Origin of the sequence: Streptomyces sp. NPDC005492, from assembly GCF_040605995.1 — a bacterium.
In the GTDB taxonomy this organism is placed as follows: domain Bacteria; phylum Actinomycetota; class Actinomycetes; order Streptomycetales; family Streptomycetaceae; genus Streptomyces.
Genome location: NZ_JBEXDX010000042.1, coordinates 1 through 57671 on the forward strand (window position 1 = coordinate 1; position 57671 = coordinate 57671).

Annotated in this window: 47 protein-coding genes and 2 pseudogenes (1 of these 49 running past the window's edge); 27 read left to right on the forward strand and 22 right to left on the reverse strand. The window is 68.5% G+C overall.

Annotated features, from left to right (window positions below):
* A partial coding sequence (locus ABZT04_RS36460) for a substrate-binding domain-containing protein (RefSeq protein ID WP_356062229.1) occupies positions 1-744 on the forward strand: 744 nt, incomplete at its 5' end.
* Positions 745-1112: 368 nt separating this feature from the next.
* Here ABZT04_RS36460 and araD read toward each other — a convergent pair.
* From araD to araB, 3 genes are read right to left on the reverse strand one after another with little or no spacing between them, the layout of a single operon-like run.
* Positions 1113-1838: an L-ribulose-5-phosphate 4-epimerase AraD gene (gene araD, locus ABZT04_RS36465; RefSeq protein ID WP_356062232.1), complete on the reverse strand. Its 726-nt coding sequence runs from the start codon at positions 1836-1838 to the stop codon at positions 1113-1115.
* A 31-nt stretch (positions 1839-1869) separates the two neighbouring features.
* Positions 1870-3387 (reverse strand): L-arabinose isomerase, encoded by a 1518-nt coding sequence (gene araA, locus ABZT04_RS36470; RefSeq protein WP_356062235.1) that lies wholly within the window; start codon positions 3385-3387, stop codon positions 1870-1872.
* A 53-nt stretch (positions 3388-3440) separates the two neighbouring features.
* Positions 3441-5120 (reverse strand): ribulokinase, encoded by a 1680-nt coding sequence (gene araB / locus ABZT04_RS36475; RefSeq protein ID WP_356062238.1) that lies wholly within the window; start codon positions 5118-5120, stop codon positions 3441-3443.
* A 451-nt stretch (positions 5121-5571) separates the two neighbouring features.
* On the opposite strand from araB, the gene ABZT04_RS36480 reads away from it, so the two are divergent.
* Together ABZT04_RS36480 and ABZT04_RS36485 are read left to right on the forward strand one after the other, a co-directional pair.
* Complete coding sequence (locus tag ABZT04_RS36480; protein WP_356062241.1) at positions 5572-5847, forward strand: hypothetical protein; 276 nt, start codon at positions 5572-5574, stop codon at positions 5845-5847.
* Between the two features lie 368 nt (positions 5848-6215).
* Complete coding sequence (locus ABZT04_RS36485; RefSeq protein ID WP_356062244.1) at positions 6216-7919, forward strand: hypothetical protein; 1704 nt, start codon at positions 6216-6218, stop codon at positions 7917-7919.
* A 141-nt stretch (positions 7920-8060) separates the two neighbouring features.
* Here the strand turns inward: ABZT04_RS36485 and ABZT04_RS36490 are convergent, their stop codons facing one another.
* A complete protein-coding gene (locus ABZT04_RS36490) occupies positions 8061-9524 on the reverse strand; it encodes a DUF6351 family protein (protein WP_356062247.1) in 1464 nt (487 codons plus the stop codon).
* Positions 9525-9747: 223 nt separating this feature from the next.
* Between ABZT04_RS36490 and ABZT04_RS36495 the strand changes: the two genes are divergently transcribed.
* Both ABZT04_RS36495 and ABZT04_RS36500 read left to right on the forward strand, forming a co-directional pair.
* A complete protein-coding gene (locus ABZT04_RS36495; RefSeq protein WP_356062249.1) occupies positions 9748-10677 on the forward strand; it encodes a hypothetical protein in 930 nt (309 codons plus the stop codon).
* A gap of 142 nt (positions 10678-10819) precedes the next feature.
* On the forward strand, positions 10820-11491 hold the full coding sequence (locus ABZT04_RS36500) for a GntR family transcriptional regulator (RefSeq protein WP_356062252.1): 672 nt from the start codon (positions 10820-10822) through the stop codon (positions 11489-11491).
* 29 nt (positions 11492-11520) lie between these two features.
* Here the strand turns inward: ABZT04_RS36500 and ABZT04_RS36505 are convergent, their stop codons facing one another.
* Positions 11521-13239, reverse strand: a complete 1719-nt coding sequence (locus ABZT04_RS36505) for a carboxylesterase family protein (RefSeq protein ID WP_356062255.1) — start codon at positions 13237-13239, stop codon at positions 11521-11523.
* Between the two features lie 412 nt (positions 13240-13651).
* Between ABZT04_RS36505 and ABZT04_RS36510 the strand changes: the two genes are divergently transcribed.
* The 4 genes from ABZT04_RS36510 (at position 13652) to ABZT04_RS36525 (ending at position 17992) form a co-directional block, all read left to right on the forward strand.
* Entirely contained in the window at positions 13652-14518 is an 867-nt protein-coding gene (locus tag ABZT04_RS36510; RefSeq protein WP_356062258.1) for an amidohydrolase family protein, read from the forward strand.
* Positions 14511-15407: a hypothetical protein gene (locus ABZT04_RS36515; RefSeq protein WP_356062261.1), complete on the forward strand. Its 897-nt coding sequence runs from the start codon at positions 14511-14513 to the stop codon at positions 15405-15407. The genes ABZT04_RS36510 and ABZT04_RS36515 overlap by 8 nt, the downstream gene beginning before the upstream one ends.
* Positions 15408-15495: 88 nt before the next feature.
* Positions 15496-16800, forward strand: a complete 1305-nt coding sequence (gene dctA / locus ABZT04_RS36520; protein ID WP_356062264.1) for a C4-dicarboxylate transporter DctA — start codon at positions 15496-15498, stop codon at positions 16798-16800.
* Positions 16801-16966: 166 nt separating this feature from the next.
* Positions 16967-17992 carry an amidohydrolase family protein gene (locus tag ABZT04_RS36525; RefSeq protein ID WP_356062267.1) on the forward strand — a complete coding sequence of 342 codons (1026 nt, stop codon included), beginning with the start codon at positions 16967-16969 and terminating at the stop codon, positions 17990-17992.
* A 103-nt stretch (positions 17993-18095) separates the two neighbouring features.
* On the opposite strand, the gene ABZT04_RS36530 is transcribed toward ABZT04_RS36525, so the two are convergent.
* Complete coding sequence (locus ABZT04_RS36530; protein WP_356062270.1) at positions 18096-18782, reverse strand: GntR family transcriptional regulator; 687 nt, start codon at positions 18780-18782, stop codon at positions 18096-18098.
* A gap of 484 nt (positions 18783-19266) precedes the next feature.
* Here ABZT04_RS36530 and ABZT04_RS36535 point away from each other — a divergent pair, with 484 nt between their 5' ends.
* From ABZT04_RS36535 to ABZT04_RS36610, 16 genes and pseudogenes are all read left to right on the forward strand, one after another.
* On the forward strand, positions 19267-20061 hold the full coding sequence (locus tag ABZT04_RS36535; protein ID WP_356062273.1) for an ABC transporter ATP-binding protein: 795 nt from the start codon (positions 19267-19269) through the stop codon (positions 20059-20061).
* A gap of 102 nt (positions 20062-20163) precedes the next feature.
* Entirely contained in the window at positions 20164-20820 is a 657-nt protein-coding gene (locus tag ABZT04_RS36540; protein ID WP_356062276.1) for an SRPBCC domain-containing protein, read from the forward strand.
* A complete protein-coding gene (locus tag ABZT04_RS36545; protein ID WP_356062279.1) occupies positions 20817-21677 on the forward strand; it encodes an aldolase/citrate lyase family protein in 861 nt (286 codons plus the stop codon). The genes ABZT04_RS36540 and ABZT04_RS36545 overlap by 4 nt, the downstream gene beginning before the upstream one ends.
* 81 nt (positions 21678-21758) lie before the next feature.
* The gene (locus ABZT04_RS36550) at positions 21759-22829 is read left to right on the forward strand and encodes an amidohydrolase family protein (RefSeq protein WP_356062282.1); all 1071 of its coding nucleotides are present in this window, start codon (positions 21759-21761) and stop codon (positions 22827-22829) included.
* Positions 22826-24481 (forward strand): thiamine pyrophosphate-binding protein, encoded by a 1656-nt coding sequence (locus ABZT04_RS36555; RefSeq protein WP_356062285.1) that lies wholly within the window; start codon positions 22826-22828, stop codon positions 24479-24481. The genes ABZT04_RS36550 and ABZT04_RS36555 overlap by 4 nt, the downstream gene beginning before the upstream one ends.
* A gap of 5 nt (positions 24482-24486) precedes the next feature.
* The gene (locus ABZT04_RS36560) at positions 24487-25398 is read left to right on the forward strand and encodes a hypothetical protein (RefSeq protein WP_356062287.1); all 912 of its coding nucleotides are present in this window, start codon (positions 24487-24489) and stop codon (positions 25396-25398) included.
* 23 nt (positions 25399-25421) lie between these two features.
* The gene (locus ABZT04_RS36565; protein WP_356062290.1) at positions 25422-26573 is read left to right on the forward strand and encodes a DUF3500 domain-containing protein; all 1152 of its coding nucleotides are present in this window, start codon (positions 25422-25424) and stop codon (positions 26571-26573) included.
* A gap of 20 nt (positions 26574-26593) precedes the next feature.
* On the forward strand, positions 26594-27472 hold the full coding sequence (locus ABZT04_RS36570; RefSeq protein ID WP_356062293.1) for a hypothetical protein: 879 nt from the start codon (positions 26594-26596) through the stop codon (positions 27470-27472).
* Between the two features lie 62 nt (positions 27473-27534).
* Complete coding sequence (locus tag ABZT04_RS36575; protein ID WP_356062296.1) at positions 27535-28515, forward strand: ABC transporter substrate-binding protein; 981 nt, start codon at positions 27535-27537, stop codon at positions 28513-28515.
* 39 nt (positions 28516-28554) lie between these two features.
* Positions 28555-29409 carry an amidohydrolase family protein gene (locus tag ABZT04_RS36580; RefSeq protein ID WP_356062299.1) on the forward strand — a complete coding sequence of 285 codons (855 nt, stop codon included), beginning with the start codon at positions 28555-28557 and terminating at the stop codon, positions 29407-29409.
* 70 nt (positions 29410-29479) lie between these two features.
* Entirely contained in the window at positions 29480-30184 is a 705-nt protein-coding gene (locus tag ABZT04_RS36585; protein WP_355924662.1) for a GntR family transcriptional regulator, read from the forward strand.
* Between the two features lie 58 nt (positions 30185-30242).
* Complete coding sequence (locus ABZT04_RS36590; RefSeq protein ID WP_356062302.1) at positions 30243-31835, forward strand: carboxylesterase family protein; 1593 nt, start codon at positions 30243-30245, stop codon at positions 31833-31835.
* Between the two features lie 12 nt (positions 31836-31847).
* Positions 31848-32942: an ABC transporter substrate-binding protein gene (locus ABZT04_RS36595; protein ID WP_356062305.1), complete on the forward strand. Its 1095-nt coding sequence runs from the start codon at positions 31848-31850 to the stop codon at positions 32940-32942.
* A 62-nt stretch (positions 32943-33004) separates the two neighbouring features.
* Positions 33005-33868, forward strand: a complete 864-nt coding sequence (locus ABZT04_RS36600) for an ABC transporter permease (protein WP_356062308.1) — start codon at positions 33005-33007, stop codon at positions 33866-33868.
* Between the two features lie 98 nt (positions 33869-33966).
* Positions 33967-34242 (forward strand): annotated as a pseudogene (locus tag ABZT04_RS36605) (MFS transporter); the annotation flags it as partial.
* Between the two features lie 70 nt (positions 34243-34312).
* Positions 34313-35275 carry an MFS transporter gene (locus ABZT04_RS36610; RefSeq protein ID WP_356062311.1) on the forward strand — a complete coding sequence of 321 codons (963 nt, stop codon included), beginning with the start codon at positions 34313-34315 and terminating at the stop codon, positions 35273-35275.
* 429 nt (positions 35276-35704) lie between these two features.
* Here ABZT04_RS36610 and ABZT04_RS36615 read toward each other — a convergent pair whose 3' ends face one another.
* The 5 genes from ABZT04_RS36615 to ABZT04_RS36635 form a co-directional block, all read right to left on the reverse strand.
* Entirely contained in the window at positions 35705-36586 is an 882-nt protein-coding gene (locus tag ABZT04_RS36615) for a serine hydrolase (RefSeq protein WP_356062314.1), read from the reverse strand.
* Between the two features lie 200 nt (positions 36587-36786).
* Positions 36787-37188: a hypothetical protein gene (locus ABZT04_RS36620; RefSeq protein WP_356062317.1), complete on the reverse strand. Its 402-nt coding sequence runs from the start codon at positions 37186-37188 to the stop codon at positions 36787-36789.
* A 137-nt stretch (positions 37189-37325) separates the two neighbouring features.
* Positions 37326-38072 (reverse strand): phosphotransferase, encoded by a 747-nt coding sequence (locus tag ABZT04_RS36625; protein ID WP_356062320.1) that lies wholly within the window; start codon positions 38070-38072, stop codon positions 37326-37328.
* Between the two features lie 372 nt (positions 38073-38444).
* Positions 38445-39002 carry a terpene synthase family protein gene (locus ABZT04_RS36630; RefSeq protein ID WP_356062323.1) on the reverse strand — a complete coding sequence of 186 codons (558 nt, stop codon included), beginning with the start codon at positions 39000-39002 and terminating at the stop codon, positions 38445-38447.
* Between the two features lie 1057 nt (positions 39003-40059).
* A complete protein-coding gene (locus tag ABZT04_RS36635) occupies positions 40060-40320 on the reverse strand; it encodes a hypothetical protein (RefSeq protein ID WP_356062326.1) in 261 nt (86 codons plus the stop codon).
* A 52-nt stretch (positions 40321-40372) separates the two neighbouring features.
* Between ABZT04_RS36635 and ABZT04_RS36640 the strand changes: the two genes are divergently transcribed.
* Complete coding sequence (locus ABZT04_RS36640; RefSeq protein WP_356062329.1) at positions 40373-40849, forward strand: hypothetical protein; 477 nt, start codon at positions 40373-40375, stop codon at positions 40847-40849.
* A gap of 1060 nt (positions 40850-41909) precedes the next feature.
* Here the strand turns inward: ABZT04_RS36640 and ABZT04_RS36645 are convergent.
* From ABZT04_RS36645 to ABZT04_RS36665, 5 genes and pseudogenes are all read right to left on the reverse strand, one after another.
* Positions 41910-42650: an ISAs1 family transposase gene (locus tag ABZT04_RS36645; protein ID WP_356062331.1), complete on the reverse strand. Its 741-nt coding sequence runs from the start codon at positions 42648-42650 to the stop codon at positions 41910-41912.
* Between the two features lie 74 nt (positions 42651-42724).
* On the reverse strand, positions 42725-42964 hold the full coding sequence (locus ABZT04_RS36650) for a hypothetical protein (RefSeq protein ID WP_356062334.1): 240 nt from the start codon (positions 42962-42964) through the stop codon (positions 42725-42727).
* A 56-nt stretch (positions 42965-43020) separates the two neighbouring features.
* Positions 43021-43413 carry a helix-turn-helix domain-containing protein gene (locus ABZT04_RS36655; RefSeq protein WP_356062336.1) on the reverse strand — a complete coding sequence of 131 codons (393 nt, stop codon included), beginning with the start codon at positions 43411-43413 and terminating at the stop codon, positions 43021-43023.
* 77 nt (positions 43414-43490) lie between these two features.
* A complete protein-coding gene (locus ABZT04_RS36660; protein ID WP_356062339.1) occupies positions 43491-45284 on the reverse strand; it encodes a DUF4157 domain-containing protein in 1794 nt (597 codons plus the stop codon).
* Positions 45285-45373: 89 nt separating this feature from the next.
* Positions 45374-45918: pseudogene (locus tag ABZT04_RS36665) on the reverse strand (transposase family protein); the annotation flags it as partial.
* A gap of 583 nt (positions 45919-46501) precedes the next feature.
* On the opposite strand from ABZT04_RS36665, the gene ABZT04_RS36670 reads away from it, so the two are divergent.
* On the forward strand, positions 46502-46795 hold the full coding sequence (locus ABZT04_RS36670; protein WP_356062342.1) for a hypothetical protein: 294 nt from the start codon (positions 46502-46504) through the stop codon (positions 46793-46795).
* Positions 46796-46845: 50 nt separating this feature from the next.
* On the opposite strand, the gene ABZT04_RS36675 is transcribed toward ABZT04_RS36670, so the two are convergent.
* The 6 genes from ABZT04_RS36675 to ABZT04_RS36700 form a co-directional block, all read right to left on the reverse strand.
* Entirely contained in the window at positions 46846-48240 is a 1395-nt protein-coding gene (locus tag ABZT04_RS36675; RefSeq protein ID WP_356062345.1) for a DUF6519 domain-containing protein, read from the reverse strand.
* A gap of 69 nt (positions 48241-48309) precedes the next feature.
* On the reverse strand, positions 48310-50436 hold the full coding sequence (locus ABZT04_RS36680) for a hypothetical protein (protein WP_356062348.1): 2127 nt from the start codon (positions 50434-50436) through the stop codon (positions 48310-48312).
* Complete coding sequence (locus ABZT04_RS36685; protein ID WP_356062351.1) at positions 50433-53624, reverse strand: putative baseplate assembly protein; 3192 nt, start codon at positions 53622-53624, stop codon at positions 50433-50435. The genes ABZT04_RS36680 and ABZT04_RS36685 overlap by 4 nt, the downstream gene beginning before the upstream one ends.
* Positions 53621-56452, reverse strand: coding sequence for a putative baseplate assembly protein (locus tag ABZT04_RS36690; protein ID WP_356062354.1), 2832 nt, complete (start codon positions 56450-56452; stop codon positions 53621-53623). Before ABZT04_RS36690 ends, ABZT04_RS36685 begins: the two co-directional genes overlap by 4 nt.
* Complete coding sequence (locus ABZT04_RS36695; protein WP_356062405.1) at positions 56449-56811, reverse strand: GPW/gp25 family protein; 363 nt, start codon at positions 56809-56811, stop codon at positions 56449-56451. The genes ABZT04_RS36690 and ABZT04_RS36695 overlap by 4 nt, the downstream gene beginning before the upstream one ends.
* Before the next feature lie 354 nt (positions 56812-57165).
* Positions 57166-57671 carry the 3' portion of a phage baseplate assembly protein V gene (locus ABZT04_RS36700; RefSeq protein ID WP_356062357.1) on the reverse strand. Its footprint extends 40 nt past the window's final position, so 506 of the gene's 546 nt are visible here — the last part of the coding sequence; its start codon lies beyond the right edge, outside the window; it ends in the stop codon at positions 57166-57168.

Below are 57671 nucleotides of genomic sequence, written 5' to 3' on the forward strand. Positions count from 1 at the left end.
GAGGACGCGCTCGGCGCCGGGAAGATCTCCGTGCTGCTGTGCGACACCCGCGGCGACGCCATCCGCGAACAGCACCATCTGCGCAACCTCATGGACCGCAGGGTGGACGGCATCATCGTCACCGGCCGGCGCACCGACCCGCGGCCGCCGCTGAAGGGCATCGAGCCGATCCCGACGGTCTACGCGCTCTCGCCGTCCACGGACCCGGCGGACATCTCCGTGGTCTCCGACGACCGCAGCGGAGCGCACCTGGCCGTCGAGCACCTGCTGGCGACCGGCCGTACCCGGATCGCACACGTCACCGGTCCGGCGCACCACGCGGCCGCCCGCGACCGCGCCCGGCACACCGTGGAATCGTTGGAGCGCTCCTCGTTGGAGCTCGCCACCGGACGGGTCCACTTCGGCGAGTGGAGCGAGGCGTGGGGGCGCCGCGCCGCGGAAGCGGTCCTGCGCACCGCCCCGGACACGGACGCGTTCTTCTGCGGCAACGATCAGATCGCCCGCGGTGTCGCCGACGCCCTGCGCGAGAACGGCGTGGACGTCCCGGGACAGGTCGCGATCGTGGGCTACGACAACTGGGACATCATGGCGCTGGCCTGCCGCCCGCCCCTGACCACGATCGACACGGATCTCACCGAGATCGGCAGACAGGCGGCCCTGCGGCTGCTGAGCGCCATCGGCTCCGAGCCTGAGCCCGGCCTGCACACCGTCCCGTGCCGTCTCGTCGTTCGCGAGTCCAGTTGAGCTGTCGCGTGCCGAAAGGCGCATGCACGGCCGGCACGCGCCCGGGCCAATCCCACCCCGGCAGACACCCCGCCCCCGGCCTGAGCCCCGCCCTCTCCCCTGCCGTCTCGCCGTCCGCGAACCCAACAGAGCCGTCGCATGCCACATGCCCGGCCGACACACGCCCGCGCCCACCCCGCCCGGCAGACACCCCACCCCCAGCCGAAGCCGCCACACCGTCGCCGGACCGGCCGGAGCAACGGCCTCGCCACGCCCGTGGACCGCTCGGACGACGGCATGGTGCCGACCTGCGTGTCCCACGCGGACGGGCGGTTCCCCTCGAACCCGCAGGTCGAGGGGAACCGCCCGTGAGACGGCGGACGCGGCGGTCAGGCGCCGGTCGCCGCCTCCGTGTTGCCGTAGTAGGCGTCGGGGCCGTGCTTTCGGGTGTAGTGCCGGTCTAGTAGGTGGCGAGGCGGTGGGGTGGCGGGGCCCAGCGCCATGGTGTGGATCGCGATGTCGGCGACGGCTTCGCAGATGATCGCGTGCTCCAGGGACTTGCGGGCGGTGGCGCCCCAGGTGAACGGGCCGTGGCCCGCGACCAGGGCGGCAGGCACCTCGGCCGCCTTCTGGTCGTCGCTCTCCAGCAGGTCGACGATCACACGGCCGGTGTTGTACTCGTAGTCCTTCGTGCACTGTTCGACGGTGAGGTCGGGGGTGCAGGGGATCGGCCCGTTGAAGGTGTCGGCGTGCGTGGTCCCCAGGACGGGGATGTCGCGGCGGGCCTGGGCGAAGGCGACCGCGTGGGTGGAGTGGGTGTGGGTGACCCCGCCGACGGACGGGAAGGCCAGGTAGAGGCAGCGGTGGGTCTCGGTGTCGGTGGAGGGGCGCAGGTCGCCGTCGACCACCTTGCCGTCGGACAGGCGGACGGTCACCAGGTCGTCGAGGGTGAGGTCCTCGTAGGGCACACCGGAGGGCTTGATGACGAAGACGCCCGCCTCCCGGTCGATCCCGCTCACATTGCCCCAGGTCAGGGTGGCGAGGCCGACCTGGGGGATGGTCAGGTTGGCGTCCAGTACCTCTTGCCGCAGGCCGTCGCGGACTCGCGCGGTCATCAGTCGTCTCCTTCTGCGCGGGGCACGCGGCTCACAGCGCCTGGGCGAGGCGGTGGTAGGCGGCGTTCCACCGGATTTCCTTGGCGAGGTGGTCGCTGCTGGTGTTCTCGTCGATGGTGAGCAGTTCGACGCCGGTCATGGCGGCGAAGTCGGCCAGCGTCTCCAGGTCGACGGCGGAGCTGAGCACGGTGTGGTGCGGGGCGCCTGCCAGCAGCCAGCTCTCGGCCGATTCCGCGAGCGAGGGGCGCGGCTTCCACACGGCCCGGGCGACGGGCAGTTGGGGCAGCGGTTGGCTGGGCGCGACCACGTCGACCGAGTTCGCGGTGAGGCGGAAGCGGTCGCCGAGGTCGGCCAGGCCGACGACCACGGCGGGGCCGGGCGCCGCGTCGAAGACGAGACGGACGGGGTCCTCGCGGTCGCCGATGGACAGGGCGTGGATCTCACAACTGGGGCGGCTTGCCGCGATGGAGGGGCAGACCTCCAGCATGTGCGCACCCAGGATGCGCGGCTCGCCCGGGCCGAGGTGGTAGGTGTAGTCCTCCATGAAGCTGGTGCCGCCGGGCCGGCCGGCGCCCATCACCTTCATCGTGCGCAGCAGCGCCGAGGTCTTCCAGTCGCCCTCGCCGCCGAAGCCGTAGCCGTCGGCCATCAGCCGTTGGACGGCCAGACCGGGCAACTGCCGCAGCCCGCCCAGGTCTTCGAAGTTGGTGGTGAAGGCGGTGAAGCCGCCCTCGGTCAGGAAGGTCCGCAGGCCGAGCTCCTGACGCGCGGCGTAGCGCATCGAGTCGTGGCGGATACCGCCGGGGCGCAGCGCGGGCCGTACCTCGTACTCCTCCTCGTAGACCGCGGCGAGTTCCGTGACGGCCTTGTCCTCGACGGCGTCGACGACGGCGACCAGATCGTTGACGCCGTACGTGTTCACCGAGTAGCCGAACCGGAGTTGGGCCTCGACCTTGTCGCCCTCGGTCACGGCGACGTCGCGCATGTTGTCGCCGAAGCGGGCCAGCCGCAGGGTGCGCGCCGCGTGCCGGCCGGCGGCGGCCCGCGACCATGCCGCGATACGGCGGATCACGCGCGGGTCCGTCGCATGCCCGGCGACGATCTTCCGGTTGACGCCGACACGTGCCTCGATGTGCCCGAACTCCCGGTCACCGTGGGCGGCTTGGTTGAGGTTCATGAAGTTCATGTCGATGCTCGACCAGGGCAGCGACAGGTTGTACTGGGTGTGCAGGTGCAGCACCGGCCGGTCCAGGGCGCTCAGTCCGGCGATCCACATCTTCGCCGGGGAGAAGGTGTGCATCCACACGATCACGCCCACGCAGTCGTCGGAGGCACTGGCCTGAAGGCACAGCCTGCGGATCGACTCGGCATCGGTGAGGACCGGCTTCCACACGATCCGCAGGGGGATCTCGTTGGCACCGTCCAGGCGTTCGGAAATCTGCTGGGACTGATGGGCGACCTGGGCCAGGGTGTCGTCGCCGTACAGCGCCTGGCTGCCGGTGAGAAACCAGATCTCCCGGCCGGTGGTCGGTTCTCCGAGTGAGGCCATGATGGGGTTCTGCCTTTCAAGTGCTGGGAGTTCGGGGCGAGTTGTCGGAAGGCTCAGGCGGATGCCTCGGCGCGGAGGCGGCGCAGGCGGTGCATGACCTCGTTGGTGCCGCGGCCGAAGTAGTCGTGCAGCAGCCGGTATTCGGCGTACAGCCGGTCGTAGGCCGCGGCCCGCTCCGCGTCGGGCTGGTAGACGCCCCGGTCGGCCTTGCCCATCGAGCGTGCGGCGGCCTGGATGTCGGTGTGGGCCCCGGCGGCGACCGCCGCGTGCATCGCCGCGCCCAGGGCCGGGCCCTGGCTGGAGCCGATGACACCGAGGGGTCGGCGGGTGACGTCCGCGTAGATCTGCATCAGCAGCGCGTTCTTCGTCAGACCGCCCGCGACGATCAGTTCGCCGACCGGCACTCCGGACGTCTCGAACGCCTCGATGATGGTCCGGGTGCCGAACGCGGTGGCCTCGAGCAACGCCCGGTAGACGTCCTCCGGCCGGGTCGACAGCGTCAACCCGAGGACCACACCGCTGAGTTCGTGGTCGACCAGCACGGAGCGGTTGCCGCTCTGCCAGTCCAGCGCGATCAACCCGTGCTCGCCCACCCGCTGTTCGGCCGCGAGGGCGGTGAGGTGTTCGTGCGGGTCACGGCCGAGCGCGGCCGCCTCCTCGGCGTACGACGCCGGAAGCCCCGTCCGCACGAACCAGCCGAAGATGTCACCGACCCCGCTCTGCCCGGCCTCGTAACCCCAAAGACCCGGCAGAATCCCGCCGTCGACGACCCCGCACATGCCCGGCACCACACCCTGCCGGTCGGAGCTCATGACATGGCAGGTGGAGGTGCCCATGATGGCCACCATCTGCCCCGGGTCCACCGCTCCCGCCGCGGGCGCCGTCACATGTGCGTCGACGTTGCCGACGCACACCGCGATCCCTTCGGGCAGGCCCGTCCAAGCCGCCGCCTCGGCTGTCAACCCGCCCGCCCTGGCGCCGAGTTGACCGATCGGCTGGTCCAGCTTGTCGATCACGAAACCGGCGAAGTCAGGGTTCAGCGCGGCCAGATAGCCACTGGAGGGGTAACTCCCGTCCTGGAGCTGGCCCTTGTATCCGGCGGTGCAGGCGTTGCGCAGATACGTGCCGCACAACCGCCAGACGATCCAGTCCGCGGCCTCGACCCAGCGCTCGGTCAACTCGTAGAGTTCGGGGTCCTCCTCCAGCAGTTGGAGCGCCTTGGCGAACTCCCACTCCGAGGAGATCTTCCCGCCGTAGCGCTGGAGCCAGGGCTCCTTGCGTGCGTCGGCCAGTTCGGTGATGCGGTCGGCCTGGGCCTGAGCGGCATGGTGGCGCCAGAGTTTGACGTAGGCGTGCGGGCGGCCGGCGAGTCCGGGGAGTTCACACAGGGGTGTGCCGTCGGCGAGCACCGGCAGCACTGTGCACGCGGTGAAGTCCGTGCCGATGCCGATCACTTGCTCAGGTGACACACCGGCTGCGGCGAGCGCCTCGGGCACCGCGTGGCGCAGCACGTCGAGGTAGTCACCGGGTACCTGCAGTGCCCAGTCGGGCGGCAGCGGCGTGCCGTCCGGCAGCTCCCGGTCCAGGACGGCGTGCCGGTACGTGTGCACCGCCGTTCCCAACTCCGCGCCGTCATCGACGCGGACCACCACCGCCCGCCCCGACAGCGTGCCGAAGTCGACTCCGACGACGCAGGGGGTGAGGCTCGTAGATTCATGGTGCTCTGTGTGCACAACCGGCCGTCCTTAGCGCTCTCGAACAGGTTTGAGGTGGGCGGGATCCCTGGAGTAGCTCAACATTCGATATATCGATCAACGTTCGACTTGTCGAATACAGGTGGGCGCGCCTCGATCAACGGGACAACCCTTCATCCCCGGCTCCCGAACTCTCACCCCTTCGGTGCCGCTGGGGGCATACCCCTGCGGTACCGATGAGAAAATGATTGCTCAATCTTGCTCGGGCTCATAGTGACCCGTCGGCGCTCCCACGTAAAGCCCTACGCCCCTTCCGGTCGGGATCAACCAGCCCGAAGCGGCGACATCGTCGACCGTATCCGCCTGCGTACTGCACGAATCACGGGAGCGCCGGCGTCCGCCGTCGCACCGCACTCCACGTGTCGCGAGGGCGGTCAACGCTTGCCTGTGAGGACGAGTGATCACAGCTTGGCGAGAAAGCGTTTTCGCAATGCGGCCGCGTCCGGACCGCCTCGCCCCCGACGGCCACCCCCTCCCAGGCCCGCATCTTCCCCGCGACTGCCCTATGGAGGCCCTCGACGCGTCAGCGCCGTGCGACCTCATCGACATGATCAACGGCAATCGGCCGGGGTGCGTGCGGCCCCGCCCGGGCGCTCTCGCGGTCAGCGACCCGAACCGCGCGGCCGGCCGGGCGGATGGCGCCAAGCCGGACACCACCCGTCCGTCGCGGCTCCGCGTCCGGATCGGCGCACCCGAGGAGCCGTAGGCCGCCGTCGGCCGGAAAGCGGATCACACGTTCCGGCCAGGGGCCACCACGCTCCTGGGGAAGAGTTTCTCAAACGTTGCGCACAGGCCATCGCGATGCACTGGTTCCGGTCTCTTGACACTGCCTGCACCGTGCGGAAACATCGCCGCAACACTGGTCCGTGAGCGCCGTGACCTGGTGTCATGTCTCCCACCTCAGCCGGCAAGTCACTGACCTCACACGATCGCCCCTTCCGCGTTGCGCGCCGAAGAAGCCGTGCGCTGATGGGGAAACGGTTTTCCCAATCAGGCCCACTCAACCTTCGTACAGGAAGGGGCACTCACATGCTCCGACTACGCCGTCGTGCGCGTCGCACCGTGATAAGAACCGTGACGAGAGCCGTGGTCGCGGCCCTGATGGTGGTCCTCGGCGTCGTCGTCACGACACCGGCGCACGCCGCGGGCAACACCCTCACGGTCAACGCCGGAACGGTGGTCCGCCCGGTCACCCACGTGGCGTCCGGCGGACTCTACGGCGTCGACAGTGGCAGCAGCGCTCCGTCGTTGAGCCAGTTGTATCCGCTGCACGTCAACAGCTTCACCCAACCCCCGCCGGGCACCCAGCAGTTGGGCAACGGGGCGACCTCGCCCTGCTGCGACGCGCTGTCGGTCGCCGGCAGGGTCACCGCCGCCGGCGGTCAGCAGTACGTCCGGCTGCCCGACATCTTCAGTCAGTGCTGTTACAACTGGGTGAGCTGGGCGGACTGGGAGTCGAAGGTCTCCACGATGGTGCAGGCGCGGGTGAACGCGACCAGCTCCACGAACATCGCGGGCTACGAGATCTGGAACGAACCGGACCTGAACTGGACGAACAGCACGGGCGGTAACGCCGGCACCTTCGACGCCATGTGGACGCGCACCTACAACGACATCCGGGCCATCGACACACTCACGCCGATCGTGGGACCGGGCGCGGGCCGCTACAACCACGCCTGGATGCTCGACTTCATGACCAACGCCAAGAACACCAACACGCTTCCGGCGGTCGCGGTGTGGCATGAGCTGCTGACCTCGGGCCCGACGGACATCCCGGCGGACGTGGCCGACTTCCGCGCCATCGAGACCTCGCTGGGCCTTGCCCACCGGCCGATCTCCATCAACGAGTACGGCGCCAAGAACTACATCGACGCGCCGAGCGTGGGCGTGCGCTACATGGCCGCCTTCGAACGGGCCGGTGTGCACGATGCCGAGCGCCCGTACTGGTACGAGGCAGGCACGGTGAACGGCCTGCTCTACAACGACCAGCCGACGGCGTCCTACTGGGCGTACAAGTGGTACGGAGACCAGTCCGGCAACGTCGTCGAGACGGTCCCCCAGTCGACGCTCGACGGTGTCGCGTCGTACGACGCCAGTCGCCAGCAGGTCAACGTCGTCTTCGGCGGCGACAGCGGCGACAACACCGTGAAGGTGAACGGTCTCGGTGCCCTCGGCTCACAGGTCACCGTGGCACTCTCACGCACCGAGAACACGGGGCGCCTGACGAACGAGGCCGCGCCGGTCGCCGTGTCCACGGCGACGTACACCGTGGGGTCCGACGGCAGCATCTCCGTACCGGTGACCGGCATGGACGCCCTCGACGCGTACCAGTTGCTCATCACGCCGGCGACGGGTGCGCCGACATGGCAGCAGACGTACGAGGCGGAGAACGCGACGGCCGTCAACGCCAACCGGCTGAGCGCAAGCAGCGCCTCGAACGGCGGCTACGTCGGTCAGATCGACCACAAGACCGACATGCGTGACGACAGCTTCGTGGACTTCCTCGTCAACGTGCCGACCGCGCGGTCGTACACGATGACCGTCAAGTACGCGAACGCCACCGGTGCGAACTCCACGCAGGGGCTCGCCTACAACGGCGGTTCCTGGTCGACGGTCACCTACCCGCCGACCAGCTCCGGGTGGGGCCATCCCACAGGGTCCGTCACCGTCAACGTCAGCCTGCACGCGGGGTACAACATGATTCGCCTCGCGAAGGGAGCACCAGGCTTCTCCGGAGGCACCGGCTACGCCGAGTTGGACAACATCACGCTCGCCTAGGTCTCGTACCGCGCCGTGCAGGGTTGTTCCCGCCACGGGAGCGCCCTGCGCGGCCACCAGCACCCGCCGAACCCCCGCGTTCGACGGTTCTGGAGACCGCGGGAAGCATCATTGCCCATCGGGCTGCGGATCAGATGGAGGTCAGGGAGCGATGCCCACACCGTCGATCCGGCTCCATGTCCGCTCCTGTGCCGCGGTCATGGCGGGCCAGGTGAGGCCGCCCGGTCGGGGACGGATCCGGGACGCGTAGGGCGCGGGGCGGAAGTCGGGGTCGTAGAAGCAGCCGCCGGCGTAGGTCTTGTCGAAGGCCGCGCAGGAGGCCGCGATCGAGCGTGGGGTCGGCTTGTGGCCGTGGCGTACCCATGTGTCCAGGGCCGCGAGGGAGTTGGCGTACTCGGAGTCGCTCAGTGCGCTGTGCTCGGTCTCCTTGGTGAAGGTCTGGACGAGGTTGCCGCCGTGGCCGGCACCTTGGAGGGTGGCCCGGTAGGCCGACTCGTGTTCGACGAAGGCGGTCGGGTCGTCGATCGCGTGCAGGGTGAGGACGGGGAGGAAGACCTTGCCCGTCAGGTCGCTGTCGTAGGAGAGGTCGCGGCGTGTGGTGGGGTCGGCCGAGAATCGTTCGACGCCCGCGTTGAGTGCCTTGTCGTCGTGTGAGCCCGAGTACCGAACACCTCGGTTGCTGAAGGGGTTTCGGCCGCCGAGCCGGGTCGACACGATGTCGCGGAACGTGAAGGTCGCGAACCGCAGATGTGACTCCAGCGAGCGTTCCGGGATGCGGGTGACGGCGAGGATGTCGTCGAGGTTGCGCTGCTGCGGCGCGGTGCGGTCGGCGGGGGCGGAGGCGAAGCCGGTGCATTCCTGGAGGCGGGCGTGGAGTCCGCTGCTCGTCATGGTGGAGTCCGCGCGGAGCCCCTGCCACAGCGGGTACTGGGGTTCGGTCGGACGGGGGTGGTTGTGGCAGTAGTACTGATAGACCACGCGTAGGTCGACCCGGTAGTCGTAGCCGCGCGAACCGCCGCCCAGGACGCCGCTCGTCAGCAGTACGCCGTCATAGGCGCCGGGCTGCCTGCCGTAGGTCTCGGCGACCTTGGCGGCCACGTCGCCGCCCCAGGACTGGCCGTGGACATAGGTCCGTTTCGGCTTGCCGAACTCCGCGACGAACAGTCTGCGCACACTCTCGGTGTCGGCGGCGGCCATCCGGGTCCCGTAGCCACCGCGGCGGTAGGACGAGCCGGCCCAGGCATACCCCTCCTCGACCATCACCGCCCAGCGCCCCAGATCGTCGGTGCTGCGTGCCGGGTCCGAGGAGTCACCGAGGTCGGGGCCGCCGTGCGCGTGCACGACGAGGGATCCGTTCCAGCGGAGTGGAACAGCCATCGTGTAGTACGCCCCGTTGGCGTCCTGGCCCGTGTAACACGTCGCCTTCCCGGCCAGGTTGGGCGGACAGGTGGCGATGGCGGGCGGCGCGGTCTGCGACCGGGGAGCGGGGGCGTTGCCCAGCGTGCCGAGGAGCGCCACGGCGAGGGCGGCGGCCAGGAGTGCCGGGCGGTGGCGGCGGGCCGGGAGCCGTCGGCGTACGGGTACGAGGGTGTCAAGTGTGTTCACGGGAGCGGCTCCTGTGGATTCGCTGTGCGAAGTTGCCCTGCGCACCGTGATGTTAGGAACCGCCGGGTGGGGGGACTACCTGTCGATCATTGCGTTCATAGTGTTCGCCCGCCCTACCTGCTGTCCGGAGACAGGTCGGAGGGCGCGCGAGCGGTGACGATATACTCGCCCGTTGGGCCGGAATCAACGGACAGCCAGAACGAGGGTGCAGGGGAGGCATGGGGTGCGGCAGGCAGGTGTGCTCGACGTCGGCTGCCACAGTGCTCTGCTGACGGTCGTGCGGCGGCGCCCGGGCGCGATGCTGGAGCCGGTTTTCTCCCGCAAGGTGCGGCTGAGTCTGCACGAGACCCTCGACCGCAAGGGGCGGCTGGACCGGGCCGGCGTGGAGAGCGTCGAGCGGGCGGTGGCCGAGGCCGTCGCCGCGGACCCGCGTCGGCACGGACCGGAGGTGTTCGCGTTCGCCACCTCCGTCATCCGGGACGCCCCCAACCGCGACGCGATCATCGCGCGGGTGGCCCGCACCACCGGCACCCGCCTACGCGTGTTGACCGGCGAGGAGGAGGCGCGGCTGGCCTACGTCGCCGCCCGCCAGTGGGCCGGTCCGGCGACCGGCCCGCTGCTCGTCCTGGACATCGGCGGCGGCACCCTGGAGATCGCCTCCGGCACCGGGGACCAGCCCGACGCGGTGCACTCACTGCCGCTGGGCGCGCGCAGGATCACCCGGGACTGGCTGCCCGGAAACACCGCACCGTCCCAGCGGCGTCTGACCGAGATCCGCAAGCACCTGCGCCGGTCCCTGGAAGCCGTTCCCGGTCTGCCGCTCGCCGAGCCGGGCATGCGGGTGCTGGCCTGTTCCAAAACCTTCGAGCAGCTCGCCCGGCTCGCCGCGGCACGGGGCAAGGCGCCGCGGACCGGGCGGCAGTTGGCCCTGCCTCACCTGCGCTCTTCGGTCACCCTGCTGGCCGGGGCGAAGCCGTCCCGCCGCGGCAAACTGCCGGGCATCTCACGCCATCGCGCCGAACAGTCCCTGGCCGGAGCACTGATCGCACAGACCCTGATGGAAACCTGCGGGGCCGGGAGCGTCGAGATCTGCCCGTGGTCCACCCGCGAAGGACTCCTTCTGGAACACCTCGGCGCACACCCGCAGCGGTGAACCCCTTGGGGCGGCAGTCGACCCCCCACACACTGTCGACAAAAATTGCTGACAATATCTCCGGTGATAAAATCAGCGATCTGGTCCGAAGCCGGTGATCACGGCGGCGGGCGTCCGCGTGCGAGAGAGGGAGCGACAGCCGGTGACCAGCACGCACATCAAGGGGGCGGCCGCGCGAACCCATGTGAGCACGTACATCCGTGACGCCCTGCGGAGCGGACACCTTGTGCCCGGGCAGCGGCTGGTGGTGCAGGACCTGGCCGACGAGCTGGGGGTGACGCGGAGTTCCGTACGTGAAGCGCTGGTCGATCTCGCCTCCGACGACTTGGTGGAGATCGTACGCAACCGGGGGGCGCGGGTCAGGCTGATCTCGATCGAGGAGGCCATCCAGATCACCGAGTGCCGGTCCGCACTGGAGCGGGTGTGCGCGCGCCGGGCGGCGGTACACGCGACTGAAGCCCAGCGTGCCGAACTCATCGAGGTGGGACGGCAGTTGAGTGCGGCGGTCGCGGAGGACGCCGCCGAGACCTACTCGATGCTCAACCGCAGGCTGCACGACCTCGTCATCGACTTCAGCGGCCAGGTGGTCGCCAAGCGTCAACTGGAGCGACTCAACACGCAGATGGTGCGCTTCCAGTTCCGCCTCGCGCTGCGGCCGGGGCGTCCGCAGCAGTCACTCCCCCAGCTCCTGGCCATCATCGACGCAGTCGTCGCCGGTGACCCCGGCGCCGCCGAGGCGGCCGCCGAGGCTCAACTGGCCAGCGTGATCGAGGAGTTGCGCACGACCGGGGCCCCCGTTCCGTCGAGCCCGTGAGACGACACGGGCTCTCCGCTCCTCCTCGGCTACCACGCGTCCTGGGTGGCGAAGTACCGCTTCCAGAAGTCGAGTTTGACGGCGGAGGCCACCGGTATCGGACCGTAGTGCTCGCCCACCTCCATCACGGTCGGGGAGTTCCGGGCATAGGCGTGCCACGTCGGCAGCCCCGGACCGTTGGGGTCGCCCTTGGCGATGTAGTTGGCGACGTAGGACGTCATGGTGTCGGCGATCTCGTGATCCGTACTGGTCCAGCCCTGGTCGGCCGGGTAGAGGCTGCCGAAGAAGTAGGCGATCTCCGAGCCGTGGTAGGCCCCGCGGATGTCGTGGTCCGGCCCCGGCGGACGGTGGGTCCAGAAGTAGGTGTGCACGGGCAGGCGGGAGCCCCGGCTCCATTCCCCGGCCCATAGGTAGGCGGACACACGGGAGTTGTCACGCACGGCGTCGTTGCTGGCAAGCGCCGCCTCGTCGTCCGTAGCGGCCGGGTAGAGGGTCAGGAACTCGTCGGCCAATGTGCCGAACTTCCGGTGCGCGGCGCTCGTGTAGTCGTCGAGGGTGACATGCACGGGCGGGGCGCCGGGACGGTCCGGGTAGCCGGCCGACCGCCAGTAGTTGAAGGCGGTCTCCGGCACCGCTCCGCTCTCGTCCAGGTTGTTGCCGGCCAGGTACCAGACGTCGTTCTGCGCCCGCCGACGGTAGGTGGCGTCGTAGCCCGCCGGGATCACCCAGCCGTCCACCACTGGGCGGAACAGCGGGGGTTCGGCGACCGTGCCGGTGTCCACCGTGGTGTCCTTCAGGGTCGCGGCGTCCGTCAGCTCCTGCCAGGGCAGCGCGCGCATCTCCGCCAGGGTGCTCGCGCCGTGCGAGGCCGCATAGGCGACGCCTTGGCTCTCGGCGGTGGCCTTCTTCCGCCATGACGTTCCCAGATAGCGCAGCTCAGGGTCACGCGGGTAGCGCACCTGGCTCTGGGCGATGGCCCGGTGGAAGAGTCCCGAGGCCAGCGGCGAGAGGGCCAGCAGGTCCGTGGAACCCGCTCCGGCGGACTGGCCGCCGAGGGTGACCCGGTCGGGGTCGCCGCCGAACGCCTCGATGTTGCGTCGTACCCAGCGCAGTGCCGCGATCTGGTCCAGCAGGCCGTAGTTCCCCGAGGCGCCGTGACCGGACTCGCGGCTCAACTCGGGTGTGGCGAGGAACCCGAGGGCACCGAGGCGGTAGTTGACGGTCACGACGACGACGCCCTTGCTCGCCAGCGTCGACCCGTCGAACAGGGGGTCGGAGCCCCTGCCTCCGGAGAAGCCTCCGCCGTACAGCCAGACGTACACCGGGCGCCGCTCCCCGGCTCTCGTCGCGGCGGTCCACACGTTCAGGTTGAGGCAGTCCTCGCTCATGGCGAACCCGGTGCCAGCCTGCGGGGGCGCGTCCCCGAAGGTGTCCGCCACGCGTACCCCCTTCCAGGAGGGCGCGGGCCGGGGTGGACGCCAGCGGTTCTTCCCCGCGGTGGAGGCGGCGAAGGGCAGACCCCGGTAGACGGTGACACCCGGGAGCGCGGCGGGGATGCCCGACACCAGGCCGGACTCGGTTCTCACCGGTGTGCTCGCCGAGGAAGCCGCGGCGGAGGCGGGTTCGGCCGCGAAGGCGGCGAGGGCGGCGGTTCCGGCGGCGAGGCCGGCGGTCCGGCCGAGGAAGCCCCGGCGGTCCCACGCCTGGCTGTCGTCCCCGGAAGGGGCTGGGTGATCCGGGAAATGCATACGGTTCTCCGATCTCCGGACGGGTGGCCGGGCGCACGGCGGCTCGCAGCGGGCAGGCAGGGGCGGCGGCTCGAACAGGGTGGCGTGAACCCAGCAGGTCACTCGGATTGTCCGACGAATGACGCTGGAAAACGTAACACCGCCGCATGGCACCCACAAGAAGTCGGCAGCTCTTGCCTGAGCTTTTCGGGTCCTCATCGCGAGATGGCGCCCCAGATTGTCTGACAATGCAAAGCGAGCACCGCCACACCGGGGGCGCACCCCCGGTTAGCCGGCCCACCTCCGCCGATCCATAGCTGCAAAAATCATTGGATGAAATTGTTGACAATCCTGTCGGGCTGCACTTCAGTCGGTGTGCGGCTTTCGGTCATGCCGAGCGACCGATATCGAGCCGAGAACCTTGGGAGGCCTGATGGAGATCGTGGACACGCACACCCACGTCATCTCACCCGACACCACGCGCTACCCCCACGCACCTGTAGGGGGGCGCCAGTCCGCGTGGTCACAGGCCCACCCCGTGGACATCGACGGCCTGCTGCACGCACTCGACGACGCGGGAATCTCACGGGCCGTCGTGGTGCAGGCGTCCACGGTCTACGGCCACGACAACCGATACCTGGCCGAAGCGGTCCGCTCCCACCCCGACCGGTTCGTCGGGGTCTACTCGATCGACGCCCTGGCCGACGACGCCGTAGCGCAGATCAAGCAGTGGCAGGACCAGGGGCTGTCCGGCTTCCGGCTGTTCACCACCGGGACCACGATGCCCGGCCAGGCGGACTGGCTGGGACATGAACGTTCGTATCCCGCATGGGCCTATGCGGAGGAGCACGACATCCCCGTGTGTCTCCAGATGACGATCCAGGGTCTGCCCGCCCTGCGGAACCTGCTGGAGCGCTTCCCCCGGGTGCGGGTCCTGCTCGACCACTGCGCGCGCCCCGACCTGTCCGACGGCCACCCTTACCAACTGTCGGTGGAACTCTTCGAGTTGGCGGTCCACCCCGGAGTCCACCTGAAACTCACGCACCGCGCCCTGGAAGCCTCCAAGGTGGGCAGGTCCACGACCCGGGCCTTCCTGACGGACCTGGTGGCCTCGTACGGCGCCGGACGCATCGCGTGGGGCTCCAACTTCCCGGCGGCGGAAGGGAGTCTGGCCGGCATCCTCGACGAGGCCCGGAGCGCGCTTTCCGGTCTCTCCGACGACGACCTGAGGTTGGTCTTCGGCGGTACGGCCCTCGCGTTCTATCCGTCCCTCGCGACGACGGGCGAAGCCCGTGCCTGAGCCCACCGTCCTGCGCACCGTCCTCGCCGACCACCCGCACACCGCGAAGCTGAAGAGCGGCGAGATCCGTGCCGAGCACGTCACCCTGTCGTTCACCGACATCGCACCGGTCCACCGGGCCTTCGCACCCATGGTGCGCGAAGAGGCTTACGACCTCAGCGAGTTGGCCGTCGTGACCGCCTTGCAGGCCATCGCCCACGGCGCTCCCGTGGTCCTGCTCCCGGCCGTGGTGGCCGCCCGCTTCCAGCGCGGTTGTCTCATCACCCACGCCACGCGACCGGTCACGCCGGCACAACTGGTCGGCGCACACGTCGGGGTGCGTGCATACACCCAGACCACGGGCATGTGGGTACGCGCGCACCTCGCCGAGGACTTCGGTCTGGCGGCGGACGACATCCACTGGATCACCCACGACGAACCCCACGTGGCCCAGTACACGGACCCCGACTTCGTTGAGCGACGCATCGGCGGCGCCTCCCTGCCCGACTTGCTGCGCGAGGGCCGGATCGACGCCGCGATACTCGGCAACGACCTACCCCGGGATGAGGAGTTCGTGCGCGTCGTCCCGGACGCCGACGCACGCGACGAGCGGTGGTGGCGGCAGCACGGATACATGCCCGTCAACCACATGGTCGTGGCCGGTGCGTCGGTCTGCCGCCGGGGCCCGCGGGCGGTCCGCGAGGCATACCGCCTTCTGCGCAGAGCCGATGCGGCTGTCGAGCGCCCGGACGACGAGCCGTACCCGACCCTCTTCGGCTTCGACCGCCTGCGTGAGCCGATCGAATACATCGTCGCGGCCTGTCTGGAACAGGGGCTGCTGCCCAGAGAGCTCACACCGGAGGAGGTCTTCGAACCGGCGAGGAACGTTCTCGGCAGCGACGCCGCCTGAACCCCGGTTCCCCGTCCGACGCTCCCCGACCGCTGCTCCCCGCCAGTCTTTCAACACCAGTCTTTCAACGAAGAAACTGGAAACGACGATGAGTGAAGCAACCACCACGGCCGCACCCGTACAACCGGTCCAACCACCCCGCCGCTTCTACAAAGACCTCGCCTTCCAGGTGCTCGCCGGAGTGGCGCTGGGCGTCGTCGTGGGCAATTTCGCCCCGTCCGTCGGCCACCACCTTCAGTTCCTCGGCGACATCTTCATCCACCTGATCCAGATGGTCGTCGGCCTCATCATCTTCTGCACCGTCACCCACGGCATCGCCAGTGTCCGTGACCTCGGAAAGGTCGGCCGTATCGCGGTGCGCTCACTCGTGTACTTCGAGGTGATCACGACGATCGCCCTCGTCATCGGGCTCGTCGTGGTCAACGTGCTCCGCCCGGGTGCGGGTATGCACGTGGACCCGTCGTCACTGCACGCGGCGACGAACACCGCTCCCGCCGAGTCGGAAGGCTTCGACGACTTCCTCGTCAGCCTGGTGCCCACCTCCGCCGTGCAGGCGTTCGCCGAAGGAGACATCCTTCAAGTCCTCGTGTTCTCCGTGCTGTTCGCCTGCGGACTGGCCTCCCTCGGCGACAAGGCGCAACCCGTGCTGGACATCGTCGGCAGTATCCAGCAGACGCTGTTCTGGATCATTCGCAAGGTCATGCGCATCGCGCCACTCGCGGCCTTCGGCGCCATCGCCTTCACCGTCTCCAAGTACGGCCTGGGCACACTGACTTCACTCGGGAAACTGATCGGCGTCTTCTATCTGATCGTCCTGCTCTTCTTCGTCCTGGTCCTGTGGCCGGTGTCGCGGTATGCGGGCATCAGCCTGTTCAAGCTGCTGCGGTACTTCCGCGCGGAGCTGTTCCTCGTGCTCGGCACCAGTTCGTCGGAGAGCGTCTTCCCGCAACTCACCTCCAAGCTCAAGAGACTTGGGGTGGACGAGCCCGTGGTCGGCCTGGTGCTTCCGACGGCGTACAGCTTCAACCACGACGGGACCTGTCTGTACTTCGCCGCGGTCAGTGTGTTTCTCGCGCAGGCCACCGGCAGTGACCTGGGATGGCAGGCGCAGGTCGGCCTCCTGCTCGTCCTGCTGCTCACGTCCAAGGGCGGCGCGGGGGTGTCGGGATCGGCGATCGCCGTGCTGGCACTGACCCTGAGCGCGACGCACAAGATCCCGGTGGACAGCATCGCCCTGGTGCTGGGCATCCACAGCATCCTGTCGGCCGCCTTCGTCTTCACCAACGTCGCCGGCAACTGTGTGGCGACCCTCGTGGTCGGCAAGTGGGAGAACGCCATCGACCGGGAGCAACTCCACGCGGAACTCGACGCCGGCTACCAGACAGCCGCCTGACGCGCACCGACACCCGCATGGGAAGCGGACGCGGGCATCCCTCTATCCAAAGATCTCTGACAATATCGTCGACAATAATGGAGCGGATGGCCTGCCACCGGCGTGCCACCGTCCGTCGCCCAGCACCTGCCGAGCGCCCACGAGACTTCCGCGAGAGGGAAAACCGATGATCATCGACTGTCACGGTCACTACACGACCGCACCGCCCGCACTGGCGACCTGGCGGGACCGGCAGATCGCCGGGCTCACCGACCCGTCGGCCGCCCCCACCCGCGCGGAACTGAGCATCAGCGACGACGAGCTGAGAGAGACCATCGAGCCCAACCAGCTCCGGCTCATGGACGAACGCGGCATCGACCTGACGGTCTTCTCACCCCGCGCCTCGTTCATGGCCCACCACATCGGCGACTTCCAGACCTCGTCCACGTGGGCGGCCATCTGCAACGACCTCTGCTATCGCATCAGCCAGTTGTACCCGGAGCGGTTCGCCCCCGCCGCGATGCTTCCACAGTCACCCGGCGTCGACCCCGCCACCTGCATACCCGAACTCACCCGCTGCGTGGAGGAGTTGGGCGCCGTCGCGCTGAACCTGAACCCCGACCCCTCGGGCGGCCACTGGACCGCCCCGCCGCTCACCGACCGCTCCTGGTACCCCGTCTACGAGAAGATGGTGGAGTACGACATCCCGGCGATGATCCACGTCAGCACCAGCGTCAACCCCGCCTTCCACACCACCGGCGCCCACTACCTCAACGCCGACACCACCGCCTTCATGCAGCTCGTCCAGGGCGATCTGTTCGCGGACTTCCCCACCCTGCGCCTGGTGATCCCGCACGGCGGCGGAGCCGTCCCCTACCACTGGGGCCGCTTCCGGGGACTGGCGATGGCCCTCGGGAAGCCTCCTCTGGAGGAACACGTCCTGGGGAACGTCTACTTCGACACCTGCGTCTACCACCAGCCCGGCTCCGACCTCCTCTACGAGGTCATTCCCACCCGCAACATCCTCTTCGCCTCGGAGATGATCGGCGCTGTCCGCGACATCGACCCCTGCACCGGTCACCACTTCGACGACACCCGCCGCTACGCCGAGGCAGCCGGTCTCCCGGCCCTCGACCTGGCCGCCGTACAGGAACACAACGCTCGTGCCGTATACCCCCGCCTCGACGCCCTGCTGAAGCGCCAGGGCCGCTGACCGGCCTCGATGGCCACCTCGGTGTCCGGGCGGCTCCCGGTCCAAGTCCGCCGGCGGAGCCGCCCGGGGAACCCCCGTGCATCACCCGCGAGCCGCCCTTCGCTCACTCGGCCGCATCCTGCGTGGACCGCAACAGCAGGGCTCTGCGGGCGGCGCCCACGTGATGGCGCATCGCGGCGACGGCCGCGTCGGGGTTGCGGGTGAGGATCGCCAGGAAGATGGCCTGGTGTTCCTCGAGCGATCCGGTGCGCGGATGCGGCACGGTGAGGTCGCGGTACTGCCGCATGACGAGGGAGTAGAGCAGCGTGTCGTAGGCGCGGGCCAGCGTCTGCTGATGGGCGGCGTGCTTGACCTGCTGGTGGAAGGTCCGGTTGCCCTGGGAGTAGCCCGCCTGATCGCCGCCGGCCTGGCAGTCCGCCATGAACTGGAGCGTACGGCGCAGCCCTTCGACCTCCTCCTCGGTCGCGCGCTCGGCGGCTTTGCCCGCCAGCGCGGATTCGAGTGTCTCCCGCGCCTCCAGGATGTCCAGGGCCTCCTCGACCGTGAAGTCCCTTGTCCGGACCCCCCTGTTGACCTCGCTGGTGACATAGCCCTCCTGCGCCAGTTGCACCAGCACGGCCCGCATGGTGCTGCGTGAGACGCCGAACCGCTGGGTCAGGTCCGCTTCGGTGAGGCGGGTGCCCGGTGCGAAGCCTCCCGACTGCAGGAGGGAGCGCAGGCCCTCATAGGCCTGGCTGTGCCGCGTCGACGGGCTCTTGTCGGCCGTGTCGTCGTGGTGCTTCGAGTTCACATGATCACCTGTGGCTCGGGGGGAGATGTCTGGCGCCTGTGAAGCAGTATCGCTGGCGGACGAACTCGCGTCCCCCCGTGGGCCGGTGGCGGGCGCGGCGGCAGCTCGGGCCGTCAGGCGCGGCTTCGGGCCACCTGCCACTGAGGCCGGGACGAGACGCAGAACCCATCTTTGTCCAACAATCATGAGCGAGGACAGTGCTCCGAGCACATGCACAGGATGTTTTTCCGCAGCATCCTTGTCGGCAGAAGTCGACGGTGTTACGTTCGCATCACCGCTTGTCGGACAATCTCGAAAGCGCAGGATGTCGCCGAGGCTGTCTCACCGGAAAGTTCCGGCCGAACCCGGCCGCCCCTTTCGAGGCACAAGTCACCACGGTCAGCAGCCCGTCGCACCATCACCATCAACGCCACCCACCGGCACGAGCGCACGGCTCCCACTCCGTCTCATCGCCGTGAGCCCGAGGGAGCCGAGGAGAGCAGCCATGTCGACCAGCCCGCGAACCCTCCACCCGGAGGCACTCCGTCTCGACGACGTCACCCTTCAGTTCCCCGGCACACATCAGCCGGCGATCGAGAACGTGTCGCTCAAGGTCGATCGCGGCAAGGTCGTCGCCGTGATCGGGCCCAGCGGATGCGGCAAGAGCACCATCCTCAATCTCGCCGCCGGACTGCTCACCCCCACCGAGGGCGCGGTCCACTACGCCGGCGAGCGGGTCACCGGCGTCAACTCCGATGCCGCGTACGTGACTCAGCACTCGCATCTGCTGCCCTGGCTGAGCGTCAAGGCCAACATCGGTCTGGCGCTGAAGTTCCGCAAGGTCGCCAAGGACGAGCGCGAGGAACGTGTCGCGCGGTGGGTGGACCTCGTCGGGCTGACCGGCTTCGAGAACCACTACCCCCGGGAGCTGTCCGGCGGGATGCAGAAGCGCTGCGCGATCGCGCGTGCGCTGATCTACGAACCGTCCATCGTGCTGATGGACGAACCGTTCGGTCCGCTCGACGCCATCACCCGGCTCGAACTCCAGCAGGAACTCCTCAACATCTGGCGGGAGCAGAACGGGACCCTCATCTTCGTCACGCACGATCTCAACGAGGCCATCTACCTCGCCGACGAGGTCATCGTGATGTCGAAGGGCCCCGGCACGGTACGCCGTGTCCTGCCCGTCCCCTTCGAACGCCCGCGCCAGATCGGCTCGTTGGTCGAGTCGCCCGAGTTCTCGGAGCTCTACAACGACCTGTGGGGTCTCTTCGCCGCGGAGCGTAAGTCCGCCGCGTAGCCCACCGATTCGGCCGCCTCGACAACCCCTCCCACACCGGCGCGCTCCCCGGACCGCCAGAGCGCCATGCCGTCATGCCCTCGCTGAGTAAGGTTCACGACTTTGATATCGATCAAGGAAGAGATCGCCGTACCGAGTCCTCCCGAACGCGTCTGGGAGATCATCTCGGACCCGTCAGCCGTCGTGTCCTGCATCGGCGGCGCGGAACTCGGGGCCTCGCACGACGACGGGTCCTTCGACGGAACGCTGGCTGTCAGATTCGGCGGTCTCCGGGTCACGTTCGCCGCCCGGGTCGCCCTGGACCTGGACGAGACCGCGCACGAGGGCCGTCTGACCGCACGCGGCGCGGACGGTCAGCGCGCCACCCGCTTCACCGCCGAGGCCACCTTCCGGGTCACCGAGGGGGCGGCCCCCGGCAGCTCCCTGGTCTTCTGCGACGGCGAGATCAAACTCAACGGCAAGCTCGCCAAGCTGATCGAGTCGGGCGCGGGGATGGTCGTCTCCCGGATGACGAAGGAGTTCACCGCCGAACTCGTCGAGCTGTGCGCCGGAACCCCCGTTGCCGCCGACGCCAGCGGTCCGGCGGCAGCGGAAGCCGCCGACGCGGGCGCCGCCCCGACGCGCCCGACCGGCCTGCTGGCTCGGCTGCGCGCCTGGTGGTCCGGTCGACGGGCCCGGCGCGGGGGCGGGCCGCCGCAGACGCCGGCCGGCTCGGTGAACACGTCCGGTGAGGCTCTCGGCCAGGGAGGTCGGCGATGACAACGACCAGGTACAACAAGGTGATCGGCGCCCTCGCGGCGGGACAGCACGTCTTCGCGACCTTCTCGGCGGCGGACCCTGCGTCCGCGATCGAGTTGACCAACTCGGCCTACGACGCCGTCGTGTTCGAGATGGAACACAAGCCCTGGGACATCAACGCCCTCAAGGACAGCTTCCAGTACCTCCTGAGCCGGCGTCAGATCTTCGAGGCGGAGAGCCTCGCCCCGGCCCTCACCCCGCTCGTCCGCATCCCCGCCAACGGCGCGGAGAAGGCCCAGTGGCACGCCAAACAGGCCCTCGATCTGGGGGCGTTCGGTGTCGTCTGGCCGCACATCTCCACCGTGGAGGAGGCCCGTAACGCGGTCGCCGCCTGCCGCTACCCCCGGCTGCCCGACGCACCACTCCACGAACCCGCCGGTCTGCGCGGGGACGGCCCGCACGCGGCCACCCGCTACTGGGGCATCTCGAACATCGAGTACTACGCCAGGGCGGACGTCTGGCCGCTCGCCCCGGACGGGGAGATCCTCGTCGGCCTGATGATCGAGGACCAGCTCGGCATCAGGAACCTGCCCGACATCCTCGACCAGGTCCCGGGGATCGGCCTGATCCTCATCGGCGAGGGCGACATGAGCCAGGAACTGGGCTTCCCCCGCCAGTACGAACACCCGCGGGTCCTGGAGTGCAAGCGCCGGATCCTCGACATCTGCGGGGAGCGCGGGGTCGCCGTGGGCCACCCCCATGTCACGGCGGCCAACGTCAAGCAGGTCATCGACGACGGCTACCGGTTCCTGATGTCGGCGCCGGTGCGCACGTATCCCGGCCTGGACCGGGCCCGCGAGCTGACCGGCCGCGACTGACAACGCCCGCCCGTCCGGCCTCGTACCGCCGCCGCGGGCGTACGCCACGCCACCATCGCTACACATGTCTCGGAGCAACTCATGATCATCGACTGCCATGGTCACTTCACCACGGCGCCCCCCGCGCTGGGCAAGTGGCGCGAGCGGCAGATCAAGGCGTTCGAGGAGTCGGGCGCCCGCGTCTCACCCGACGAACTACACATCACCGACGACGAGATCCGCGGCGCCATCGAGAACGGGCAACTGAAGCTCCAGATCGAGCGGGGCACCGACCTGACCATTTTCTCGCCGGGCGCGGGCAAGATGGCCCACCACTACGGCGACGAGATCACCAGCCTCGACTGGTCGCGGGTCAGCAACGACCTGATCGCCCGGGTGTGCGCCCTGTTCCCCGACCGGTTCGTCGGCGTGTGCCAGCTCCCCCAGTCGCCGGGCGACGCGCTGGCCGCCTCGGTCCGCAACTCGGTCGCCGAACTGGAGCGCTGCGTCGAGAAGTTGGGATTCGTCGGCTGCCTCCTGAACCCGGACCCCTCGGACGGCTACTACCAGGCCCCGCCGCTGACCGACCGCGTCTACTACCCGCTCTACGAGAAGCTGGTCGAGCTCGACGTCCCCGCGATGATCCATGTCGCGATGTCGCGGAACCCGGCACTGCAAGGCACCTGCGCCCACTACCTGGCCGGGGACACCGCGGCCTTCATGCAACTGTGCGAGTCGGACCTGTTCAGGGACTTCCCGACACTGAGGCTGATCCTGCCGCACGGCGGCGGCGCCGTCCCGTACCACTGGGGCCGCTACCGGGGAATGATGATCGACCGCGGCCGGCCGCCGCTGGAGGAGTCGATCCTGCGCAACGTCTACTTCGACACCTGCGTGTACCACAAGCGCGGCATGGAGCTGCTGCTGGACATCATCCCCGCGCGGAACGTCCTGTTCGCCTCGGAGATGATCGGCGCCGTCCGCAGCGTGGACCCGGAGACCGGGCGTCGGTTCGACGACACGAAACACACCCTCGACTCCATCGACGGCCTGAGCGACACCGACCGGCAGGCGGTCTACGGAGGCAACGCGCTGCGGGTCTTCTCCCGGCTCGACGGTGTCCTCAAGGCGCGGTCGACGGCCGCGGCGAACGTGAAGGAGCCCCAGAAGTGAAGGTCTACGAAGCGCTCGCCGAGGCGTTCGTCAAGGAAGGCACCACGGATGTCTTCGGCATGATGGGCGACGCCAACATGCACTGGATGGCCGCGCTCGCCGACCGCGGGGTGCGACTGTACGAGGTGCGGCACGAGGGCTCGGGCCTCGGCATGGCGGACGGCTGGGCCCGTGGCGCGGGCCGGCCCGGCGTGCTCACCACGACCAGCGGTCCCGGCGTCTCGCAGTTGGCCACCTCGATGATCGTGGCCAGCCGGGCGGGCACTCCCCTGGTCGCCTTCTGCGGCGAGACCCCGCTCGGTGACGAGGGCGCCACCCAGTACCTGGACCAGCGCCGCTTCGCCGCGGCCATCGAGTGCGAGTTCCTCCACGTCACCCGGCCCGAGAACGCCCAGGAGGCCGTACGGCAGGCGTTCTACCTGGCCCGTACCGAGTCCAAGCCGGTCATGATCAGCGCGCCCTTCGACGTGCAGAGCGCCGAACTCGACGACTACGACGAGGACTACGTCCCCTCCACCGCCCTGATCCGCACCTCACGGCCGCTGCCCGACCCGGTCGACGTCGAGGCGGCGTGCGACCTGGTCCAGAACGCCAAGCGTGTGGTGATCATCGCGGGGCGCGGGGCACGCAAGGCGGACGCGGGCGAGCAGATCCTCGCCCTCCAGGAACAGACCGGCGCCCTGCTCGCCACCACGCTCCAGGCGAAGAACTGGCTGTGCGACCGCACCGACTTCCACGTCGGTCTGTCGGGTCTGTTCGGCGACAAGACGTCGATGGAACTGCTCCAGGAGGCCGACTGCGTCATCGCGGTCGGCGCCAGCCTGAACCACTACACCATCGAGAGCGGCTACCTCTATCCCGAGGCCAAGTACATCCAGATCGACACCGCACCGCACCTGGTGATGGGCAACGGCAGGATCGCCGACCGCTATCTCCAGGCCGACGCGGTCACCGCCGTCACCGAGCTGACCCGGGTCCTGCGGGAGCGGTCGGTCCGCCTGGAGGGCTTCCACACCGACGCCGTACGCCAGCATCTGACCGCACGGCTCCAGCCGCCGGCCGAGTATGTGAACGAGCCCGGGCGGCTGGACCCGCGCGAGGCGATCTGGATCCTCGACCACGAACTCCCCGGCGACATGGGCCTGGTGCTGGGCAGCGGACACCAGACCGACTTCGGCACCATGCTCTTCCAGCGCTCGCGCGACGTGCTCTCCAACTACGGCATGTTCGGCGCCATCGGACAGGCCCCGCTGATCGCCCTCGGCCAGTTGATCGCACAGGGCAACCGGCCCGGTTTCGTGGTCGAGGGCGACGCCAGCTTCCTCATGCACCTGTCCGAGTTCGAGACCGCGTGCCGCTACGACGTCCCGCTGCTGGTCGTCGTGATGAACGACCAGGGCCTGGGCGCCGAGTACCACAAGGCGCGGGCCAAGGGCCTCGACCCGGAACTGGCGACCATTTCCACACCCGAACTCGGCGCGGTGGCCCAGGCGTTGGGCGGTGGCGGGGCGACGGTCCGCACCCCGCAGGAGCTGCGCGACGCACTCGCGGAATACGTACGCTCCCCCCGGCCGACCGTGATCGACGTCCGCATCACCCGCGAGGTGCTGAGCACGCCGTACCGCCGCATCCAGTACGGCGAGGACGTGTGAGCGCCATGAACGGGACACACCCGACGCCACCGCTGAACGTGCTGCTCGGCAACTACCCGCACACCCGGCCTCTGAAGGACGGGACCGTCGCCGTGGACGGGGTGGAGTGCCGGTACCCGGAGTCCTCCCCACTCCCCCCGGCCTTCGCCCGGATGGTCCGCGAACTGGCCTACGACATCTGCGAGATGCCGACGGCCACCTACCTCCAGGCCCGTGACGCCGGCATCCCGCTGACGCTGCTGCCAGTGGTGCTGGTGGGCAGTACCCATCACCGCTCCCTGACCCGGCTGCCCGAGGGCCCGGAGCTGGACCCCGCCGACCTCGTCGGCCGGCGGGTGGGGGTGAGGGCGTACGGCCAGACCACCGGTCTGTGGGTGCGCGGGTGGCTTCAGGAGGAGTACGGGGTGAAGTCCTCGGACGTCACCTGGGTGACCACTGAGGACGTCCATGTCGCCCAGTACGTCAACCCCCCGAACGTGGAACGGTCGACGGCCGAGCGGGTCGCGGACCTGCTGCGCTCCCACGACGTGAGCGCGGCGGTGCTCGGCCCGAAGGCGATCGGCGGGCAGGGCGCGGGACTTGTCCCGCTCGTGGCGGACGCCGAGGGCGCCGGGCGGGCGTGGACCGAGCGGCACGGGACGATCCCGGCGAACCATCTGCTGGTGGTGCGCGACGACGTACTGCGCGACCGCGCGGATGCCGTCCTCGCCTTCTACCGCGCCTTGCAGCGGACCATCGCGGACACCGCGGGCGAGCGGGACGACTCCCCCGCCGGACGTGCGGTCACCACCGGATGGACCCCGGCGCTGACCGCCTGTCTGGAGATCGCCGGACGGTACGCCCTGGAGCAGCACCTCGTCGCCGAGCCGGTCGATGTCGAGGCGATCGAGAAGAAGACGGCCTTCCTCACCCGCTGAGGAACACACAGAGAGGAGCAGCGGTGCGAGAGCCGGTAGGGCTGCGCAAGCGGGGCAACCCGCCCACGCGCAAGCCGACGACATGGACACCCGATCTGCTCGACAAGGTCGCCTGGCGGGTGAAGGCCGCGAACGAGCCCTTCCGAGGGATCGCCACCCCGGACGGCATCCGGCCGGGACTGTTCCCGCTGCGCGACACCGGCGCGGACGTGCGCCGGGTGTACCGGGCGGCCGAGGACTACCTGGCCGGCCTCACTCAGAAGCAGCTCGCCGAGGGCCGGTTCGCGATGGACGACGTGAGCTGGCGCCACTGGAACAACGGCGCACGCTATTTCCTGCGCCACGGCCTGTTGCTGGAGGACTTCGACGACGCTCAGCGCGAGCGGGCGCTGAACGTCGTCCGCGAGAGCCTCAGCGCGGACGGATTCCGCCAGATGACCGACCTGATGCACCTCAATCTCACCATCGGCGAGCTGAGCGACAACACGGACGGGCTCAACGAGTGGCTGTACTGGTTCTCCCTGTACGGCGAGCCGGAGAACGGCGGCCCGTGGGGCTGGCAGCTCGACGGGCACCACGTCAACATCAACTGCGTGTTCGTCGGGGACCAGATGGTCCTCACCCCCTCCTTCCTGGGCGCCGAACCGGTCGTCGCCGGATCCGGCAAGTACGCCGGGACCGTGGCCTTCCGGGGTGAAGAGGCCCTGGGACACGAGCTGTTCACCCAACTCGACGGTGGACAGCGGGAGCGGGCCGTCATCGCGGACACCCTGCCGGCGGAACTGTTCGCCGGTGCCTTCCGGGACAACCTCGATCTCGACCACCAGGGGCTGCCGCTGGGCGAGATGACGCCCGGCCAGCGGGAGACGGCGCTACGCCTGCTCGGGCTCTACGTCAACCGGGCCGGCGACCCGCACGCCCGGGTCCGTATGGAAGAGGTCCGGGCCCACGAGGGCGACACCCGCTTCGCCTGGGTCGGCGACCCAGACGGGACCTTCTACTACCGCTTCCACAGCCCCGTGATCCTCGTCGAGTTCGAGCACATGCCCGGAGTGCTCTTCGACAACGACTATCCCTCGCGGCGGCACATCCACACCGTCGTCCGCACCCCCAACGGCAATGACTTCGGCGTCGACCTGCTGCGCCAACATCACGAGCGCCACCACAGGTCGTGACCATGCAAGAGGAGAGAGACATGAAGCTGGTGCTCGGCCGTGAGGATCTCGCGGCAGCCGCGCTGGCGGCGGCCCGCGAAGCGGGCGCGCAGCCGGAGCGGATCGACATCAAGCCGGTGCACAAGGCCTCACGCGGATTCGTGAACGCGTCCGACGTCGACCTGTGCGAACTGGCGATCGTGACCGTCCTCCAGGCCGTCGCCCACGGCAAGTCCGTACTGCTGCTGCCCCTCACCACCCTCGGACGCCACCAGCACCAGACGCTGGTGACCCTCGGCGACCTGTCGGTCGCCGACGTGGAGGGGCACAGCGTCGGGGTGCGCGCCTGGAGCCAGACCACCGGCGTGTGGGTCCGCGGCTTCCTCACCGAGCAGTACGGCATCGATCTGCGCAAGGCCGACTGGACGACGTACGAGGGCCATCACGTGGAAGGCGCCGAGGACCCGTCCTGGGTGCGTCGGGCACCGGCGGGCACGAAGCTGCCGACGGACTTCCTCGAAGGCCGCGTCGACTTCGGGATCATGGGCAACGAACTGCCCTCCGACGACCGTGTCCGCACCGCCGTCGACAACGCCCACCAGGTCGCCGAACAGTGGTCCAGGGACCAGGGATTCATCCCGGTCAACCACGTCGTCGGCATCTCCGAGGCGGCCGCCGCACAGCACGCCCCCGCCGTCCTCGCCGCCTACGACGCCATGCGGTCGGTGCTCACCGCCAAGGAGGACGGCGGCCCGGTCCCCCTGCACCCCGTGGGCTTCGAAGCGCTGCGCGGCGCGTTCACCAAGGCCGCCGCCTACGCCCTCGAACAGGACGTCCTGCCACGGGCGGTGGACTACGACGAACTCGTCGAGCGGACCTGCTCGGCGCTCGGCGTGCCGCCGTCCCGGCTCGGCGGCTGACGACGGCGGCACGGACGCTCCTCCCCCACGACATACGAGCAAGAGGACCAAGAGGACACAGCATGGACAAGCTCACAGTGGTTCTTGGCGACTACCCGCACGCGCAGCCCTTGTTGGACGGTGACGTGGCCGTCGACGGGTACCTCGTCGAGCCGGTGGAGGTCACACCGGTCATCGGCGCCTACCGGAGGATGATCCGGGACCTCGAGTTCGACGTCTGCGAACTCGCCCCGGTCTCCTACCTGATGGCCCGCCAGGAAGGCATCCCCCTCACGGCGGTCCCGGTGTTCCTCAACCGGCGCTTCCACCACGGCGACGTACAGTGCGCCGCCGGCTCCGGTATCCGGGTCCCGCGGGACCTGGAGGGACGCCGGGTCGGTGTGCGGGCCTACTCGGTCAGCACCGGCGTGTGGGTGCGCGGCGTGCTGCGCGAGGAGTACGGCGTCGACATCGACAAGATCACCTGGGTGGTCGACGACGACGACCACATCGAGGGCCGGGTCCCCGCCAACGTCGAACGCGTCACCGACGGCCGTTCGCTGGGCGAGCTGCTGCGCGCCGGGGAGATCGACGCCGCGCTGACCGGCAACGCCGGGACCGGACGGGCGGGCGCACCCCGGGCCGGCTGGACGGCCACGACCGAACCGGAGGCGGCCGACGAGGGCCCCTACCCGCTCTTCCCCGAGGCCGGCCCGCTCGCCGTCGACCACTACCTGCGCACCGGCGTCTACCCGCTGCACTCGCTGATCGCGCTCCGCTCCGAACTCGTGGAACGCGACCCGGAGTTGGCGACCACCCTGTACGCGGCGTTCGCCGAGAGCAAGCGCCGCCACCTCGCCGCGCGGCCCGACTGGTCCGCGACACCACGGCTGGCCCGCCAGGGGCAACAGATCGGCGGCGACCCCGTGCCGTATGGCATCGGCGCCAACAAGCCGAGCCTCGACGCGATGGTGCGGTTCGCCAAGGACCAGGGGCTGCTCGACACCGGCTTCCCCGCCGACCTGCCCTCGCTGTTCGCCGCCGGCGACTACCCGGACGCCTGAGCCGGCCCGCACACACCGAAGACCAAGGGAGCACCCGACGTGGACATCGTCGACGCACACTGCCACATCATCTCCGAGGACCAGACCCGCTACCCCAAGGCACCGATCGGGGGCAAGCAGTCGGAGTGGGCCGCGACCCGGCCCGTCAACGCCGAGGGCATGGTCAGCCGCATGGACGAGGCCGGGATAGCCCAGGCCGTCCTCGTCCAGGCCACCACCAACTACGGCTACGACAACTCCTACGTCCTCGACAGCAGCCGGCAATGGCCGGAGCGCTTCGTCGCCGTCGGCACCGTGGACCCGCTGCGACCGGACGCCGCCGACTCCCTCAAGGCCGCGGCCGGTGACGAAGGCCTGGCCGGGGTACGGCTGTTCACCAGCGGCAGCACCGTGCCCACCCAGGGCGAGTGGTTCGTCGCCCCGGAGACCTTCCCCTTCTGGGAGCGGGCCGGCGAACTGGGCCTGCCGGTCTGCCTCCAGATGCGCCTCGGCGCCGCCACCGGGCAACTGGTCGAACTGCTGGAGCGGTTCCCGGGCGTGAAGGTGCTCCTCGACCACATCGGCTACCCGGACATCGCCGACTCGCCCGCGCGCGCCGGTGCCGAGGTCGCGCGGCTCGGGGTGCACCCGGGCCTGCACCTCAAGCTCACCCACCGCAACCTGGAGAAGCTGCGGGACGCCGGGAGCCGGGCGGACGACTTCCTCGGGCCGGTCGTCGAGGCGTTCGGCGCGGGGCGGATCGCCTGGGGGTCGAACCTGCCGGCGGCCGAGCAGTCCCTGCCGGAACTCCGCGCGCTCGCCGAGGACGTCCTGTCCGAACTGCCGGAGCAGGACCGCCGGGAGATCTTCGCGGGCACGGCCCGGCGGCTGTACCCGGGACTCGTCCGCGCGTGACCGTCCGACCGCGGTCCGGGGCGGCCCCGGCCGTCGTACCTCTCCGAGCAAGCAGACCTACAGGGTGATCATGGTGGATTCCAACGGCTTCGACGACGACGCGGGCCGGACGTTACTGACCCGGCAGAGCCAGGCCTACGAAGGGCTGCGCTCGCTGCTGCTCTCGGGCAGCGTCGAACCGGGCGCCCGGCTCACCGAGGCCGATCTGACCCGGATGTTCAGCGTCTCGCGCAGCACGATGCGGGCGGTCCTGGTGCGGCTGACCCAGGAGGGCTACGTCACCAGCGAGGTCAACCGCGGGGTGCGCACCCGGAGTTTCTCGGTGGAGGAGGCCGCGGACATCCTGGAGGCCCGCGAGACGCTGGAGTCCGCCCTGGCGGGAAAGGCCGCGGAGCGGGCCACCGAGGAGGAGGTCCGCGAACTGCGCGCCACGCTGGAGGCGATGGAGGACTGCAAGTCCCGGGGTGACGCGACGGGTTACTCCCGCGGCAACCGGCGCTTCCACCAGCAGGTGAAGGAGGCCGCGCACCAGCACACCCTCGCGCGGGCCTACGACACCCTGCTGTACCCCCTGGTGATGCGCCAGTACCGCAACCTGTCCGCCCCGCATCCGCGCACCGGATCGCTGGAGGAGCACCAGGCCATCCTCCTGGCCATCGTCACGCGCAATCCCCCGGCGGCCGTCGCCTCGATGCTCCACCATGTCGCCTCCGCCCGGCGGGCGCTGCTGCTCCAGGCCGAACAGGAACGCACCGCCTCGGCCGTGGACGGCTGAGCGTGCCGTCCGCCCCCGACCCCGACCTGCCGAAACCCCCCGACCAGAGAGGAAGACCATGCGCCATCCGGTGAAGACCGAAGCGGGACTGGTCGCCGGCATACCGGGACGGGACCGGTCGACCACGGTCTTCCGGGGCATCCCCTACGCGGCCCCTCCGATCGGCGACCTCAGGTGGCGGCCGCCCCGGCCCCCGGTGCCCTGGACCGGGGTGCACCAGGCCATCAGGTTCGGTCCCGTCTGCCCACAGGTGCCGGGCTCCGAACTGAACGGCGTCGACCTGCCGATGAGCGAGGACTGTCTACGCCTCAACATCTGGACCGGCGCGGCTTCCCGGGACGAACCACCGCGTCCGGTGCTCGTCTGGATCCACGGCGGCGGCTTCCGGGTCGGAACGGGCGCCGGTCCCCGCTACGACGGTGAGGCCCTGGCCCGCAAAGGCGTCGTGGTCGTCACCTTCAACTACCGGCTCGGTGCCTTCGGCTTCCTGGCCACACCGGAACTCAGCGCCGAATCGGGACACCACGCCTCCGGCAACTACGGTCTGCTCGACCAGATCGCGGTGCTGGAGTGGGTCCGGCGCAACATCGCGGACTTCGGCGGCGATCCCGACCGGGTCACGATCGCCGGGCAGTCGGCGGGCGCCGGCTCGGTGAATTTCCTGAGCATGTCCCCGCTCGCCAAAGGCCTCTTCCACCGGGCCGTCGCGCAGAGCCACGCCCGCCATTCCCGTGACCCCGAACTGCGGTATCTGGGCACCTCCTACCGCACCCTGTCCGACGCCGAGGCCGCCGGTGCCCGTTACGCGGCGGAGCGCGGTGCGCCGACCCTGCGACAGCTACGGTCCCTGCCCTGGCAGCGGCTGGTCGAAGGGGACGCCTCCGCGGTCGACGGAGCCGTCGAGACGGGCGGGCCGGCCAAGCCGCCGTTGTTCCGCCCGGTCGTCGACGGCCGGGTCCTGCCGGCCGGTTACGCGGAGACCTACGCGGCGGGACTGCAGAACGACGTCGGCTACCTGGCCGGGAACAACCTCCACGAAGGCGGGGCGGTGCCCGCGAACGCCTTCGTCGAGTACCGCGCCCTCGGCAGGAAGTCGTGGCGACCGGGCGCCCCACCGGTTCATCTGACGCTCAGGGACTTCGTCGATGCCTCACGGGTGAAGTTCGGGGCCATGGCCGACGAATTCCTCCGGCTGTACCCGGCGGGCACCGACGACGAAGCGGCACACGCCCACTGCGCCGCCGTACGGGACAACGCACGGATCTCCACCTGGCTGTGGGCGAAGGACTGGTCCGCCGGCGCGGGACAGCCGGTCTACACGTACTCCTGGACCTATCCCGCCCCGGCGGGAGCGGGCGCTCGTGGCGCCTCGCACGGCTCGGAGATCGACTTCGTGTGGGGCGGTACCGACGGTCCGCACGCCGAGTGGACCGGCGAGGACCGCCGCATCGCGCGGACGATGAGCGGCTACTGGGCCAACTTCGCCGCCACCGGCAATCCCAACGGCCCCGAACTGCCTCACTGGCCCGCGTGGTCGCCCGACACCCCGGCCGTCATGGAGGTCGGCGCGGGCTTCGGCCCGATCCCGCTCGCGGATCCGCCCCGGTTCGACTTCTGGAAACGCTTCTTCCTTACTCAGCAAGCTTGGTGACAGGAGACCGCAATGACGCACGACACCTTCATCACCCCCGCGGCCCGCAGAACAGCAGGGCCGCGGTTCGGCAGGAGCCGCAGGCTCCTCGCCCTCGGCTCGGCCGCGGTGCTCGCCCCGGCGCTGCTCACCGCCTGTGGCAGCGGTTCCGGCACCACCACGACCTCGGACGGACTCGTCCAGGTCACCGTCGGTGGCGGCGGCAGCATCTTCGACACCCCGCTCCAAGTCGCCGACGCCAACGGCTACTTCCGCAAGCAGGGCCTGAAGCTGAAGTTCGTGACGCTGACCGCGGCCACCGGACCCTCGGCGCTGCAGTCGGGTTCGGTGCAGTTCTACGACAGCAGCCCCACCGCGTTCGTGTCCGCCCTCGCCAAGGGCCTTCCGCAGCTCGCGGTCTCCACCGACGGACTGGGCAACCCGCTGGGGCTCGTGGTCAGCAAGAAGTTCGCCAGTGCCCACAAGCTGACCGCGAAGACCCCCGCCGCACAGGTCGCCAAGGCACTGGCGGGCTCCACCGGCGGTTCCAGTTCGGCCAACACCAAGGCCGAGGCCGGCATCTTCCTCGACAAGTACGGCGTCGACCCCGACAAGAAGATCAAGTGGGTGTCGCTGCCGAGCCCGGCCGCGGACAAGGCCGCCATCAACAGCGGTCAGATCGACTGGTTCGTCACCTCGGAGCCCATTCCCCTCCAGATCCAGGACTCCGGGGACGGTGTCGTGGTCGCCGATCCCCTCAAGGTGACGGAGTGGGGCGCCGAAGAGGCCGGCTACGGACAGCTCGTGGTCACGCAGAAGAGCTACGCCAGCGCACACGCCGATGTCGTCAAGAAGTTCGCCACGGCCGTCCAGCAGGCGACGGCCTACATGAACACCCACCTCAAGGACAGCAACGACCAGACGGTGCTGAAGGCGGCACAGAAGTCGCTCAAGGGCGTGCCGGACGGAGTCGTGCAGGCCAGCCTCCAGCAGGTCGACTGGCCCACCAGCGGCGCGATGGACGCCGACGGCTGGAAGAAGACCATGGCGTTCCTCACCAGCCTCGGGACGCTTCCCGACGGAGCCAAGGTGACCGCGGACGACTGGACCAACAAGTACCTGCCGTGACACGACCGACGGCCCGCCGCACCGGCGGGTGAACCGACCCGGCGAACCGAGAGGAGCAGACAATGGCGACTGCTACCAGCAGTGCAGAGAGCAAGACCGGGGTGAAGCCGCCCCGGACGCGAAACGTCGGTGACAGCGCGTGGCGGGAGACCGTGCTGGTGGTGGTCCTGCGTCTCGTGGTGATCGCCCTGACGCTCGTTCTGTGGCAGGTGATGAGCGGCCCCGTCCTGCCGGAGTACGCCGTCAGCAAACCGACCGACGTCTCGCACGCGCTGTGGGAGTTGCTCGGTTCGTCGACCGGCTGGACGGACATCAAGACGACGGCCTTCGAGATCGTGGCCGGTTTCGGGATCGGTGTGGCGATCGGCACCGTGATGGGCCTGGTACTGGGCTCGGTACCCCTCGCAGGCCGCGTGTTCGAGCCGCTCATCGCGGCCGTCAACGGCATTCCCAAGATCGCGCTGGCGCCGCTCTTCCTGCTGTTCTTCGGCATCGGCCCGATGTCGAAGATCACCATCGCGGCCGCGGGCGTGGCGTTCGTGGTCTTCTACAACGTCTACCTGGGCCTACGGCTGCGGGAACGCGAACTCGTGGAGATCGTGCAGGTGATGGGCGGACGCCGGCATCACGTACTCAGCTACGTGACGCTCCCCACGCTGGCCGCACCGTTCTTCGCGGCGCTCAAGACGGGTGGCCCGCTGGCGATCCTCGGTGTCATCGGCGGTGAGTTCATCGCCTCCACCGACGGCATCGGCCACGAACTGTTCACCGCGGCCACCAACCTCGACGCCCCGACCGAGTTCGCGGGCCTGATCATCCTGGTGGCGATGACCCTCATCCTCAACGGAATCCTCACCGGCCTCGACACGCTGGCCCTGAAGCGTCTGGGCCTGGGCGACCGGCGTTCGAGGCGCAAGCGCAACTGAGGAGGAGGCGGCGAGCTTCCGCGGCCGTGCCGGACCCGGGGGTCCTTTGGACTCCCGGTCCCCGGCCGGTTTCTCCTCAAGGTTCGAGTCGGAGCCCCATGACCAAGTCGCGGCCGAACGCCGCCCCTTCCCCAGCGTCCGCGACCCCCGGAAAGCCTCCGCGTCCGAGCGGCTTCGTCTCACTCCGGACAAGGAACTACCGGCTGTTCACGCTGGGGCAGACCACGTCCGTGGTCGGCAACTGGATGCAGAACATCGCCGTAGGCTGGCTGACCCTGCAACTGACGCACAGCGGGACCGTGCTCGGCATCGTGACCGGCGCCCGGTACCTGCCCGTCCTGCTGCTCGGTGTCTGGGGCGGACTGGTGGTGGACCGCCATGACACCCGGGCGGTCCTCATGGCCACCCAGATCTGCTTCGCCGTCCAGGCCGCGATCCCTCACCGTGCTGAGCTGGGCCCACTTGATGACCCTGCCGCTGCTCATCGTGCTCATGCTGGTGATCGGCTTCACGAACACCTTCGACAACCCCGCCCGGCAGAGCCTGATCAGCGAACTCGTCGACCGCGAGCACCTGGCCAACGCGATCGCCATCAACTCCACCTTCATCAACACCGCCAAGCTCCTCGGCCCTGGCCTCGCCGGAATCCTCATCGCCGCGCTGGGGGTGACACCCTGTTTCGCCCTGGACACCGTCTCGTTCCTCGCCGTGATCGCGAGCCTGCTGATGCTGCGGAGAGGGGAGATGCATTCGGCGGAACGCGAGGCACGCGCAAGGGGTCAGATCCGCGCCGCCATCGCCTACGTCTGGCACACCCCCGAACTGCTGTACCCCATGGTCATGGTGTACGTGACGGGCATCCTCACCTGGGAGTTCCCAGTCAGCCTTCCGCTGCTGACGACGTCGGCCCTGCACGCCGGCCCCACCGGCTACGGCGCCGCGATGGCCGTGATGAGCGCGGGCGCGGTCCTGGGAGGCTTCGTGGCGGTGCGCCGCAGCAGACTCAGCACGCGCTCCCTGTCCGTGTCCGCGATCATCTGGGGAGCGCTGATCTGCGCCACGGCCCTCGCACCGACACTCGCGCTCGCGATGATCGCCCTCGTGTTCGTCGGCTCGGCCTCCATCACGTTCAACTCCTCCGCGAAGACGCTGATGCAGCTGGGAGCCGCACCGCAGATGCGGGGCCGGGTGCTGTCGATCTGGTCGATCGGCTGGCTGGGCGGCACGGTCGTCGGCGCCCCGACCGTAGGAGCGATCGGCGCGACATGGGGCGCGCGCAGCGCGTTCCTCACGGGCGGACTGGCCGCCGCCGGCGTCGGCCTCGTCGTCCTGGCACTGGTGACGCCGGGCCCTTTCACGACAGTCAACCGACCGGCCAGGCCGGGCGACGCGGATCCCGGCCCATGACGTACGGCGATTCGTCTCCCGGCCACTCGTGCCATCAGCCGCCCGCCCGCGCCGAGGCGACCACCGCACGTTCGACCGCCGCGATGCCGCCCATCACCGACGCGTCGCCATCGAAGCTGGTGACCACGGACCGTTCCGCGAAAAGCAACCAACCTCTCCGGCCGGGCGACACGAAGCCCTGCCCATGACGTACGGCGATTTGTCTCCCGGCCGCTCGTGCCATCAGCCGCCCGCCCGCGCCGAAGCGACCACCGCACGTTCGACCGCCGCGATGCCACCCGTCATCGACGCGTCGCCATCGAAGCTGGTGATCACGGGCCGTTCCGCGAAAAGCAACCAACCTCTCCAGCCGGGCGACACGGAGCCCGGCCCAAGACCTACGGCACTGCGCCAGACCTACGGCACTGCGCCAGACGGCCGCCCGTACCGTCAGCCCGCCGCCCGCACCGAGGCGACCGCCGCGCGCGCCGCGCGTTCGACCGTCGCGATGCCGCCCGTCATCGACGCGTTGCCGTCGGAGAGGACCGCGACGAGGTAGTGGTGTGTTCCCGAGGTGACCTCTCCGACGCTGTTGATGTCCCACAGGCCGGTGGTGCTGCGCTGCAGCCAGCCGTTCTTGAGCGCCCATCCGGAGTCGGCGGCCGCCGAGACACCCCATGACTGGTCGGTGGCGATCCGGGTCATCAACGTACGGATGTATGTCCGGGACGCCGTGGTCAGTGCGGAGGAGGTCCCGCCGTCGGCGAACACCGCGCGCAGCAGGCGGATCTGGTCCGTCGCCGTGGTGCGCGTGAGTCCCCACAGGCCGCTGGCCCCGCCCACGGTGGAGGACAGGCCGAGCCGCTTGTTCGCCGCCTCCAGGCCGGGCGCCTGGCCTATCTCGCGCCAGAGGGCGGTCGCCGCGTCGTTGTCGCTGTCCTCGATCATCGCCTCGGTCCGGGTGCGCTCCTGCTGGGTGAGGGCGCGTCCGGCGTCCTGCGCCTGGAGGAGCAGCGCGGCGAGGATGTCGACCTTGATGATGCTGGCCGTGTCGTAGGGCAGGTCCTTCCCGCGCACCTGCGGCTGCCGACCCGGGTGATCCAGGTCCAGCACGGCGGCGGTCACGCGTGCCTCGCTGATCACGGTCTTCTTCGTGGTGCCGGAGGCAGCGGGATCCGGCCTCCCGGTGACGGCCGCCGCGGCCGGACCGACGGGCCCGACCGCGAGGAGAGTGGCCACGGAGCCGGTGAGAAGCGTCGCGCAGAGACCGGCAAGCCTGCCGTGCGTGCGCGCGCTCCGCGTGGTCGGTCGGGGATTTTGGCGGTACGGCATGGGGCCTCGGCAGTTCGGGGGCAGGGGCACGGATCTGCGAACGTAGACGAGGCACCGGTCCCGCGAAGTGACCGGTGCCACGAAAAGCCCCGAACTGCATGATTTGTGAGGATAGCCACAGCCCTCGGACAGAGGACGAGGCCAGGCGTACAGCCTCACGGAGTACGTGGAGGTGAGGTCGTACACGTTGCCTGCTGTGCTCAGAGGCAGTGCGGTACGTGCGGCTGCCATTGGGACGGCGACCCGGTCGTCACGTACCAGTCGTTGATGTAACCGCTGTCGCTGTCGGAGTCGAGCTGGAACCAGTAGTGGTCACCGTGGCCGTCCGCGTCGCCGTCGCCCGTGGTCCAGCAGGCCAGCATCAGGGTGTTGCCGTTGTAGTAGCGGTGCCCGGTCGTGCCCGAGGAGTACGACGGCCCGTTGTGGGAGGCCAGGTAGGACCCGGACGAGATACCGGTCACGGACGCGCACCACACCGTTTGCCCGTCGTGGTCGCAGGCCCAGCCCGCGGCCGAGGCCGAGGAGGCGGTAGCGCCCACCGCGACCCCGGACAGGGCGAGTGCGCCGGCCAGCACGGCGGCTCGTCGAACGTGACGCTTCATGGTGGTTCCCCCCGATGTTCTGTCGATTCCTCGGATCAACGTAGGAGCCGCCCAGGAGCACCTGCCAGCATTTCGAAGACAGTCGAAAGGTTGACAGGCCGCGGGAATTGAACGCCGATCAGGTGGCTGACGCAGCCTCACATCCGGGATCTCAGTACGTCGACCTCACAGCCCGGCGCGAAGGGGTCGAAGCCGTGCTCGGTCAGCCAGCGGACTATCAGGAGGCTTCGCAACGACCACCACGCGCGGATCACGTCGAGGTCGACGTCGGTTCCGTAACCGGCGAGGAAGTCGTCGAGGTGTTCCTCGTGTCCGAGGGTGAAGGTGGCGAGGTCGTGCAGGGCATCGCCCTGACCCGCCTCGGACCAGTCGATGATGCCGGTGACCTCGTCGCCGTCGACGAAGACGTGCGCGATCTGCAGGTCGCCGTGCGTGAAGGCCGGGGTCCAGGGCCGGAGCGCGGCCTGGGCGACCTGACGGTTGCGGGTGACCAGGTCGGCGGGCAGGACGCCGTTCGTCACGAGCAGCTCGCACTCGTCGTCGAGCGCCGCCGCCAGCGCGCCGATGCTCCGCCCGGCCTGGCCGACCCGGGGCGGCAGGGGCGCGTCGTGCAGCTTGCGGACGGCGGCGCCCGCCGCGGCCCACGCCGCCGGCGACCCGGTCGAGGGCCCGCCGAGGCGTCCGAGGGTCGTGCCCGGAACCGCGGCGAGTGCGAGCACGGGCGGCTTGCGCCACAGGACCCGCGGGGTGGGGACCGGCGCGAGGGCCATCGCCTCCACCTCGACGTCGATGCGCGCCTGATCGGCGTCCACCTTCAGGAACACATCGCCGACGCGCAGAGTCGCGCGCTCGGAATGGGCGACGACGACCTCGACCTCATCCATGGGCGACCAGTATCCCGGCGACGACCGCCGACGTCGCCGGGATTACCGCGTGCGATGGCGCGGGTCAGCGCACCCTGCGGAGGTGGATGGCAGTGAAGGGCACCGGGGGCTTGCGCAGTCAGGCCTTCAATGAACAGCACGAGACCATCGAGGTTCTTGGGCCGTCCCCGGTCTAGCCCTGCCAGGCTTCCGGCGCGGTAGGGGGCGCTCCAGCGTCCGGTACGCGACGCCCGCCGCGGCCGCGGCGGCGTGCAGGGAGGTGCGGCTCTCCAGATACGGGGCCAGCGCCCCGGGATCACTCTGCGGAGTTCTGGTACCCGATGCGGGGGAGGGTTTGCAAGAGGTGTGCGGTGCCGGGGTAGCGCGTGGTGGTCAGGTGTTGGGTGGCCTCGACATTGCCGTCCACGTTCGCGTGCAGGATGGGGCGAGGTCGCTGGTGGCCTTGGCAAGCTCGTCGATGAGGCTGCGGTAGCGGGCGACTCCCGCTTGCACAGCCCGGTCCAGATCGCCGAAGTCTCGCGCGTGCAGGAGGACGAAGTCGGATGACACCGGCGCCCCTGCGGCGCGCTCCCTGGCAAAGGAACCCAGGTCGTTGGCCAGATAGACCGCCTGGTTCGCCACGTCGATCAGTGGTTCGTCGCCGGGCGCAGGGTTAAGGTCCAGACCTCTGATGGTGCGCCAGTGGGTGATGTAGGGGGCGTTTCCGATGGTCATGCGTCGCAGCGCGTGGAACTGTTCCCAGTCGACCGTGTCGGGATCGATGTTGGCCTCCGCCGAGACCGCGGCGCACAGGTCTGTGCAATCCGCTTGGAATCGGGAAGTGCCGACGCCCTGTGAATGCAGGTCGGCGATCAGCGAGCGGTAGAGGGCTCCCAATTCCGTGGCCGGCGGCGGTCCACCGGCCTGAAGGCAGTCTGCGAGCTGCGCCACCTCGCCGATGGGCCCGTCGTCGATGTTGAGGAAGAACGCGCAGCACTTCGCGCCGAATATACATTCGGGCGTCGTGGCGTCTTGCGGTGCGCAGTACGTTGCGAAGGTAGTGGCTTAGAAGGACTTCTGGGCGTGCCAGGCGGGTCCGTTCGCGCAGCGGCAGTGCTGGACGCTCCACGCGAATGTCGCCTCCAGCAGGTCGCGGTGCCGAGTGTTGAGGAGAAGACCTCCGTAGGGTTCGAGGTGTGGCGTGGCGATGGGTTTCCTCCAGAGCGCGGATGGCGAAAACGGTGCTGAGAGGCGGGAGCCGTAGTACAGCGGGAAACAGCACCCCGCGCCATTCGCCACGAACCCGAACGAGCACTCACCATCCTGGGCATCACCAACAACCCAGACACTCACGGAACTTGATCAAACCCTGCACGGCCATCCCGGAAGACCATCGGCGCCATGCGCGCGAACCGACGCGTTATTCGGAACTTCACAGGGGTTCCCCCTTTGATAGTGGATGATCGCTCCGCGCAGGCTCCCGTCCTGAGGGCGTCGATGACCAGTTCGGTGCGCATATGGGTCGGCGATCTACCAGCCCACCAGCCGCTTGGAGTGCAGGTCCAGCAGCATCGCCGGATAAGGGAACTGACCGTCGCCGACGGAGAGATACGGGATGTCCCCCACGTACTTCCCGCACCGGCGCATCACCTACACCACTACCTGCGGTTCACAGCACCAACGCCAACTCGCGCCGTTCTCAACCAGGTTGACAAAAACCGAGTGGCATGGTTGCGCGAAGTTGCGGAACCGGCCATATGACTCATCCTGGAAATAACACACGACCACCGCGCCAGCATGGCGTTTATCGCCGCCGCAGTGGCACACCAAGTCACAACAAGAAAAATACTGGAGGAATCATGTCCCGCCTACGAGCTGAGGTTCCAAAGCCTCATCTGTCGCGTAACTCAGGACACCGTCGGCTGCGACGACGTCTATATTCGTGTCAACGGAACCACTATTTGGTCTGGCAGAGCCAACAACGGCCAGACGCTGGATCTCCATGCGATCAATCCTCTCGACCGTTCAGTCGATGGCCGACGCGTTGCTGGGCCTGGCGTTTCGGGCGAAACGATCGCTCGAGATCTACACATTGCAGAACGAGGACGAGAGCGTTCCCCTTGATGCCGGCCGGATCAGCCCCGATCTCCGGAGCGACTACTACGAGAAAGAGATCGACGTAATGCAGCTCGCCAGTGAGCTCACCACCTCGTGGGGAAAGATCTTCAAGCTGTTCGGCATGCAGACCCACTACAACGACTACTTCCACGGACCGCTCGATCGGGCCTGGATCAGGCTACCGTTCACCCGCCGATCCACAGATGGTCGACCTGAAGTCATTGCACCGGTTCACTTTTACGGTCGATCCGGTCGCCGACGTACCGGACGACCATTTCGACGCCAAGACCAAAATCATCCGTTTTGCGCTCGTCGGAGCGGCGCATCCCGACAATGTGGTCTCCTGCGAGATACGCCACGACGGCGAATACCAGCAGCGGCGGCCCGACAAGAGCGTGACGACCCAGTGGTTGCTGCCCAAGGTCCGAACCCGCGACGCTAAGACGACGCCGCTGCTGCCGCCCGAGGAAGGATTCAGCGATGACCCACCCCTTACCGCCCCCACATCGCTGGCGTTCTGGGGACGAGGCGTCGGCGGAAGCTGGCAGGTGACAATCCCGCAACAGCAGTTCGACACAACTGAACCTGAACGGACTCACCCGGATCCAAGTGTGGATCGGATACCAGTTTCTCCACGGTTGACCGACCGCGGCACGGTCGGCGAGATGACCGGTGGGTGACTGCCTGGAGGTCTCGACGGCGATCGATGGGCCGGACGCTACGCGCCAACAAGGGCATGGGTTTCTACCAGCTGAGAAACGCGAGATTGGAGATGCGCAATGACAGAGATCGACGCGGCTGTAGTGGACTCGAACGCGTCCAGCGCTACGATCCTGGCAACGATATTCAACAAATCAAGTCGCACTATCGCCACGGGCGGCACAGTGCGACTTACGGCAGCTCCCTTTGGGACCGGAAATTTCGCTGATGGGACTTTCGGCTCGATCGCACCAGAGGGACAAGAGACGCAGCTTATCAATTGGGATTTGGAGCAAGACGATATGGGACATACCCCATATCCAACGGCCGCCCACTATTTCCTTTCAGCGGAAGGGGGCGGGGCCTGCTCAGGCGGAACCGGTGAAAATCCAGAAGGAATCGCAGGAGTCCGATTCTCCATATTTGACTCTGACTGGTCATAACCTGCGCCGATCCTGGATAGGGGGCACTGGCTCCCCGAAACAGGCGAATAACGTTCACCCCACTCGCCAGAGCCGATGTGTCCCTCAACATAGCACCATCAGGCGGACGTCAAATTGTGAAGATGGGAGTGCCTCTAGATGCCACAGGTCGGTCGATAAGCACCTAACCCCCTGGCTTCGTGTACTGTGGAGTTCCCGAGACGGTGGGCCTGGGATAAATTGCGGTCCCGTCCGGAGTTAGCGAGGAGATCATGTCTACTTCGTCATTTCAAATGTCGAGCTTCACTCCTGTTGACGGTAAGATTGTCAATCAAAGCTCGACCTCTGTATCGTTCTCATTCTCTAGCGCATACGTAACACATATCAGCGTCGACATATGGTCTGAGGATGACCAAGGCGCAACCTACACTGATAGGCAAGAAACGGATACGAACGGTACCGATGATGTAGGCTTGTCGTTTGCCGTGCCCGCCGCCGTTAACCTGCACTACAAGATTACGATCAGTGGCGACCCCGGCTCCAATAATATTGTCTACGTCCGCATCGAATGGTAACTCGTTAGCATTCCGTGTGCCATCCCAGCCCCGCCAGAGCTTGATCAAGTTCCGTGAGTGTCTGGGTTGTTGGTGATGCCCAGGATGGCGAGTGCTCGTTCGGGTTCGTGGCGAATGGTGCGGGGTGCAGTGCCGGTGTGAATGGTCGAGGCGTCCTCAGCGAACGTGACATCTCGGATGTAGTGGGAAGAATTTTCGATTCCCAATGCCCGCGAATGGCGGCGGCGAGGTCGATGGGCGGCGAGGCTGGTGACCGCGTAGACGTTCTCGCGGGTTTCGGGCCGGCCGGTGGGCTTGCGGCGGCGGTGGACCCGGATGGCGAGGTGGGCGTGGGGGAAAGCGATGCCGCCGAGGTTGTCGGCGATAGCGCAGGTTTTGATCGAGCGGGACTCGCGGCGGCCGTGGGCGGTGGCGGAGGCGGTGTGCTGGACCTTGATCGAGGTCCAGGGCAGGGCGGCGAGTTGGGCGTAGGCGGTGGGCTGGTTGGTCTTGATGACCGCGATGTAGTGGGCCTTCTTCGTCTCGACCAGCCAGGTGATGTTGGCCTTCACCGAGTGGAGGGCATCGAAGGTGACGACGGTGTCGGCGAGGTCGAGCGGTGCCAGCAGGGGTTTGAAGTGGCGCACTTCGTTGGTCTTCGCACCGACTTCGACCTGGGCAATCGTGGCGACGCGGTCGTGGGTGACCGCCGAGAGCAGGGGGCGCCGCGGCGCGGCCAGGCGGGCTGAGCCCGTGAGGGCCTTGCCCTCCACGGCGATGATCTGCCGCGATCGGGTCTCGAGCATGTCCGCGCGCGGACGCGGTGATGCGGTGCCGGTCGGCCAGGTAGGCGCCCACAGCCTGGTCCAGGGCGTCGCCGTCAAGTGCCTGAAGGACGCGTCCGACGTGTCCGCTGGCCGGCTTTGGTGCAGATCAGCGCGGCCATCGAGACGCGTTTGGCGCCTTGGGCGGTGACCTTCACGACCGGGGTGTGGCCGCGGCGGTCCCAGGTGCGTCCCTTGGGCAGCCTCAGGCCCTGGCCTGCCTCGGCTTCGAAGCAGAGCCAGGCGCCCAGGTCCGCCGCCCTCTTTTTATGACGGGCCACTGCTCGTCCTTCCACGCAGCGATCCTCGACTCGACCCGCTCGGTGGCCTTGCGGGGCCGGGATCTGCACACTCAGCCGATGCGATACAGCAGATCGAGCCCTTCCAGGGTGTACTCGACACCGAACCGGCGGCGCACGATCTCGGCGATCCTCGCCAGCGTCCAGCACTGGTCGCCGAAGCCCCATACGGCGGGACCGGCTTCTAACACCGCTTCCAAAGCACGCAGTTGACGGACGCTGAGCTTGCAACGCGCGCCGCCAGGCCCCTTGGAGACCAAAGCCTGCCGGCCACCCGAAACCAGAGCCCGACGCCAGCGGTTCGCCGACATCCGCGTCACCCCGAACCGCCGGGCCACCTCCCGGTCACTGGCCCCGGCCTCGATCAAATCAGCAGCCAAGAGACGGACCTGCTCACGACGAGCCCGCTCCTCAGCCGTCAGTCCACCGCCATCGGGATACCTCATCCCTCCGCCATAGCGCGGCCGACACCAACCGTCACGACCGGACGTAACCCGCACCGTTAAAGATCTCTAGCCGTGTCCTATCTGAGATACCGCTCCACTTCGGCGATCCATTCCGGCATGCCATTGTAGACCTTCCGGTACAAATCGAGAATTTCTTTCTTGGTCATGTGCTCCAATTCACCCTTAGGGATCTCCTTAGTCAGGGCGGTAGAAATCGGCGAATGCTGGCCTGCTGTCAGAATGACAGACGGGGCCTTTTGGACGTCGTGTCCAAGATGCTTGAGAACGGACTGTTCAATGATGTGATGGGCCTGGTACGCGCCGCCGTGACCTCTGGTGAATACCGAGAAAGAATCGAATGGCCCGACGATGCCGCGTTTGTTCATTTCGGCTGCGATGATCGGCAGGCCCTTATCAAATTTCTTCGCGAGAGTCTCGGCCGCCTCGACGGACAATGTGCGGCTGACTCGTTGCCCGGATCGTATCGCCTGGATGAAAGACTTTCCTTCCGCGATGGGAGAAATCGCTTTCTTGGCGACAGCCTTGGCGACATTCTTCATTTTCAGTATGGCGCCTATCGTCACCTTGCCGCCAGAGACTGCTCCCTTCTTCAGCGCGCCTTTGGCAAGCAGTTTCGCGCCGACGCCAGCGGCACCCTTGCCGACGCCGGACGGTATCGGAAAGTAATCCAGCGGACCGATCCCTTCGGATTCGACACCGCCCGCAGCCCCGGCATCCACGACAAAATTTCCCTCGCGATCGACGAGTCGTGAGATTCCGTCGGCATGAAACGTCCGGTAGCCGATGATTTCCTTTGTTTCCGGGTCCAGCACAACGCCACTGATGCGGCTACGATTCTCGGGCAGGTTTCTTTCGAAATCACTGATGCCTTGCGGGCCGGACTCGTCGTCCACGGTGATGCCGCCGTCGCCAGCGCGCGCCGCCTCGCCCGGGAGTCGGACACTCGCCGGTGGCGCGATTATCGGATCCATCTCCAAATCCGTGTTCACGAGCGCGGTACTCGTTCCGACGTTCGGTCCCCACAGAAAGTTGACAATGTCCGCGATTTGATCCCGGGGAAGTGTCTCGACCCGCTTCTTTTCTCTGAGAAGAAATTCCAGATCCCGCTGCATTTTGGCGCGCACGATCTGCATGGCGAGCACGAGCCTGGGTCCGCCGACCAACCCGCCGGCCTCCTCATCACTGAGAACCTTCTCTGCGAGCTTGGCCAATCGAGGCAACAGGTCGTACATCGGCAGACCCTGGATCTCCGCGAGCGGGGCGTTGCTCTCCTCCCTGCGCTGCACCACAAACCCGGTGCCCGGTGCCTTTATCGCGCCTGTCAGGGGCTGCCACTCCGGCGGCGCCGGACACGCCTCGCCGGGGTGAAGTTGGACGGTTCCGGCCTCGGGCACGTGCCAGATGTCCGGCAGCGGCCTGGCCGTGTCGATCAGGTCGGCGGCCAGATCGGCCTCCCGCTCGGCTGCGCCATCGGGACGGCCCACCGACCTCGGCGGTCCGGTGAGTCCGCGCTGCTGGCGTACATGGGCGAGTTCGTGAGCGAGGAGTCGGCGTCCCGATGCGGTACCGGACACATACCGGCCCGGGGCGAAGACGATCGAGGTGCCAGTCGTCAACGCGGCGGCTCCCAGCGCCTCTGTCGAGACCGGGTCGCTGTACACCCGTACGTCTGCGAAGTCGTGATCGAAGCGGCTGTTCGCCCAGGCTCGGGTGACGGGGTCCAGCGCCGCGCCGCCCGTCCTGGAGGCGTGCGCCACAGTCCGGGCAAGGGGGTAGGGGGACTGCCGGGCGTCGGTCGTTGCACGCTGCCGTGCGGCGCGGAGGGTGGCCGAGGTCTGGTGCGATTGCACGTCTCCATCGTCCCGCCGACCTGGGGCGGCGGCAACGCGAGGGTCAGGGCACGCCCAGGCACGCCAGCATGTGGCGTGGGACTCGGCAACAGCCAGGGGCCGGCTCCCATGTAGGCGCGGTCGGCGAGGATCGGGACACCCTGGCGTTCGCAGATCCGGATGATCCGGTGAGTGTGGGCCGCAGTGAGGTCGTGGGTGCGGCCGGGCAGTGCCGGCGAGATCCACGGCAGCCGCCCGACCGGGTCGGTCACCACCTGCACGTTCACCCCGTGCCGGCGGTGCTTGTGGGAGAAGTCGGCACGGCTGTCGCCGACCGGTCGCATTCCGCCAGAGTGCCGTCCAGCAGGACGTGGTTCGGATCCGGCTCGCGCAGGGCGCGCAGCAGGCCGGGTGCACGGTCGGCGAGCAGGCCGACGACGGCTGTGGTGTAGGCGTGGGCGGTGCCGACGGAGATGCCGAAGCCGGCTGCGAGCTGGGCGAGGGTGTCGTGCCGGCGCAGGTACAGCAGGCCGACCAGGGCACGCTGGTGCGGTGGGAGCTTGCAGCGGCGGTCACCCTCGCGGGTGACGATGAGCATGGTGACCCACTCGACCAGGGCATGCGGCAGGTCGAGTGCGGCAGCATACGGAACCAACGCGGATCCTGCGCCTGTGGGTTGAGACTTCGAACACCTCCCCCAACGGCGCGGGAGCCTCGTGCGTTGCGGGCATCGATCCCGTCACCCGATCAGTGGCCACACTGAAAGAGCTCAGTGGCAGCGCTGAAAGCTCACTCGCTGTCGGCGCTGGACACCGTGGTTTGCGCTGCTCAGGTTGCGGCCCGTTGCACTCCAGGTCAGCATCGGAGGTGCAGGGATTCGGACCCCGTTGTCGCTGTCCCCAAGCGACCACAGCAGGGTTCGCCCTGAATATCGAGGATGCGTGTACAGGAGTGGGCGCATGGAGAGTGGATGGATATCGTGCGAAAACTGCGGTAGCCGACAAAGGAAATCTCCTACGGTCAACACGTGCGCTCGCTGCGGTTCCCGGTTCGATCTCGCGGATTCATATGAAGATAATGCAGAACCGCCGCCACCCCCTCCTCCACCGCCTCCTCCACCGCCCCCTCCACCTCCACCTCCACCGCCCCCTCCCCTGACCCCGGCAGGCGCGATTGTGGAGGGTACGGTCCGTGATGTCCAGACCCGGACGCAACACGGGGGAAACGACTCGGCGAGCGTGTTCGTGATGAATTTCCGGGTGGAGGAATATGACGATGCCTTCAACCCGGTGAGACTGGTGCCGATCGAGATGAAGGGGATCATGTTTGAAGGCTCCGTGGCCAACGGTGACCGGGTCCGCGCGAGTGGCCGGATGCGGTCCGGAACGCTGCGCGTGAAGAAGTTGCATAACCTGACAACCGGCGCGGACGTCTCTGCCAAGTCGTATTCGAAAATCGGATGTGCCGTTTTCCTGGTCTTCGTTGTGTGCATGGCCGTATTCGTCATCGTGGCGTCAAAGATTCAACCGTGAGGCTCACCGAAAAGCCGACCGCGATAACGGTTGGGCGGCATCCTTCGCGGTCACTGCCGTCGAAGAGGGAACGGCACCCGCAGATCCACCATCGTGTAATCGGTCGAGTCCTGCGGCAGTACAACCGCTAGGGGCGCGTAGTGATAGGCGACGCCCTCGGGCCGTTTCGGCTGCGGTCGGCCATTGAGCGCTTTGGGCCACTCGACGTCACCAGTGACGACCCGGACCGGAATCGTCCAGTAGTCACCCCGGCGGTATTGCGGTGCCCGCTCGACGTCGCCCTCGAAGCGCACTTCGAGGCCGTCCTCGAGCGCAAGCCAGGTGCCCTCCCTGACCTGCTGAGTCCCCTCGCTGGTCACACCCATGGAGGTGCCGTCGCCCCCCTCGTCCCGACCGGCCGTTCCGTGGTCCCAGCGGCGAAGGAGCGGGTGACGTTCGGGGACCGTTCCGGCGTCGGGCTGGTAGGGGTCTCGGGCCGGGTCGCGGTCAAGGACGACCTTGCGCCTGGCGTGGTCGATCTCCTTGATGGAGTAGAGGCGAGGGCATTCCTCCGCCCGCGCGTCGGCGGCAGCCCGACAGACGGAGGCGTCGTCGACGATCTCCACCACGTCGTCGATCTCGAGCCCCAGTTTGTCGTCCCGGCCCAGCGTCTCCAGCTCGATCGACGCACCGCTGACCGCCCTGATGGGCAGAGTCACCGAGCCGTTTTCCCGGGACCACTTGAACGTCGCGGTCTCGGCGGTTCCGCCCCGGTGCACCTCGACTCGGTAGAGCTGATTCTCGGGACCGCGATATCCGGACTGGGGCGGTACGTCACAAGGTGCGCTGTTGCCCTCGGGGTTGCGGACGCGGGCGGAGAGCAATGGGCGAGGCCGGAACCTTCGACCGATCTGGTCGCGCAGGAACTGCGGTGCGGTCTTCATGTCGGGGATGAAGGATTCAGAGGCCAGATCCATCCAGCACAGCTGCCAGACCACCCGAGTCCGGACCGTCGTGTCCGGGCCGTGCAGCCCCAGAGCGACCTCGCGAATGTGGGGCGCTTCCACAGCCGTGACCAGGCGCTCCCAGACGCGCAGGTAGACCAGGAAAGGACCAGTCGGGAGCTGGTCATGCTCCCGTCCTCGGTCGAGGTGCCCGTCCGGCTGACTCCAGTAGTCGGTGCCATCGCATTCGCACAGGATTCCATCGACGTAGATCCGGCCCGGCGTCACCGTGAAGTTGCCTCCGTTGAACGTGTCGACGCAGAACCCGCCAGTGCTTTGACCGGGAACGGAAGGAAACGCGACCGGCCCGAGTAGGTCGGCGGCCAGGGTGCGCATGTAGTGCAGCAGAATCGCTGTCTGCTCGTTGATCTCAGAGTCGAGCTGTACCCGGCCCTGCTGGGAAAGGACGGCCGAAAAACGCTGGACCGGGTCGAAGGTGACCCGAGAGAAGTCTCCCTGCATGCGGTTGTACTCCCTGACTGAATGACGGTGTGCATGGCGAATGGTTCTCGACCTGCCCGGGCGATGCGCTTATGTGGCGAAAGAGATTCCCGCGTTGCACCCAGCGGGGGTGTACTCGGCGATGCGCGCAAGCAGGTTGTCCTGACGTTGTGGACGGAACAGATCGTGCATCGCCCCAGGTTCCGACCCGTCGTCTGCTCCGCGCCGGATCTCCTCAGCGCATGTGTCGGAGAGTCGCACGTAGTCGGGTGTGCCGTACCGCGTGTCGGCGAACTTCAGCGCCACGCGGTCCGGGTCACCCGCGTGCTCGGGTTGGCAGTACAAGCGGCGCGGGGTACGGGAGCCGGGCGGCAGCCAGCAGAAGCGCACACGGCCTTTCGTTTGCTGAGCGATCTGGACGTCGCCATCCAGCAAACAGTTCTCCACCAGGTCGACGGCGCGCGTGCGTACCGAGCCAATGACGGTGGTACGCCGTGCCGTGAGGAGAGTGTGGGCGTACCGCCCCTCCGGACCGCCCAGCGCCGCGAGGTCCCGGTGGGTGGCATCGATCACGCTGTCGGAGACGAAGAGCCTGTTGGGTTCGGCAGCGACCTCTACCCGGCTGACGACGACGCTGCCGAGAATGCTGTGTTCGACCTCGACACGGACCGGCGTATCGATCAGTTCGAGGCTTGCCTCCTCCGGCGAACTCGGCAGACCTTGCGCGCCGATGTCCCAACCGGGCACGAACGTGCAGTGCCGGACGGTGAGTTGTCCCACGTTGCCACTGACCTGGATGCTGCCCCCGGTGACCATGAGGCCGTCGAGGACGAGGCGCGGCAGGGGCCCTTCGCTCGGCCCTGTGCTGGTGATCCGCAAGGAGACGGCGCCGTTCTCGGTCCGGTCGGGCAGCGCGAGCACCGGTCGTGAACCGTCCGCAGCGCGCAGGGTGAGACGGTCTCCTGGCTCGAGGAGGATGTTCTTGAGGTCATGATGGACGTCGTTCCCGGTGATTTCGATGATCGCTTCAGGCCTGTGCGGCCTTTCGGAGCGCCACCGCTCGATCGCACCGGTGATCCGGTGGTGTCCCTCGTCCGGACCGACCCGGTAGCGGGCGACGGTCGGGCTCACGGCGTTCCCCGGACGGGGGTACTCCCCGCCGCCGAAGTCACTGGAAAACGCATGGTGGTAGGTCACCCGGACGCCTCGCTCAAGGTCCATCTGCTCGGGAAACCTCAGGCGTCCGAGAACCGGATCGAGAGCGACCTGTCCGGCGCGTGGGGAGTAGCTCCAATCGGACAGGTCTGCGCACACAATGCGGTCGAGGGCGACGACATCGCGGTCGGGGTGTGGCCCGGTCCATACGCACACGCTCTTGAGCGGACCGTAGTAGTCGTACAACCGCTCGGCCAGAGCCCGGCGCCGGATGGGCGCTGGGACGTTCGTCTCATCCGCGACGTGGCAGGCCGACGGCTCGGGAACCGGCTTGTTGAACAGCTTGGTGTCGTTCCCGAGAACGCTGAAGGTGTAGCACGACCTGACCTGGTCCACGCAGTGAGCCGGGGCCCGGGTCACCGGATAGGCCCGCAGTCGCCACACATGGAGGCTGACGCCAGGGATGTTGTAGTGGCCGGCACGGCGGGTGGCATCGGCGCGGGGAACTTCGACGGTGTGAGCCAGGTCGTCGAACGGCCCGTCGATCCGGTCCAGGGTGTCGATTCGGCGCACGTCGACCAGGCCGCCGCGGCGCAGTCGCCGTCGTGCGTCATGGTCCTCGGCGGTGTACCGCCGGATCGGCTGGGTGACGGCGAGCAGACGGCGGCATTCCACCGCCCGACCGGGCCAGTCGGCGACATCGGCGGCCAGGTCTTCGAGCAGGGCGAGGGTGCCTTTGCGTCGGCGGTTGGCGACGGTGTTCGCGACCTCCCTGCGGGGTGCGGCGGCGGCGAGCTGCCCGTACGCGGGCGAGGAGTTGTCGGAGAGCGCGGCGGTCGTCCCGGGCAGCATGCGGTAGCCGACGAGGTCGCCGATGTACGGCACCACCCAGTCCTCACAGGTCTCGATGAACCAGTTCTCGTAGAGCTGCTCGATGTCGTCCTGGACGACGCGGGCCTGAGCGGCGATGACCGAGAGCAGTTCGTACAGCTTGCCGCCGTGCTCCGCGTCGAGCCGTCGGTGGACTGCCGGCAACAGCGCGTACACCTGGTCGGGAGTCACGGGATCCTCCGCAGGACGAGAGTCTCGGGCAGCGACGGATCGAGGAGCACAAGCTGGGCAGGGCGCAGGGCGCGCCGCACCACCATCGCGGTGCCGGGCGGTCGAGGGACGCCGTCTGGATTCAGCAGAGCGAGCTGCTCCTCTGTGAGTCCGTTGGCAGCGGCCACCGAGGCGATCGTTTCCCCGGAGGCCGGCGTGTAGAGGGTCTCTCGGTACCCCGCGGGGCGACCGGGCACACAGGGGGCGGCCGTCAGCTCCCGGATGACGTCGACCGCCTCGACATCGTCCCCCACGCCGCCGAAGCCGTCCACGTCCACGAAGTCGACCCCGGAGACCGCCTGCGCGGCGGCGATGGCGGCGCTCAGAAAGACGGGCTGGGCGAGCTCTGCCGCGGCGAAACCCAACCGGCCCAACAGGGCGTCCCTCACGGCCTGTTCGACCATGCCCCGCGAATGGTCCGGCAACGTGCGGACACCGAGCGACAGGACGAGCCGTACCCGTTCGCAGATCTCCACGCGCACCGGCAACGCCGGATCCCCGTACCGGCTGAGAGCCGACTGAAGTGCGTCCAGGAGCAGTGAGCGGGCATCGAGGGGGGCGTCGCCGGCGGCGGCGACGCTCACATGCACGAACGGACGCGCGCCGTCGGTGCAGCGGCGCGCGACGGCTTTGCCGATGCCGGTGAAGGCCAGGGCGAAGTCCTCGTAGTCGCGGACCGACACCAGTCGGTCGAGGGCGCCGAGCCGCAGAGGGACGCTGCGGCGGGCCTCTTCCCGTCCGTCGGCGTCCGTGCCTCCGGTGGCGGGTAGCGGATTGGTGACACCGCTGACCCCAAGGGGCCGACTGATCACGTGGTTGACCTGCCCTGCCGCGACATTGCCCGGGCTGCCTCCACCGATGCGGTAGTGAGCCGTGACGTTCTCCACACCGGTTGGAAGCCGGGCCCCATGGCGGCCGTCGCCGAACTCGACGGCTGCTCCGCCATCGATGCCGACACGCAGACGGTAGGCAGGGGTGGCCGGGCCGGCCTCGGTCAGATCGGCGACCCGGTGCCATTCCACACCGGAAACCCGGACGGTCAGGGTTTCCCCCGCGCCGTCGGGCTTGCGGGCAGGAAGCCAGGTGAGGGGGCGCTGGCGCAGCGGGAAGACCTGCCCCGCCTGCGTGGCGTCTCCACTGCCGAGAATCTCGATCCGGGTCTCGCCCGCGGTCGCGAACACGACGTTGCCATGAATGACCACGGTGTTCCGGCGGTACCGGTAGGCGAGTTCGGTGGTCAGGACAAGCGTGCTGCGTATGCCGTGGCCGAGAGCCGTGTCGTCGAGCCCTTGGCGCACCCCGCCGAGCATGACGAGTTCGGTGCCCCGGACTCCGGAGACGTTCGGGATGTCGGTGCGTTCCCCGGAGACGATCAGCCACCGACCGGGAGTGAGTCCCTCGTAAGCACCGGCGAGTTCGATTGCGTCACCGGCCACCACGGATGTGTCCGGAGGATCGGCCAGGGGAAGCGTCTCGCTGGCGGCCCAGACGGTGGTGGCGCGTCGGGCGGAGAGATCGTTCGGATCTTCGGTCCACGGCTCGGCGAGCCGCAGACGGGTCACGCGCGCGGCATAGTGCTCGTCGGCCACGGCCAGTTGCGTGACGTCGGTGACCTGAATGATCCGGGTCCTCGTATGGCCGTCCGTCCGCTGCACGGCAATCCAGCTGCCGGGCAGGATCGTGTCGTACATCGAGTCCAGCAAGAGAACGTTCCCGTCGTTGGTGGCGTCGTCCTCTCCGGGCCCGTCGGCGGAATCCGCCGTCCTGAGCAGCCTTCTGACGCGTGCCGCGTCAGGGATCGTCGCACCGAGAGGCGCTGCTTTCACGCGGAAGCGCTGCACGCCGGGCGAGTCGGCGGCGGCGACCGAGACTGTGCCCAGGGCGCGGTAGAGCGTTTCGGCGAGGTGGGGGCTGTTCGCGGTGAGCAGACGTGACATGGCGTCGGAGTCCGGGCCGAAGAGTTCGGTGACGGGGGTGGCCATTTCGCTGGCGTTGCGAGGAGTCGGGGACGGCGGGCGCTCGAGCCCGTTCAGAACCTGACGGCCAAGGCTCAGGGGATTGACAAAGGTTTCCCCGTCAGAGCTGCTCGGGGAGTGCCGCCCGGCGGTGCGCAGGGGCGAGCCTGTCACGGCCCCTGCGGCAATTCGGACGGCCGTGACCCGCGCGGTCACCTTGTCGAGCAGTTCGGCAGCGTGCGTCGCGCCGGCCTCCGCGCCGGAGAGGCGTTCGCGGAACGACTGGAGCTTGTCGTCGAGTGATTCCGCCAAGGCGTCCGGATCACGAAGGACGTCACTGGCGTGCAGGACCTCGCGCAACACCCTCAGGAAGTCCTCGAACGGCTTGGATGACTGCGGCTTCCGGACTGCCTTGTCCACGTCCTCGCGAAAGGCCTGGACCTCGCGCTTCAACTGGTGGGCGGACCCGGGCATTTTGAGAAGTACGGTGGTTCGCCCGCGGTACGGGTCCGGTCGAGTGCTCTCTACGAGACGGGTGATGTTCCGGCTGGGGTCGCCGAACGTGAACAGCAGACGGTCACCGGCGCCGAGGTTGGGCTGGACGCCGTTGAGTTCGAGCGACAGCATGATCTCGGCGGCATCGGGATCGATCGAAGCGGGCACGACCGCACGCACCGGAAGCTGGTTCCACTCTGCGCGGGCGTTGAGATCCTCCGAGGTCTCGAAGACCTGGGGCGATGCACCGGGCGGTGGAGCGCTTTTCACCTGTGAGCCGGCCGGGATGGTGCAGCGAGTGTCTGGGTCGAGGGTGTAGGCGAGGAAGCTGCCGGCCGCGAGCGGTGGGCGAGGCCGGTGGCCGACCAGGCGTCCGAGCCTGACCAGGGACTCCTGCTCGGTCGCGGTGCGCAGGTATCCCTCGTTGACGATCCGTTCCTGATAGAAGGTCAGGATGTCGGCGATCAGGGCCCAGCCCTCCATCAGGGCGATGGACGGATCGTCGAATTCACGCGTGGTCAGCCTGGCGAGTGACGCGTGATCGATGCTGGACAACCCGTCGAGCATCGACTTCAGGAACTGGTCATAGCTGCCCGCGCGGTACTGCAGCGCCGGCAGGGCCGGCCGGTTCCAGATCCTGGTCGGGGTGGTCGACCGGGTACCGGGACAGCTGCCGCAACGGCAGTCCGAGGGGCTCATCGCCCTCCTCGCAGGTCGAGGGTCAGCCAGCCGTTCTCCGGCCGGGTGGAGTCGCCGTCGAGTCGTGCGATCTCCAGGGGCCGCAGCCTCAGCACGCCGGATGACGGGACATCCGGGCCCGGGCCGCCCCCGCCATCGGTGAATCGGTGGAGCCGACGCAGCCGCGTCACCTCGACGTGCCGGACCCCGGGGATCCCGGCCACCGCGGCGACCAGCGCACTCGCCCTTACCGGTGTGCCGAAGGTGAGGACATCGGGATCGAAAAAACCTCTTCCACCCCCGGGTTGCGGGCCTGGCCGCAGTGCCCGCAGCAGCGCTTGGCGGACATGACCGGACAGGTGATCGGGGTCGACGAAGACGGTCAGGGCCACGTCGAGGGGTACCTGAAGTGCGGGTCCGGTGACCACGTCGTGGCCGATGCGGCGGAACCTGTGCAGGGCCAGCCGAACGTCCTCCGACAGTGCGTGCGGCAGATCGGAGGTGCCCTCCGTATCGAGCGCCACGTCCGCTTCGTACCAGCTACCTGTCCAGCGAAGGACGGCGGCGGCCCGCTGTACTCCCGGGTACTCGCCGGCGAGGGTCTCGTAGTCCTCGGCGGTGACAGCCCTGAGCAGCTTACGGAACGGCTCTCGCGGTGCGGCCAGCCGTACGTGCGCGACGGGTTCAGGGTCGGTTCCACCCATCGCCGGCAACGGATTGCGCACCCGGATGACGCCGTCCAACACGGTGGAGCGGGACGCCATCCGGTTAATGGCTTCGCTGCCGACGTTGCCGGCCCGGCCGTTGCCGGTGCGGTAGGAGGCCAGAAGTTTCTGTTCCGGAAGTGGTGCGGTTCCGGAGCGGCCGTCTCCGAACCTGAGGCTGAGCTGCCCCGCCTCATCGGTCTCGCCGACCACATGACGGTCGCGAGGGCCGCTGGTCAGCAGGTCGCGGCGCGGCTCCCAGGCATCACTACCGCTGTCGGTGCCCTCGGCCCAGACCCGTACGGCGGGGACAGCCTCGCGCGGGTCCGGACGCAAGGCGATGCACGCCGGTCCATGAAGTGCAGGGTTGTCCGGGTCGATCAACCAGGCAGCGTCCCCGCCCCAGGTCTGTGCGAGTTCCCAGCCGATGTCTGCGCGGTCGAGCACGTAGCCGGACCGGGCCCGCCTGGCCAGTGCTTCGAGTCGGCGCAGTTTCGGGTCCAGATACTCATCGAACCTCGAGAGGAGGGAAGCGAGGTCGAACCGGGAACTCCGGTCGTCGCGCGCCCCGGTGAGGAGGCCCGCCTCGAACAACTTTTCCAGGAAGTCGAGGTCTGCCGTCGACAGTGTCCCGCCCGAGCGGTGCATGTCCCTCAGCCTGGCCCGGGCACGGGCGGCCAGGCGGGACATCTGTCGGCTTTGCCCGGCGCAGACGTCTGCCGGGCGCGGATAGGGCGCGGACCAAGTGACCTGCGTAGCACCCAGCGTGGACACGACGGCACGGGTGATGCGAGGAGGAACCGAACCGGGACAGACCTGCTCGGGGCCGCTTTCGGCGGGTCCTTCGACCGTTTCGGGGAGGCTGCCGGAGCCCCAGGTGTTTTCGACGCCGTGCTCTACGAGAAGGGTGTTCCCACGGGCGACGACGTTGTTCTTGGGATCGCGGTCGAGTTCGCAGCGGGTGGAGACGCGCAAGGGGAATCTGAGCGCATCCTCGTCGGCCCATTCGACCTCGAGCACCTTGGTGTCGTAGAGCACGTCGATACTCTGGGTGACCCGGGTGAGGCGGACGGCCTGCCGGTGAGCGGGGTCGCGATCCGCCTCACTGCCGGTCCGGGGGTCCGCGACCTCCTCGAACACGATCACATCTCCGGGAGCGAGCAGCAGCGGACGGTCCGTGCCCTTGCCCTGGGGCCGCTGGTCCAGCAGCGTGGCCCGGGTGGTGGCGAGGGGCAGGCAGTAGTCCTGATCGCCCCAGGTCCACAGGTCGATACTGTTGTGCTCGGGCCGGAGCACGACGTCCCTCTGCTCCAGCGGCCGGTAGACGGGGCGGTGGCCGGCCGTCAGCAGCTCGGCCGGGAGCACGGCGCCCGTCTGCGGGACACGGCCCGGCGGGAAGGCGGTGAAAGCGAGATCGTCCGGGCGCAGGGTCAGCCGTTCGCTGGTCTCGACGCAGACGAAGGTACGGGCCGCACAGCCGTCATGCATCGGATAGTCCATCAGGCGGGCATGGCGTCGTACCGAGGTCCGCAACCGGGCCGTGTCGAGGTACGCCTCGGTCGCCACGGCGTCTTGCTGGTAACTGAGCTGGTCACCTACGTGGGCGAGGAGTTCGACGAGGGTGACGCCGAGATCAGGTGCGTGCCGCTCGGTCCACTCCGGCATCGTGAGGGCGAGTCGTTCGAACAGCAAACGGCGGAAACTCGCGTAGTCCTTGGCGAGGTAGTCGATGGCTGGTGTCGGGTGGGCCGGCACCAGCGCGGCGCCGTCGGCCGGCGCCGGGGCCGGAGCCTCCGGGTCGGCCTGCCGGAACGAGAATGCGAAACTGTCGTAGCAGCGGTCGAAGCCCTGCCCGAGTGCGCGGAGCCGGTAGATGGACCCGTCACCCGGCCGGTCGAGCTCCATGGTCAGACAGTTGGCCGGGTCGGCCGTACTGGTGACAGAGACGATCCGGATGCCATCGCTCCACCGTCCGCCCTCGACACGGAAGCTGTGCCGGTCCAGCCGCTCGGGGAGCGTGCCGAAGAACAGGACGGTGAGACTGCGTCGGCCGGCGTCGGCCGAGACACTCTCGATGCCGGCCAGCCCGGCAGCCCGCACCGCGACGCGCCGCTGCTCGTCGTCAGAGAGCTGACGGGTGCTCATGACGCTGTCCCTCCGCGCATGAGCACGCTGTGACTCTCCCCGGTGGCCGTCAGAACGTAGTTCAGTGAAATCATGAGGGTCGACTCTTCGGCTCTGACCGTCAGGGACTCGACGGTGAGCAGGTCGCCGAGCCAGCGCTGCAGGGCAGCCTGCGCAGTCATCTCGACCGCCGCCGCGAGTTCCGGGCCGTTCTGGGCGAACACCAGGTCAATCAGCCCGCAGCCGAAGTCCGGCCGGTTCACACGTTCACCGGGGGTGGTGAAGAGCACCTGCTCGACCATGGCGCGGACATGGTCGGCGTGTCGGGTCGTCGCGGTCCGACCGCTCGCGTCGATGTCGTAAGGGAAGTCGATGTGCATCACGCTCACGTCCCCCGCACCCGAAGCTGCATGGCCTGGACCATGGGCGGGCTGGGCGGCGTGCCGACACCGAAGCCCGCGCCGCAGCTCGGGGGCGGTGTCGGCTGCAGCACTACCGGCAGCCCGTTGACCAGGACCCGGGTGGAGGTCTGGGTCCACCGGATACTTGTACAGGGCGGCGCCCCCAGGGAGGCCGCCGGAAATCCGCAGCCGAGGACGACAAAGGTGTCCGCCGTAGTGGCGACAGGTTGCGAGCCGACGAGGACCCGCTGCTGAGCCGGTGCCGGAGGGCTGGCGACCCCCTGGTGGGCGCATGTCACCGTGGCACCGCTGTGGAGAATCAGGCCAGGCATCTCATCCGCCTCCCAGCACCGTCAGCGCGTCACCATTGATGTGCACTCCCGTCCCGTCGAGCATGATGCTGGCGCGCCCGGGACCGCAGGAGATCTCGATGGACATCTCATCGATCTTGATGAACGGCCCGCCGACTCCGTGAAGTTGCAAAGTGATGGCACTGCCGCCGGCCACCCCGCTCTGATCACTGATCACCAGGGCGTTCTGTGAGGGGGTGGCGAGCACGATCTGAGGGACCCCCGCCGGGGTGGACTTCGCCGCGGGCGGCACATCGCCCGCGCCGCCCCGCCAGAAACCGGTCCACACCGCCCTGTTGGGATCCCCGTCGAGGAACTGCACCCACACCCCGGAGTACTGCAGCGGCACCACGTACATGCCGCTGGCCGTCCCAGCCATCGGGGACAGTGGTGAGGCCCAGATACAGTGGTCGTCCCCCAGGACCTCCGTTACCCGAACCAGCAGCCGCCCCATGTCGCTCGTGTCCACGTTGGACACCACCACGCCCT

Bases quoted from the DNA above. Each gene is read 5' to 3' on its own strand.
- ABZT04_RS36560 (WP_356062287.1), top strand. From the start codon at position 24,487: ATGAACGGGACACACCCGACGCCACCGCTGAACGTGCTGCTCGGCAAC.
- araD (WP_356062232.1), bottom strand. From the start codon at position 1,838: ATGACCGCGCGAGTCCGCGACGGCCTGCGGCAAGAGGTACTGGACGCC.
- ABZT04_RS36690 (WP_356062354.1), bottom strand. From the start codon at position 56,452: ATGAGCACCCGTCAGCTCTCTGACGACGAGCAGCGGCGCGTCGCGGTG.
- ABZT04_RS36695 (WP_356062405.1), bottom strand. From the start codon at position 56,811: ATGCACATCGACTTCCCTTACGACATCGACGCGAGCGGTCGGACCGCG.
- ABZT04_RS36575 (WP_356062296.1), top strand. From the start codon at position 27,535: ATGGACAAGCTCACAGTGGTTCTTGGCGACTACCCGCACGCGCAGCCC.
- ABZT04_RS36585 (WP_355924662.1), top strand. From the start codon at position 29,480: ATGGTGGATTCCAACGGCTTCGACGACGACGCGGGCCGGACGTTACTG.
- ABZT04_RS36615 (WP_356062314.1), bottom strand. From the start codon at position 36,586: ATGCCGTACCGCCAAAATCCCCGACCGACCACGCGGAGCGCGCGCACG.
- ABZT04_RS36590 (WP_356062302.1), top strand. From the start codon at position 30,243: ATGCGCCATCCGGTGAAGACCGAAGCGGGACTGGTCGCCGGCATACCG.
- ABZT04_RS36550 (WP_356062282.1), top strand. From the start codon at position 21,759: ATGATCATCGACTGCCATGGTCACTTCACCACGGCGCCCCCCGCGCTG.
- ABZT04_RS36685 (WP_356062351.1), bottom strand. From the start codon at position 53,624: ATGAGCCCCTCGGACTGCCGTTGCGGCAGCTGTCCCGGTACCCGGTCG.
- ABZT04_RS36595 (WP_356062305.1), top strand. From the start codon at position 31,848: ATGACGCACGACACCTTCATCACCCCCGCGGCCCGCAGAACAGCAGGG.
- ABZT04_RS36675 (WP_356062345.1), bottom strand. From the start codon at position 48,240: ATGCAGGGAGACTTCTCTCGGGTCACCTTCGACCCGGTCCAGCGTTTT.
- araA (WP_356062235.1), bottom strand. From the start codon at position 3,387: ATGGCCTCACTCGGAGAACCGACCACCGGCCGGGAGATCTGGTTTCTC.
- ABZT04_RS36625 (WP_356062320.1), bottom strand. From the start codon at position 38,072: ATGGATGAGGTCGAGGTCGTCGTCGCCCATTCCGAGCGCGCGACTCTG.
- ABZT04_RS36505 (WP_356062255.1), bottom strand. From the start codon at position 13,239: ATGCATTTCCCGGATCACCCAGCCCCTTCCGGGGACGACAGCCAGGCG.
- ABZT04_RS36655 (WP_356062336.1), bottom strand. From the start codon at position 43,413: ATGAGGTATCCCGATGGCGGTGGACTGACGGCTGAGGAGCGGGCTCGT.
- ABZT04_RS36645 (WP_356062331.1), bottom strand. From the start codon at position 42,650: ATGCTCGAGACCCGATCGCGGCAGATCATCGCCGTGGAGGGCAAGGCC.
- ABZT04_RS36640 (WP_356062329.1), top strand. From the start codon at position 40,373: ATGGTCGACCTGAAGTCATTGCACCGGTTCACTTTTACGGTCGATCCG.
- ABZT04_RS36535 (WP_356062273.1), top strand. From the start codon at position 19,267: ATGTCGACCAGCCCGCGAACCCTCCACCCGGAGGCACTCCGTCTCGAC.
- ABZT04_RS36480 (WP_356062241.1), top strand. From the start codon at position 5,572: ATGCGGCCGCGTCCGGACCGCCTCGCCCCCGACGGCCACCCCCTCCCA.
- ABZT04_RS36600 (WP_356062308.1), top strand. From the start codon at position 33,005: ATGGCGACTGCTACCAGCAGTGCAGAGAGCAAGACCGGGGTGAAGCCG.
- ABZT04_RS36570 (WP_356062293.1), top strand. From the start codon at position 26,594: ATGAAGCTGGTGCTCGGCCGTGAGGATCTCGCGGCAGCCGCGCTGGCG.
- ABZT04_RS36525 (WP_356062267.1), top strand. From the start codon at position 16,967: ATGATCATCGACTGTCACGGTCACTACACGACCGCACCGCCCGCACTG.
- dctA (WP_356062264.1), top strand. From the start codon at position 15,496: ATGAGTGAAGCAACCACCACGGCCGCACCCGTACAACCGGTCCAACCA.
- ABZT04_RS36620 (WP_356062317.1), bottom strand. From the start codon at position 37,188: ATGAAGCGTCACGTTCGACGAGCCGCCGTGCTGGCCGGCGCACTCGCC.
- ABZT04_RS36510 (WP_356062258.1), top strand. From the start codon at position 13,652: ATGGAGATCGTGGACACGCACACCCACGTCATCTCACCCGACACCACG.
- ABZT04_RS36545 (WP_356062279.1), top strand. From the start codon at position 20,817: ATGACAACGACCAGGTACAACAAGGTGATCGGCGCCCTCGCGGCGGGA.